52 protein-coding genes and 6 pseudogenes (2 of these 58 running past the window's edge) are annotated in these 56,546 nt (G+C 58.4%); 38 read left to right on the top strand and 20 right to left on the bottom strand.

The window, feature by feature from the left end:
- Together KFK14_RS19425 and KFK14_RS19420 are read left to right on the top strand one after the other, a co-directional pair.
- Positions 1-143, top strand: partial view of a hypothetical protein gene (locus KFK14_RS19425; RefSeq protein WP_212608837.1) — the 3' portion only. 82 nt of this gene lie to the left of the window's left edge; the window shows 143 of its 225 coding nt (coding positions 83-225); its start codon lies beyond the left edge, outside the window; its stop codon occupies positions 141-143.
- Positions 140-574, top strand: coding sequence for a TA system VapC family ribonuclease toxin (locus KFK14_RS19420; RefSeq protein WP_212608836.1), 435 nt, complete (start codon positions 140-142; stop codon positions 572-574). Before KFK14_RS19425 ends, KFK14_RS19420 begins: the two co-directional genes overlap by 4 nt.
- Positions 575-587: 13 nt before the next feature.
- On the opposite strand, the gene KFK14_RS19415 is transcribed toward KFK14_RS19420, so the two are convergent.
- The 4 genes from KFK14_RS19415 to KFK14_RS19400 are packed head-to-tail and all read right to left on the bottom strand — an operon-like array spanning position 588 to position 3,538.
- Positions 588-1,199, bottom strand: a complete 612-nt coding sequence (locus KFK14_RS19415; RefSeq protein ID WP_212608835.1) for a GntR family transcriptional regulator — start codon at positions 1,197-1,199, stop codon at positions 588-590.
- A complete protein-coding gene (locus tag KFK14_RS19410; protein ID WP_212611239.1) occupies positions 1,196-2,071 on the bottom strand; it encodes a phytanoyl-CoA dioxygenase family protein in 876 nt (291 codons plus the stop codon). Before KFK14_RS19410 ends, KFK14_RS19415 begins: the two co-directional genes overlap by 4 nt.
- Positions 2,072-2,084: 13 nt before the next feature.
- A complete protein-coding gene (locus KFK14_RS19405; protein ID WP_212608834.1) occupies positions 2,085-2,705 on the bottom strand; it encodes an acyl-homoserine-lactone synthase in 621 nt (206 codons plus the stop codon).
- 56 nt (positions 2,706-2,761) lie between these two features.
- Positions 2,762-3,538, bottom strand: coding sequence for a LuxR family transcriptional regulator (locus KFK14_RS19400; RefSeq protein WP_212608833.1), 777 nt, complete (start codon positions 3,536-3,538; stop codon positions 2,762-2,764).
- Between the two features lie 258 nt (positions 3,539-3,796).
- On the opposite strand from KFK14_RS19400, the gene KFK14_RS19395 reads away from it, so the two are divergent.
- The 9 genes and pseudogenes from KFK14_RS19395 to KFK14_RS19355 all read left to right on the top strand — a co-directional run bounded on the left by KFK14_RS19395 (position 3,797) and on the right by KFK14_RS19355 (position 11,955).
- On the top strand, positions 3,797-4,006 hold the full coding sequence (locus KFK14_RS19395) for a transcriptional regulator domain-containing protein (RefSeq protein ID WP_212608832.1): 210 nt from the start codon (positions 3,797-3,799) through the stop codon (positions 4,004-4,006).
- A 61-nt stretch (positions 4,007-4,067) separates the two neighbouring features.
- Complete coding sequence (locus KFK14_RS19390; RefSeq protein WP_212608831.1) at positions 4,068-4,583, top strand: DNA -binding domain-containing protein; 516 nt, start codon at positions 4,068-4,070, stop codon at positions 4,581-4,583.
- 497 nt (positions 4,584-5,080) lie between these two features.
- Positions 5,081-5,917: an ArdC family protein gene (locus KFK14_RS19385; RefSeq protein ID WP_212608830.1), complete on the top strand. Its 837-nt coding sequence runs from the start codon at positions 5,081-5,083 to the stop codon at positions 5,915-5,917.
- A gap of 59 nt (positions 5,918-5,976) precedes the next feature.
- Positions 5,977-7,188 carry a tyrosine-type recombinase/integrase gene (locus tag KFK14_RS19380; protein ID WP_212608829.1) on the top strand — a complete coding sequence of 404 codons (1,212 nt, stop codon included), beginning with the start codon at positions 5,977-5,979 and terminating at the stop codon, positions 7,186-7,188.
- Positions 7,185-8,126 carry a tyrosine-type recombinase/integrase gene (locus KFK14_RS19375; protein WP_212608828.1) on the top strand — a complete coding sequence of 314 codons (942 nt, stop codon included), beginning with the start codon at positions 7,185-7,187 and terminating at the stop codon, positions 8,124-8,126. The genes KFK14_RS19380 and KFK14_RS19375 overlap by 4 nt, the downstream gene beginning before the upstream one ends.
- Positions 8,123-9,115: a tyrosine-type recombinase/integrase gene (locus KFK14_RS19370; protein ID WP_212608827.1), complete on the top strand. Its 993-nt coding sequence runs from the start codon at positions 8,123-8,125 to the stop codon at positions 9,113-9,115. Before KFK14_RS19375 ends, KFK14_RS19370 begins: the two co-directional genes overlap by 4 nt.
- 113 nt (positions 9,116-9,228) lie before the next feature.
- Positions 9,229-9,555, top strand: a pseudogene (locus tag KFK14_RS19365) (zincin-like metallopeptidase domain-containing protein); the annotation flags it as partial.
- Complete coding sequence (locus KFK14_RS19360) at positions 9,552-9,968, top strand: DUF2958 domain-containing protein (protein ID WP_212608825.1); 417 nt, start codon at positions 9,552-9,554, stop codon at positions 9,966-9,968. The pseudogene KFK14_RS19365 and the gene KFK14_RS19360, both read left to right, overlap by 4 nt.
- Positions 9,969-10,080: 112 nt before the next feature.
- Positions 10,081-11,955 (top strand): ParB/RepB/Spo0J family partition protein, encoded by a 1,875-nt coding sequence (locus KFK14_RS19355; protein WP_212608824.1) that lies wholly within the window; start codon positions 10,081-10,083, stop codon positions 11,953-11,955.
- A 231-nt stretch (positions 11,956-12,186) separates the two neighbouring features.
- Here the strand turns inward: KFK14_RS19355 and KFK14_RS19350 are convergent, their stop codons facing one another.
- Entirely contained in the window at positions 12,187-12,645 is a 459-nt protein-coding gene (locus tag KFK14_RS19350) for a nuclear transport factor 2 family protein (protein ID WP_212608823.1), read from the bottom strand.
- Between the two features lie 892 nt (positions 12,646-13,537).
- Here KFK14_RS19350 and KFK14_RS19345 point away from each other — a divergent pair.
- The 10 genes from KFK14_RS19345 (at position 13,538) to KFK14_RS19300 (ending at position 22,598) form a co-directional block, all read left to right on the top strand.
- On the top strand, positions 13,538-13,858 hold the full coding sequence (locus tag KFK14_RS19345; RefSeq protein WP_212608822.1) for a DUF736 domain-containing protein: 321 nt from the start codon (positions 13,538-13,540) through the stop codon (positions 13,856-13,858).
- Between the two features lie 177 nt (positions 13,859-14,035).
- A complete protein-coding gene (locus KFK14_RS19340; RefSeq protein ID WP_212608821.1) occupies positions 14,036-14,320 on the top strand; it encodes a helix-turn-helix transcriptional regulator in 285 nt (94 codons plus the stop codon).
- Positions 14,313-14,885, top strand: coding sequence for a S26 family signal peptidase (locus KFK14_RS19335; RefSeq protein WP_212608820.1), 573 nt, complete (start codon positions 14,313-14,315; stop codon positions 14,883-14,885). The genes KFK14_RS19340 and KFK14_RS19335 overlap by 8 nt, the downstream gene beginning before the upstream one ends.
- The gene (locus KFK14_RS19330) at positions 14,873-15,505 is read left to right on the top strand and encodes a lytic transglycosylase domain-containing protein (protein WP_212608819.1); all 633 of its coding nucleotides are present in this window, start codon (positions 14,873-14,875) and stop codon (positions 15,503-15,505) included. Before KFK14_RS19335 ends, KFK14_RS19330 begins: the two co-directional genes overlap by 13 nt.
- 307 nt (positions 15,506-15,812) lie before the next feature.
- Positions 15,813-16,181: a hypothetical protein gene (locus KFK14_RS19325; protein ID WP_212608818.1), complete on the top strand. Its 369-nt coding sequence runs from the start codon at positions 15,813-15,815 to the stop codon at positions 16,179-16,181.
- A 358-nt stretch (positions 16,182-16,539) separates the two neighbouring features.
- Entirely contained in the window at positions 16,540-18,531 is a 1,992-nt protein-coding gene (rlxS, locus tag KFK14_RS19320; protein ID WP_212608817.1) for a relaxase/mobilization nuclease RlxS, read from the top strand.
- A 335-nt stretch (positions 18,532-18,866) separates the two neighbouring features.
- Positions 18,867-20,969: a catalase gene (locus KFK14_RS19315; protein WP_246524709.1), complete on the top strand. Its 2,103-nt coding sequence runs from the start codon at positions 18,867-18,869 to the stop codon at positions 20,967-20,969.
- A 279-nt stretch (positions 20,970-21,248) separates the two neighbouring features.
- Positions 21,249-21,386 (top strand): hypothetical protein, encoded by a 138-nt coding sequence (locus tag KFK14_RS19310; RefSeq protein WP_212608816.1) that lies wholly within the window; start codon positions 21,249-21,251, stop codon positions 21,384-21,386.
- A 76-nt stretch (positions 21,387-21,462) separates the two neighbouring features.
- Entirely contained in the window at positions 21,463-21,666 is a 204-nt protein-coding gene (locus KFK14_RS19305; RefSeq protein WP_212608815.1) for a hypothetical protein, read from the top strand.
- Between the two features lie 401 nt (positions 21,667-22,067).
- On the top strand, positions 22,068-22,598 hold the full coding sequence (locus KFK14_RS19300) for a DUF1993 domain-containing protein (RefSeq protein WP_212608814.1): 531 nt from the start codon (positions 22,068-22,070) through the stop codon (positions 22,596-22,598).
- A 143-nt stretch (positions 22,599-22,741) separates the two neighbouring features.
- Here KFK14_RS19300 and KFK14_RS19295 read toward each other — a convergent pair whose 3' ends face one another.
- Entirely contained in the window at positions 22,742-22,900 is a 159-nt protein-coding gene (locus tag KFK14_RS19295; protein WP_212608813.1) for a Flp family type IVb pilin, read from the bottom strand.
- A gap of 244 nt (positions 22,901-23,144) precedes the next feature.
- Here KFK14_RS19295 and KFK14_RS19290 point away from each other — a divergent pair.
- Positions 23,145-24,379, top strand: a pseudogene (locus KFK14_RS19290) (IS3 family transposase); the annotation flags it as partial.
- A gap of 77 nt (positions 24,380-24,456) precedes the next feature.
- Here the strand turns inward: KFK14_RS19290 and istB (KFK14_RS19285) are convergent.
- The 3 genes and pseudogenes from istB (KFK14_RS19285) to KFK14_RS19275 form a co-directional block, all read right to left on the bottom strand.
- Positions 24,457-25,235, bottom strand: a pseudogene (gene istB / locus KFK14_RS19285) (IS21-like element helper ATPase IstB).
- 78 nt (positions 25,236-25,313) lie between these two features.
- Positions 25,314-26,575 (bottom strand): annotated as a pseudogene (istA, locus tag KFK14_RS19280) (IS21 family transposase).
- A 644-nt stretch (positions 26,576-27,219) separates the two neighbouring features.
- Positions 27,220-27,516, bottom strand: a complete 297-nt coding sequence (locus tag KFK14_RS19275; protein ID WP_212608812.1) for a hypothetical protein — start codon at positions 27,514-27,516, stop codon at positions 27,220-27,222.
- Between the two features lie 855 nt (positions 27,517-28,371).
- Between KFK14_RS19275 and KFK14_RS19270 the strand changes: the two genes are divergently transcribed.
- The gene (locus KFK14_RS19270; RefSeq protein ID WP_212608811.1) at positions 28,372-30,660 is read left to right on the top strand and encodes a glycosyltransferase family 4 protein; all 2,289 of its coding nucleotides are present in this window, start codon (positions 28,372-28,374) and stop codon (positions 30,658-30,660) included.
- A gap of 26 nt (positions 30,661-30,686) precedes the next feature.
- Positions 30,687-31,970, top strand: coding sequence for a glycoside hydrolase family 130 protein (locus KFK14_RS19265; RefSeq protein ID WP_212608810.1), 1,284 nt, complete (start codon positions 30,687-30,689; stop codon positions 31,968-31,970).
- Between the two features lie 12 nt (positions 31,971-31,982).
- On the opposite strand, the gene KFK14_RS19260 is transcribed toward KFK14_RS19265, so the two are convergent.
- A complete protein-coding gene (locus tag KFK14_RS19260) occupies positions 31,983-33,095 on the bottom strand; it encodes a glycoside hydrolase family 130 protein (RefSeq protein WP_212608809.1) in 1,113 nt (370 codons plus the stop codon).
- 196 nt (positions 33,096-33,291) lie between these two features.
- The gene (locus tag KFK14_RS19255; protein WP_485115789.1) at positions 33,292-35,202 is read right to left on the bottom strand and encodes an AsmA family protein; all 1,911 of its coding nucleotides are present in this window, start codon (positions 35,200-35,202) and stop codon (positions 33,292-33,294) included.
- Positions 35,203-35,388: 186 nt separating this feature from the next.
- On the opposite strand from KFK14_RS19255, the gene KFK14_RS19250 reads away from it, so the two are divergent.
- Positions 35,389-35,571: a hypothetical protein gene (locus tag KFK14_RS19250; protein ID WP_212608807.1), complete on the top strand. Its 183-nt coding sequence runs from the start codon at positions 35,389-35,391 to the stop codon at positions 35,569-35,571.
- A 146-nt stretch (positions 35,572-35,717) separates the two neighbouring features.
- On the opposite strand, the gene KFK14_RS19245 is transcribed toward KFK14_RS19250, so the two are convergent.
- Together KFK14_RS19245 and KFK14_RS19240 are read right to left on the bottom strand one after the other, a co-directional pair.
- Positions 35,718-35,969 carry a hypothetical protein gene (locus KFK14_RS19245; protein ID WP_212608806.1) on the bottom strand — a complete coding sequence of 84 codons (252 nt, stop codon included), beginning with the start codon at positions 35,967-35,969 and terminating at the stop codon, positions 35,718-35,720.
- Positions 35,970-36,033: 64 nt separating this feature from the next.
- Positions 36,034-36,285, bottom strand: coding sequence for a hypothetical protein (locus KFK14_RS19240; protein ID WP_212608805.1), 252 nt, complete (start codon positions 36,283-36,285; stop codon positions 36,034-36,036).
- Positions 36,286-36,476: 191 nt separating this feature from the next.
- Here KFK14_RS19240 and KFK14_RS19235 point away from each other — a divergent pair, with 191 nt between their 5' ends.
- The 3 genes from KFK14_RS19235 (at position 36,477) to KFK14_RS19225 (ending at position 40,775) form a co-directional block, all read left to right on the top strand.
- Positions 36,477-37,193 (top strand): Crp/Fnr family transcriptional regulator, encoded by a 717-nt coding sequence (locus KFK14_RS19235; RefSeq protein ID WP_212608804.1) that lies wholly within the window; start codon positions 36,477-36,479, stop codon positions 37,191-37,193.
- Between the two features lie 219 nt (positions 37,194-37,412).
- Positions 37,413-37,580 (top strand): DUF1328 domain-containing protein, encoded by a 168-nt coding sequence (locus KFK14_RS19230; protein WP_070157120.1) that lies wholly within the window; start codon positions 37,413-37,415, stop codon positions 37,578-37,580.
- Between the two features lie 402 nt (positions 37,581-37,982).
- Positions 37,983-40,775: a PAS domain S-box protein gene (locus tag KFK14_RS19225; protein ID WP_212608803.1), complete on the top strand. Its 2,793-nt coding sequence runs from the start codon at positions 37,983-37,985 to the stop codon at positions 40,773-40,775.
- A gap of 86 nt (positions 40,776-40,861) precedes the next feature.
- Here KFK14_RS19225 and KFK14_RS19220 read toward each other — a convergent pair whose 3' ends face one another.
- The 5 genes and pseudogenes from KFK14_RS19220 to KFK14_RS19200 form a co-directional block, all read right to left on the bottom strand.
- Positions 40,862-41,770 (bottom strand): cation efflux transmembrane domain-containing protein, encoded by a 909-nt coding sequence (locus KFK14_RS19220; RefSeq protein ID WP_212608802.1) that lies wholly within the window; start codon positions 41,768-41,770, stop codon positions 40,862-40,864.
- Positions 41,767-42,210 carry a hypothetical protein gene (locus tag KFK14_RS19215; protein WP_212608801.1) on the bottom strand — a complete coding sequence of 148 codons (444 nt, stop codon included), beginning with the start codon at positions 42,208-42,210 and terminating at the stop codon, positions 41,767-41,769. The genes KFK14_RS19220 and KFK14_RS19215 overlap by 4 nt, the downstream gene beginning before the upstream one ends.
- Positions 42,211-42,274: 64 nt before the next feature.
- Positions 42,275-42,481: a hypervirulence associated TUDOR domain-containing protein gene (locus KFK14_RS19210; protein ID WP_212608800.1), complete on the bottom strand. Its 207-nt coding sequence runs from the start codon at positions 42,479-42,481 to the stop codon at positions 42,275-42,277.
- A gap of 9 nt (positions 42,482-42,490) precedes the next feature.
- Positions 42,491-43,342 (bottom strand): SDR family oxidoreductase, encoded by an 852-nt coding sequence (locus KFK14_RS19205; RefSeq protein ID WP_212608799.1) that lies wholly within the window; start codon positions 43,340-43,342, stop codon positions 42,491-42,493.
- Positions 43,343-43,457: 115 nt separating this feature from the next.
- Positions 43,458-43,730, bottom strand: a pseudogene (locus KFK14_RS19200) (integrase core domain-containing protein); the annotation flags it as partial.
- Positions 43,731-43,880: 150 nt separating this feature from the next.
- Here KFK14_RS19200 and istA (KFK14_RS19195) point away from each other — a divergent pair.
- Both istA (KFK14_RS19195) and istB (KFK14_RS19190) read left to right on the top strand, forming a co-directional pair.
- A complete protein-coding gene (istA, locus tag KFK14_RS19195) occupies positions 43,881-45,143 on the top strand; it encodes an IS21 family transposase (protein ID WP_127692189.1) in 1,263 nt (420 codons plus the stop codon).
- Entirely contained in the window at positions 45,140-46,000 is an 861-nt protein-coding gene (istB, locus tag KFK14_RS19190) for an IS21-like element helper ATPase IstB (protein WP_212608798.1), read from the top strand. Before istA (KFK14_RS19195) ends, istB (KFK14_RS19190) begins: the two co-directional genes overlap by 4 nt.
- Before the next feature lie 76 nt (positions 46,001-46,076).
- Here istB (KFK14_RS19190) and KFK14_RS19185 read toward each other — a convergent pair.
- Positions 46,077-47,161: pseudogene (locus KFK14_RS19185) on the bottom strand (IS3 family transposase); the annotation flags it as partial.
- 161 nt (positions 47,162-47,322) lie between these two features.
- Between KFK14_RS19185 and KFK14_RS19180 the strand changes: the two are divergent.
- On the top strand, positions 47,323-47,931 hold the full coding sequence (locus KFK14_RS19180; RefSeq protein WP_212608797.1) for a flavodoxin family protein: 609 nt from the start codon (positions 47,323-47,325) through the stop codon (positions 47,929-47,931).
- Positions 47,932-47,971: 40 nt separating this feature from the next.
- A complete protein-coding gene (locus KFK14_RS19175) occupies positions 47,972-48,448 on the top strand; it encodes a class I SAM-dependent methyltransferase (protein WP_246524708.1) in 477 nt (158 codons plus the stop codon).
- A 35-nt stretch (positions 48,449-48,483) separates the two neighbouring features.
- On the opposite strand, the gene KFK14_RS19170 is transcribed toward KFK14_RS19175, so the two are convergent.
- A protein-coding gene (locus KFK14_RS19170) for an IS3 family transposase (RefSeq protein WP_212609119.1) occupies positions 48,484-49,835 on the bottom strand; the annotation gives its coding sequence in 2 pieces (ribosomal slippage) (positions 48,484-49,497 and positions 49,500-49,835; 1,350 coding nt in all).
- 383 nt (positions 49,836-50,218) lie between these two features.
- On the opposite strand from KFK14_RS19170, the gene KFK14_RS19165 reads away from it, so the two are divergent.
- From KFK14_RS19165 to ku, 6 genes are all read left to right on the top strand, one after another.
- Positions 50,219-50,674, top strand: a complete 456-nt coding sequence (locus KFK14_RS19165; RefSeq protein ID WP_212608794.1) for a pyridoxamine 5'-phosphate oxidase family protein — start codon at positions 50,219-50,221, stop codon at positions 50,672-50,674.
- A 131-nt stretch (positions 50,675-50,805) separates the two neighbouring features.
- Positions 50,806-51,642, top strand: a complete 837-nt coding sequence (locus KFK14_RS19160; protein WP_212608793.1) for a transglutaminase-like domain-containing protein — start codon at positions 50,806-50,808, stop codon at positions 51,640-51,642.
- 85 nt (positions 51,643-51,727) lie between these two features.
- A complete protein-coding gene (locus KFK14_RS19155) occupies positions 51,728-52,234 on the top strand; it encodes a 2Fe-2S iron-sulfur cluster-binding protein (protein ID WP_212608792.1) in 507 nt (168 codons plus the stop codon).
- The gene (locus tag KFK14_RS19150) at positions 52,231-53,211 is read left to right on the top strand and encodes an FAD binding domain-containing protein (protein WP_212608791.1); all 981 of its coding nucleotides are present in this window, start codon (positions 52,231-52,233) and stop codon (positions 53,209-53,211) included. The genes KFK14_RS19155 and KFK14_RS19150 overlap by 4 nt, the downstream gene beginning before the upstream one ends.
- Positions 53,208-55,541, top strand: a complete 2,334-nt coding sequence (locus KFK14_RS19145) for a xanthine dehydrogenase family protein molybdopterin-binding subunit (protein WP_212608790.1) — start codon at positions 53,208-53,210, stop codon at positions 55,539-55,541. The genes KFK14_RS19150 and KFK14_RS19145 overlap by 4 nt, the downstream gene beginning before the upstream one ends.
- Positions 55,542-56,022: 481 nt before the next feature.
- Positions 56,023-56,546 carry the 5' portion of a non-homologous end joining protein Ku gene (gene ku / locus KFK14_RS19140; protein ID WP_212608789.1) on the top strand. Its footprint extends 352 nt past the window's final position, so 524 of the gene's 876 nt are visible here — the first part of the coding sequence; the start codon lies at positions 56,023-56,025; its stop codon lies beyond the right edge, outside the window.

Genomic DNA, 56,546 nt, shown 5'->3' with positions numbered 1-56,546 from the left:
AGGTGGTTTCCGAACTTGCCCGCAAGTCCCTGCGTCGCCCGGCCTCGGCCAAGTCGCGTAATGGCATCCCGCTGCTCCGCGCAGATGCCGGGAAATTGGTGACGTTGGAGATGGTCAATGCATTGCGAGACGAGGCGCTGTGACATTTTTGCTGGATGTTAATGTCCTGATCGCGCTGATCGACCCCTACCATGTTGGGCATGAAGCGGCGCATCATTGGTTCGAGGCTGAAGGTTCGGCGTCCTGGGCAAGCTGCCCGATCACCCAAAATGGCCTGATCCGCATTATAGGGCATCCTAAATATCCCAACTCTCCCGGTTCGCCAGCAAGCATTGCGCCCATATTGCGCAGCCTGTGCGATCTTCCCGGCCATATATTCTGGCCGGATGCCATAGATATCACTGCGAGCGGCACGATCGACATAGCGAAGATCCTGACCCATGCGCAGGTCACAGATACATATCTCCTGGCATTGGCCGCGCATCATGGCGGCCAACTCGCCACCTTTGACCGGAGGCTGGCGACCGCTGCTGTCAGCGGAGGAAGGAAGGCGCTGCGTGTCATCGAAGGGTGAAGCGGCCCAGGGGCTATTCGGCGCGATAAAGCGCGCGCAGGATTGCAGCCGCTGCACGGCGGCGGCGCCTATGATAGGTGCCATTGATCCGGCGCAGAGCGCTGCGTTCGCGATTATGCAGCGCCTCGATCCAGGACTGGAGTTCGCTTTCGCCCTGCGCAATGACCTGGCTTTCCACCGTCCGCACTGCGTGCAGGCGGAGATTGAGCATATGCATGGCGCGGCCATGCTCGCTGTTGCAGGACAAAAGGGCGGTCCGGAGGAAGATGCCAGCGATCCTGTCGGCCATGTTCGAGGGAGACATGGCCTGCACGTCTGGACGCTCCGGATCGAGCCGCGGCGGCCAGGATGCAAGCGCTGCCGCAACAAGATCGGCTGACCAGGCATAAAGATCCTTGAGGCCGGGCTCGTCGAGATGCGGGACATGAAAGCCCGTGCCGGCGCGCGCCTCGACCAGACCCTCGCCGGTCAGAATATGGAGCGCCTCGCGCACCGGGGTCGCGCTCGATGCGAGATTTTTGGCGAGCAGGGCAGGATCGAGCCGCTCGCCCGGCCGGAAAATCCGCTCCATGATCTGCCGCCTGAGCGCTTCATGCACGCGGCCGGTCGTCGCGCCCGCGTTCATCCCGTCACTCGTTGCCCGGCATGGTGCTTATCCACCATGTCCTTCTGGTCCGGGAGCAGCGCATCGATGGCGCCAAGTCGCTCATTGGCGTCGCCGGTCAATAATATGGAGGGACATTGCCCTTCAAAATTGCCGAGATTGGGCCGATGCTGGCGATAGCCGATAAGCGCAGCCAGGTCGGACGGGAAATGGCGCGCCACAACGGGCGGATAGGCGAGCCAGGGATTTTCATAGGGTTTAAGCCAGCCCAGGCTATAGCCAATGACGATCCCGCGTCTGATATCCTTGCTGCGATTGGCGCCGGCGCCGTGCAGAACCGACCCAAGCAGGATGAGCGCTGATCCCGGCGTCATCTCTGCGGCAAGGGGCTGGGCGTCCGGTAGCGGATCGCGCGCTGCCATGCCGTGGCTGCCTGGCCAGACCAATGTCGCGCCATTATCGGCATTGAAAAGCGTCAGCGGCCAGATGACATTCACCAGATATTCGATTTCGCCGACCGGCCCCCGCCACATATCCTGGTCGCGATGCGGCGCTTGTGCTGGCGCGCCTGGATGAATGGCGATCGCCTGGGCGACATTGAGCTGGATAGTGTCGCAATGGGGGCCAAGCATCGCCTCGACAATGTCCAAAATCAGCCGCTGCTGGACAAGGGCGGCCGCGTGCGGCGACCGGCTGAGCAAACGCCCGAAACGCTGCGTCGTCTCCCCGTAAAAGTGGCCCCGGCAAAAGGGCGTGAGGGCAAAATCCTCCTCAAGATCATGCGCCAAAGCTGTGATAGTCTCGGACGGAAGCAAGGCAGGGATGATGCATGCGCCTTTGGCATGGAGCATGTCGATCCATGGCCGCGCCTGGACGGACAGGAGGTGTGCCATCATAATCCTCCTTTCACGTGGCGGCGCGGGATTGCGGTATCGCAATCGACGCTTGGCCGATGATGCCAGCGCCCGCCAGCAGGCGCGGGGTTTGCTCGGATATCTCGATGCAGAGCGCGGCGAGCAGACCGCCGTCGCAATATTGGGGACGCCCAAGCGGGAGGCAGCGCCAGCCGAACGCGATAATCTGCTGGGACCAGCCTTTCTCCGCGACCGCGCTATAATGGGTGATCCCGGCCGCCAGCGCATGATCGACAAGCGCTATGATCAACGCGTCGCGGACCTGACGCCGTTCTGCGGCGCGTAGCCGCCGGTCGAGGCAAAAGCGGGTTATCTCGAAGATTTCGGGACCGCTGGGCGGCGGCCCTGCGCACAGATCGGCATAGAAGCTGTCGAGAATATGGGGCCGGCATGTCGGCAGCAGCCTTGCCGAGCCGAGATGTTCGCCATCGGGGTCGGTCAATATGAGATAATGGCACTGTTCGCCGTCAAACTGATCAAGCTCATAAAGACCGGCAAGGGTCGGCAAATCCCATTTAAGGAGATCGATAAAGACCGATTTTCGCGCGGCAAACATGTTCCGTAAGACCGCGTCCGCTATCGGACCGCCCAGATGCTTTTCTATCTGCAACATGATCGTGTCTCCCTTAACCATGATTGGCCAAGGGTCGCAGCGCAGGCATTACGGCGCTATTCCCAGAAAGGGGTATAGCGCCGTCTGTTGATATCCGTGATCGTCAGTGTCCCGTCTTCAAGCGTCAGGCCCACCAGGGAAATGCGCTTGCTGATACCATAGCGCTCGCAGGCATGTCTGATATGACGCGACACGGTCTCCTCGCTGATCTTGACGATCTGGCTGATTTCCCAGTCGCTTTTGCCGCGCGTCGCCCAGAGCACGCATTCGCGCTGCCGGTCAGTGAGGATCGCCTTGCGTTCGCCAAAACTTTCGCCGCGCCCGGTCCACAGACGCCGGGCCGCTTCAAAGGCAAATCCGCCGACGATCTGCGCGAGCAGCAACCGCTCCTGCGGCACGGCCTTCCCGGCGATAGTGGCGAAGGAACAGGAGCCGAACATCTCGCCTGGGATATTGGACGGCACCGTGAAGCCGTCGCTGATGCCCTGTTCGCGCCCAAGACTGAAGATGCGGCGGTCCTGAACCGTCAGGGGAATGAGATGCGGGATGCGCGCCCATTGGAAACCGATCCCCGTCCTATGGCTCGCCCGGTGCACCGGGTCCGATACCCCCAGCGCGCTCGAAGCATAGAAATCGGCCCATTGCGCGGGATAATTGTGGAGATGGATTGCCGCATCATCCTCATAGGCCAGGATGTCGACATGATGGGTCATGGCGAAATAGTCGAAACCAAGGCGCGGCGTGACGATGGCCATGGCATCGGCCAGGTCTTCCTTGGTGCGCGCCGCGTCGATCAACAGCAGCAATTCCAGCGCAAGCGGATACAGGTCCATAAAAATGCAACCCGGCCACGGGCGGCATCTCAAGCTACCGGCAGTCCCGCTGCCGGCCCTTCCGGCATCTTCGCGCCGGACGGCGGGGCCTCAGGCCGGCGTCCGGAAATTTCCTCATTGTCACAAAACTATCACCCAAAAGCCCCCGGCAAAAGTTTTGCATTGCAAAATAAAATCCATTCTGGCCTGAAAAATCCGAACCCTTCTATAAGCTTAGGGCCGGCTGGCGGACGCCGATTTGAGTGAAGCGGCCAGTTCTTGAGCGTCTTGGGCCCGAAATTCTGGACTGATCCGGACGCCTATGAGGCATTGCGCGAGGTGGATCGGGCCGGGATCATGTGGGAGTGGCTTCGCCGCGATCCCGACTATATCCGCTGGTATGCGGAGGCCAGCCGGACGACGCGGGGCGCAGCCGACCCCGCAGACTGGGGGTTGCATTTTCGCCGAGGCGCCGCACTTAAGCGCTAGAGAGGCCCGGATCTTCTGGATCGCTGATCTCGACCCGGCGGTCCTCCCGGTCGACATAAGCATGGCCCCGGCACCTGGCCCAGACAGCGTCGATCTGTCTGTTCTTGCGCCCTGGCTTTCCCTTGTCCGGAGCGCCGCTGGCAAGGAACATGCGCTTTTGTCCGACGGCGCGCGCCATATCCGGATCGATGTCGAGCAGGGCAGTTTCGCGCAGGCCGGACCTGTCACGATACGCTATCATATTGCTGGTTTTGCCACAGCGCGTGCGCGGCTGGCGCCGCTGCGCCGGTTTCTCGATCTGGTCCGGCGCGGCAGATTTTCCCGTTCCCTCTATCCGCCCGATCCGCGTTTGCAACGGCATGCCGCGCTCCTGCGCGTCCATGACGCGATCAGCATTGGCGCCACCCAGCGGGAGATCGGCGCGGCGCTGTTCGGGGCTGCCCGCATCGAGAAGGAATGGGACGGCGCGTCCGACTCGCTGCGGCTGCGCGTGCGCCGCCTGGCGCGCGACGCCAGGGCCATGGCCCGTGGCGGCTATCGCCTGCTGCTGCGCAGATCCGGCCATTATCGAGACTAGCTGAAGGAAGAACCGGACCCCCCTGTGTTTGGACTGTCGGCGCCTTGCTTCTGGTGGTTTTCCGCCCCCGCGCGGTCTGTTGGTCCGCGCGGCCGCGCTCTCTGACACGGACGGCGCCTTGTTGAGCCGTTCGCGTCACCGAGCCGCCTGTCAGAGTCTTTGTCTGCCAGCGTCTCGGCCTGCCGGTATCGATCGCATGACGGGACGGCGCCGCTGCGCTGCTGCCGTCAGGCGGACGCCGCTGGCGCGGCGGCGCGTTGTCGGGCCTCTCCCGGTGGCGCGGGCGCGGTCGGCGCGTCCTCCTAGGCCCGCCGCTGCCGGCGGCAACCCCGGCGCTTTGCTTGGGGTGCTTCGCTGCGCTGCGCCCGTCCTGTTCGGCTGCTGAAGCAACCGGGACGGTGCCTTCGGCCGCTGTTGCGGGCCTTTCCGGTCGCTCTTGCCGACCACCCCCGCTTCCGGGAGCGGCCTGTTGTTTTGGGAGCATCAGGAGGACAGCCATGTCTGCGAAGGGCACGGGCACGCACGAGGGCAGCGCCAAGCGGCGCGGGGAACAAGGGAGAAAGAGGAAGGAGAGGAACAGAAGCAGAGGCGGAGGTAGGAGCAGGGGCGGGGCGGGCGATGACGCCCGGCCGTCCGGTAGCGCCCATGCCCGCCATGCCCTCTATGACGAGATCACCGCAAAGATAGTTGGCGAGCTTGAACAGGGGCATATCCCATGGGTGCGGCCTTGGGCCAGCCATGGGGGCAGGCAGCGGCGCGCGGTCGCGCCAGCCCTGCCGCGCAACGCGCTTTCGGGACGGCCCTATTCGGGCATCAATATCCTCATCCTCTGGAGCGCCATGATCGAGCATGGCTATGCCTCGCATGGCTGGCTGACCTTCAAACAGGCTCTCGAAGCAGGGGGCTGCGTCCGCAAAGGGGAACGCGGCACCAGCATCGTCTATGCCGACCGCTTCATTCCGAAAGGCGAAGCGGAGCGGGCCGCGCAGGAAGGAGGCGACATCAGGGTCGTACCGTTCCTCAAACGCTTCACCATCTTCAACCTTGCGCAATGCGAGGGATTGGACGTCGATCTTGGCGCGGACCCGGTCCCCTTGCCGCGCGACAAGATCGCGCCGGTCGCCGAGGAACTGATTCTCGCCAGCGGCGCGGATTTTCGCGTCGGCGGCGACAAGGCCCATTTTGTCCACGACCTCGACTATATTGCGGTCCCGCATCAGAGCGCTTTTTACGATCCGATCAACTATTATCGGACCGCGCTCCATGAACTTACCCATAATGCCGCGATCCGGATTATGCCGCATGTCGCTGAATTAGCGCGGCTGGCGGCATGATTACGTGCGGGCCATTCGGCATAATCTTCGTCGCTCCGACAACATGGAGCACGAAGATCATGTCCGAAAATCTGAAAACCTGCGTTGAGCCGTATCTGGCGGCGTTCGAGCAGACCTATGCCGCAGAGAACTACAAAGCTCGGACGATCATCGCTTATCGGTGTCTGGCGAGGAAGTTCGGCGCGGTTCTGGACGAAGCGGGTATCGCACCCCCGTCCGTAACGCTCGACTGCGTCGAGCCGCTGACGCGCGACCTTCCAAGGGAGCGGAAGAATACAATACGCCTCGACACCATCGCGCGCCGGTTCGTCCAGCACTTGGTCGATATCGGCGTGGCGCAGCCGGTGCCGCTGACAGACAATGAGATCGCGCGTGCGACTTTGCTGGCGGACTTCGAGACCTATCTCATCAAACAGCGCGGCCTCAGTCCGCGCAGTATCCCGCACTCGGTGGGTTTTGCGCGCCGCTTTCTCGACTATCGGTTTGGCAAGGCATTGCCCGATCCGGGGCGCCTGTGCCCCGCCGATGTAATCGGCTTCATGGAGCATGTGCTGGCCAGCGCGCGTCGCGACAAGACGGTGGCGACCCACGTCCGTATCTTCCTTCAATACCTGTTCGCGTGCGGCGCGACCGCGACCAATCTGGCGCTGAGCGTTCCAAAAACGGCGAAACGCTGGGCTGCACGACTGCCGCGCCACTTGTCGCCCGATGGTGTCGAGGCCGTGCTTGCGTCCGTTCGCGACAATCACCGGCATGGTGCGCGGGATTATGCGATGCTGTTGGTTATGGCCCGGCTCGGGCTGCGTGCGGCCGAGGTCGTCGCGATCCAACTCGACGATATCGACTGGCGCGCGGGCGAACTGATGGTGCGCGGCAAGGGCAAGCTGCACGACCGTCTGCCGCTCACCGCGGAGGTCGGCGACGCGCTGAGCCGGTATCTTCGTGAGGAGCGAGGACCGGCGACCTGTCGCACGCTGTTCGTCGCGCATCGCGCGCCACATCGGCCGTTCAAGGATGGGACGATCGTCAACGCCATCCTCAAAGATGCCTTGAAAGCGACCGGCCAAAAGCCGGTGACGCCTTATGTGGGATCGCACCTGCTGCGTCATAGCCTTGCCACCCAACTGGTGAACACGGGTGCATCGCTCGACGAGGTGGGCGACATGTTGCGACACCGATCGCGGTCATCGACGATGATATATGCGCGGCTCGACATCGACGGGCTGCGGTCGATCGCGCAGCCCTGGCCGGTTGCGGGAGGCACGCTATGAGCCTCACCGACCAGCTCGACCGCTATCTGAGCGTCCGGCGCGGCCTCGGCTACGATCTTGGCACCAGCGAGCGCATCCTCCGCCGCTTTACCCGGTTCGCTGACGGCGAGGGTGCCGCTTATATCGACACGCCGCTGTTCCTGCGCTGGCATGCCACGCTGGCGGAGGCCCAGACCTCGACTCGAGGGGCGAGGCTCAGCGCTGTCCGTCTGTTCGCGCAGTGGTTGAGCAGCTTCGATCCGGCACATGAAGTACTGCCGCGAGGTCTGCTGCCGAGCGCCATCGCACGGTCTCGACCGCACATCTACAGCGATGCCGAGATCGGAGCGATCATCATGGCGGCCAAGATGCTGCCGTCCATTTATGGTCTGCGCGGACTGACCTGCTCGACGTTGTTCGGACTCATCGCCGTCACGGGCCTGAGAATCAGCGAGGCGCTGGCACTCGATGGTGAAGACCTCGAGATCAATCATGGCGTGCTGCGCGTTCGACAGGGTAAGCTCGGCAAAGAGCGGCTGCTGCCACTCGACCCGAGCGTCGTCACCCGGATGATCGACTATCGTGTCGAGCGTGACCGGCTGATCGGCCATCCGGTTACGCCGATGTTCGTCACCGACAAAGCCACCCGCCTCACCGACTGTGCCGCCCGATACAACTTCGCGCACGCGTGCCAGCAGATCGGGCTCCGGACTCCTCAGCCATACTGCAAGCATGGCAGAGGACCGCGCATCCATGATCTTCGCCACAGCTTCGCGGTGAGGACGATGATCGACTGGTATCGCACCGGCAAAGACCCGGCGCGCGAAATGATCCGGCTCACGACCTATCTGGGCCATAGCGATCCCTCCAACACGTACTGGTATCTGGAAGCGGTTCCGGAACTGCTCGATCTGGCGATGGCGCGGGCCACCGCCGATGGCCGGGAGGCTGTGCAATGAGCGCCGCCGCCTTGCCCGCGCTGATCCAGCGCTTCTTCACCGATCGGTTGTGCGTCCAAATGGAAGCGAGCCCACACACCGTCGCGGGCTATCGCGACACGTTCCGCCTGCTGTTGCGGTACGCAGGCGCTCGATGCGGGAAGCCGCCGGTCAAGCTCACCGTCGAGGATATCGACGCCGATCTGGTCGCCGACTTCCTCGCCCATACCGAGACAGCGAGAGGTAACAGCGCGCGCAGCCGCAACACACGGCTTGCCGCGATCCGATCGTTCTTCCGCTACGTCGCGATGAGCGATCCGACCTGGCTGCTGCAATGCCAGCGCATCCTCGCCATGCCCAACAAGCGCTATGTGAAGCGCACGGTGACGTTCCTCGACGCCGACGAGATGGCGGCGTTGCTCGCAGCGCCGGACCGCACAACATGGGCGGGGCGGCGCGATCATGCGCTGCTCCTGCTCGCGATCCAGACCGGCCTGCGGGCATCCGAACTGGTCGGCCTCACGCTCGGTGATGTTGTGCTCGGGAACGGCGCGCACATCCGCTGCATGGGCAAGGGCCGGAAGGAGCGTGCGACCCCGCTTCGCCGCGAGACGGCCAGGCTGCTGGGGGCGTGGATAGGCAACGACAAGGATGAGAACAGACCGCTGTTCCCGTCGATCCGGGGAGAACGACTGAGCCGCGACGCTCTCGAGCATCTGGTCCGCAAGCACTGCCTCACGGCATCGCGCACGTGCCCGAGCATCGGCACCAAGCGGGTCACACCGCATACGCTTCGCCACAGCACGGCAATGGACCTGCTCCACCACGGCGTCGATCCAGCGGTGATCGCGCTCTGGCTTGGTCACGAGAATGTCGAGACCACCCAGATCTACATCCACGCCGACATGCGGATGAAGGAAAAGGCGCTCGCTCGCGTCGCCCCTCCAGCCACCCCGTCAGGCCGGTTCCGCCCCGACGACAAGCTCCTCGCGTTCTTGGAAGGCCTCTGATTATGCCGAACCGCCGCATGGCCGATGCCCGGAAAACCAGCCTCCAACAGACGCCATGCGGCATAATCCGGATCGCGGCATTATGGGTGTTATGCCGATATCGGCATAACGTCCATTGGAGCGGCCATGTTTCGCGCCTTGGCCGCGACTTTAGCGGCGCTTATGGGTCTGCGCCCTATGCCCGCGAGGAATTATGCGCGGAAATGGGCAGCGCCTTCCTCTGCGCTTCGCTCGGCATTGTCCCGACCGTCCGCCATGCCGACTATATCGCTTCATGGCTTGGCCTGCTCCGCGCGGACAATCGCGCCATTTTCCGGGCGGCCAGCGCCGCCAGCAAGGCCGCTGACTATCTCCTTGCCTTCCGCCCGCCAGAGCCGGGCAGCAGCGCCTGTTCGGCAGGAGGGCTGACCGCAGCGATGCGGCTGCGGCACGCGGCATGACGCTCCTCACCGCCGATCTGCGCTATGGGCTGCGCGCCAATGCGATCTGCGCCGAGATTTCCCGCGAACAGGGCAGGGCCTTTGATCCCTGCCCGCTCGTCAAACTCTATTCGCCCCTCAGCACGGCGACATGGCTTGTCACTGAGCTCGACCGGGACGGCGATAGCTTGTTCGGCCTTGCCGACCTTGGCTTGGGTTATGCGGAGCTTGGCACATTCTCGCTGCGCCAATTATGCGCCATGCGCCTGCCTTATGGTCATGGGATCGAATGCGAGGCCGGTTTTGCGACCATCCATCCCCTGTCGGTCTGGACGCAATGGGCGCGATGTTCCGGCTCGGTCCTCTGGACAGAAATCCTCCTAACCCGCGCCGCCGCCGCGATCATGGCATCGGACCCCGAAATCCCCGGATAAGGCCGATCCGCCTTGCCGGGATATGCGCGGCACGTCCTGCCGCACCCAATGCCGGTCCCGCTTGCCAGTCATCTCAAAGCATCGCGGCGCCGGCCTTATAAGGAGTAGCATCATGCAGTTGGACTATATCGCTCTCGACAGGCTTGCCGTCAGCAAGACCAATATGCGCCAGGGCGCAAAAGCCCCGGACGTCTCCGATATACTGCCGACGATCAGGAAACGCGGCGTCATCCAGCCCCTTCTCGTGCGCCCCGGCAGCGAGAGCGGCCAATATGAGATTATCGCCGGACGCCGCCGCTTCACTGCCGCCTGCCTCGTCGCGCGGGAACTGCGCGAAGCGGGCGGAGAGCGGGGCGACGCGCAGGACAGTCTCCATATCGACCCGCTGCCCTGCGCCATCCTTGACGCAGGCGATGACGCCACCGCCATCGAAGCCTCGATGATCGAGAATATGGCCCGTCTCGACGCCGATGAAGTCACGCAATGGGAGAGTTTTGTCCGGCTCGTCAAACAGGGGCGGGATGTCGCTGATATCGCCGCCACCTTCGGCCTGCCGGAGCTTGCGGTGCGGCGCATCCTTGCCCTTGGCAATCTCCTCCCGCCAATCCGCGCCCTCTACCGCAACGGGATGATCGACCGGGCGAGTATCCGTCATCTGACCATGGCCAGCAAGGCCCAGCAGAAGGCGTGGCTGGCGCTTGCCGAGGATGAGCATGCCTATTGCCCCATCGGCAATCAGCTCAAGGCTTGGCTGTTCGGCGGCCAGTCGATCCCCGTTCGCCACGCCCTGTTCGACGTCACCCGGTTTGATGGGCGGATCATTGCCGACCTGTTCGGCGAGGACGGCTATTTTGCTGACCCCGACGCTTTCTGGACAGCGCAATATGCCGCAATAGACGCGCGGCGCGCCGCCTATCTCGAAGACGGCTGGGCTGATGTCATGATCGTGCCGCCGTCCGATCATTTCCATAGCTGGGAATATGAGAAGACCGCCAAACGCAAGGGCGGGCGCATCTATGCCGATGTCCGGGCAAGCGGCGAAGTGATTTTCCATGAAGGCTATCTCAGCCGCAAGGAAGCGCAGCGCGCGCAGCTGATGGTGGGCGGCAACGCGACTATGGGGTCCAAACCCTCCCGTCCCGAACTCAGCGGACCCTGCCAGACCTATATCGACCTGCACCGCCATGCGGCCGTCAGGGCGGGTCTGGTCGGCCATCAGGGCGTCGCGCTGCGGCTGATGGTCGCCCATGCCATGATCGGATCGGCCCATTGGACCGTCCACCGCGAACCCCAGACAAGCCGCAACGAGGCAACGGCCAAAAGCCTTGAACGCAGCCGCGCCGAAGCCCTGTTCGACGAACGGCGCCGCGCAGTCATGGCCGCGCTCGACCTGCCGTCCGACCAGTCGGCGCTGATCGCGGCAAAGGGCGAGGGCGGCCATGGCGGCGACGATGCGCTTGCCCGGATATTCCTTAAACTGCTCGATCTGCCCGACAGCCTCGTCATGGAGATAGTGACAATCGTCATGGGCGAGACGCTTGAAGCTGGCAGCGCGGTGATCGAGGCGGTTGGCCTGCATATCGGCACCGACATGGCCGATTGGTGGCAGGCTGACGATGCCCTGTTCGCGCTGATCCGGGATCGCGAACTGCTGGTCGCGCTGGTGAGGGATGTGGCGGGAGAGGCCGTCGCAACGGCCAATCTGGGCGCGACGTCCAAGGTCCTTAAATCGATCATCTCTGACCATCTGACCGGCACCAATGGCCGCAGGCACCATGACCGCTGGGTGCCGCGCTGGATGCGCTTTGCGCCGTCAGCCTATACCGAAAGGGGCGGTGTCGGCACCGTCGACGCCTTCGCCCGGATCGCGCCGCCTGCCGCCAAAACCCCAGCCTTCAAAGACCCAGCGTCCAAAACTCCAGCGCCGGACCCTGAGCAGCCGCCCAGAGAGGAAGGCGATACGACAGAGCTGCCGCGCGCTGCCTGACCGATAAGGGGGCGGCCAAGCGCTGCCCCCTTATCCATGGAAACAAGGATAGTCTCGAGCGTGCGACGGGCTACGCGCTTCTTGGCCTGAAAAGGATAAGGGCCTGCAAAAAGCAAGCCCGCCAAGGCCACCTGTCTCCCCTGTCTATTGGGGCAGGCCAAGGCGCAAGGCCCCTCGACATCAGGCGCTTGCGAACATGCGCCCTTGCCCTCGGCTTGAGGGGAGGCGCTCTTAGTCGGAGATGGTCTGGCTGGTCGCTTTAGGAGGCGACAGTCTCTCGTCGCCGACCATCGTCAAGGTGAGCGCGACGATCCTCAATCCTCGCCGCCTCGTGATCCGGGCGGACAAATCCCAGCATCGAATGACATTGCCCTGGGTGCGCCAGTCGCTCACCGTGCAATAGGCAGCGATCAGAAGGTCGCGGCCATTATCGGCAAGATCGATATAGATATTGTGGAGGAAATGCCGCCATGCGCCGCCGCCCTTTTCCTGCACCATATCGGGGATTTTCGCGATTTCCGCCCGCCCGGCAAACCTCCCCAGTTTAGGCGCGTCGATGACCGCATCAGGGGTGAAGATATCATTCCATTGCCGCGGCAGGTTGCGGTCGAGCGCATGGCAGAAGCGGCTCAGCAAATCCCGGATTTCCAGCCGCGTCTCGACATTGATCGCTGAAAATGTCGCGCTCATTCCAAATCTTTTCCTTCGCGCCTGGCGGGCATCTCGGCGACGCCTGTCAACCGGATGCGCCCCTGCGTCCTATGATGAGATTGGCGATTTCTAGTCCAGCCCGACCGGCCGGGCAATGCGGATATGGAGCCAGTTTCACTATGTCGCCGGACGTTGAAAGAGGTTGGATCATGCGGCACGGCCGTCCACGCCGGGCAGGCAGCGGGGCGGAAATTCCGGCCGCGCGGTCCCGCCCTTCATGCGGTCCCGCGCGGATTGGGCACAGGCCCCGTCTCGATGCCGGAAAGACACCCTCCCGCTCACTGAACGTATGAGGCCGTGGCCGAAGGCGCGGGCGGAACCGGCACGCGATTGGCTTCCTGCCTCGCTTGGGCGCGCGCCTTTCCTTGCCATGGCGAGGATGCGGGACATAAGGGTGCGCGCCTGCGCGGATATATTGGTCCTGTGGCCGCAATAGCCCGATGATGACCGGCCAGCTTTGTCCGATACGCGCCAAACCACCCACAGGGTGAGGGTATGCCGCTGCTGACCTAGGTGCATGTTCGGCTTGTTGTCCGGCGAGGCTCTTTCTGTCCTTACAAGGCTTTCCGCGCGGGGCCTGCGCTACTGATCGACGGCCAATCTCTCCATGGGGATCTTTCCCGCACCGATTTCCGGTGCCTTGGACGTGTGACCTGGGCTGGCCGCAGCCCTTCAAAACCATCGCGCCGGACTTATTTCCCCGACCCGCTTTGCGGCTCTCCTCGCGGGCGCTTCGCGCGCAAATAAGCCCGTCGCTCCGGTCCTGCGCGTGCCGCTCCGGCCTCCCGGTTCGAAGCCCTGCTCAAACCATCCCTTCTGGTCCGCCCATCGCCCGGAAATGGTTCGGGGCGAGCATCCAAGGAGAAATATCATGCCCGCAATCGGTTATGTCACCCGCGAGGGAAAAGGCTTCAAAGGCCAGCTCAAGACCCTCTCCATCCGCACCGAGATCGAGATCATCCCCAATGTCCGCAAGTCCGGCGACAGCCATCCCGACTACAGGGTCTCGGCTGCCGGGATCGAGGTCGGCGCGGGCTGGGTTCGCCGGGGCGAGATGAGCGGCAAGGACTATGTCTCGCTCTCCCTCGCAGCCCCGGAATTTGGTCCGCGCCGCCTCTATGCCAATCTTGGCCGCGCCGCCGGACAGGATGACGAGGACACTTTCGCGATCATCTGGAATCCCGCCGATTGATCGCCTTTGGCCCCGCGCCCGGCACGGACGCGGGGCCTTTTTCTCGCCGGCTTCTCTCCGGTCATAAGGGGGACGCAAACGCCTATGGCTGTTTGCGACCCTGCCAAAGCAGGCCGGAGCGATCCATTCCCGCCCTGGCCGGAACATGGGGTTCCGGCGGCTATGGATCGCTCTTACATGGATGACACAGCACGCCGCGCGCAGGCCGCGCGCGAAGGTAGCCCCTTCCTTACCGCCAAACAGACCGCCTATCATCTGGGCATCGCCTATACGACGCTGAAAGACCTGCGGACGCGGGGCGCAGGCCCTAAATGCCGCAAACATGGGCGCACCTGGCGCTATCATATCGACGATATCGAGGCCTGGTCCGCGGGGCGGTCCATCGGTGGCGATCAGGGCGGCAGCAATCAGAGCAGCGGCATCAGCGCTGGTATCAAACGGTCTGGCGGCCGCCATGGTTGACCCGCGCGACAGGCCGCTATTCGCCTGGGGTCAGGCACTTCGCGCCGCGAGGGCGCGGCGCAGAAGGCTCACCCGCCGCGCAGCCTATATTGGCGCTGGCATAAGCGCCTTGGCGCTCACCATCGCCTTCCCGCCACGGCCCTGGCTGGTCTGGAATGTGAGCGCCAGCGCGCCGCTGGGTCTCTACGCCGTGCTGCCCGTCGCGCGGATACAGCGGGGGGATATGATCCTTGCCTGGCCCCCGCCGCAAGCCCGGCGGCTTGCCGCGCAGCGCCACTATCTGCCCGCCACCATCGCGCTGATCAAGCGCGTCGCAGCACGTAACGGCGACATGGTCTGCGCATCGGGAAACGCGGTGACTGTGAATGGGAAGGCGCTGGCCGATCGCTTGAAATTCGACAAAGCAGGCCGCCCTCTACCGCAATGGCAGGGCTGTGTCCGGCTTGATCGGGACATGATCTTTCTGGCGATGCCGGAGGTCTCCGGCTCCTTTGATGGGCGCTATTTCGGGCCGACCGCACGGCGCGAGATGATCGGCCGGGCGGTGCGCCTGTGGCCGCGCTGAAGACCGGCATCGCCGCCGCTGTCCTTTGTCTCTCATTCCCCGCCCAAGCCGATAATGTGGCGCGCTGGCGCGCGGAAATCGCAGAAGCTTCGGCGCGTTTTGCGATACCTCAAGCCTGGATCGAGAAGGTCATAAGCGCTGAAAGCGGCGGGCGCACACTATGGCAGGGGCGTCCGATCACCAGCCGGGCAGGGGCGATGGGCCTGATGCAATTGATGCCGGAGACCTGGGCAAGCCTGCGCAAAATCCATGGGCTTGGGTTCGATCCCCATGATCCGCGCGACAATATTCTGGCGGGCACGGCCTATCTGCGCGCCATGTATGACCGCTTCGGCTATCCCGGCATGTTCGCTGCCTATAATGCCGGACCGGCGCGTTATGCCGCCCATCTCAAGACGGGCGGGGCGCTGCCGCGCGAGACCCAGGCCTATCTCGCGCAACTGACGGACGCTGCCGCCACGGGAGAAGCGAAGCAGGCGACGGCCCGCACTATAGCGGCTGCGCCGCCCGCGCTCTTTGTCCTCGGAGAAACGGCTAATGGCTCTCCGCATCGGGACGACAAAATCCCGGACAAAGCATTCAAGCCTGATCCCCTGTTCGTAATCCGTTATCGGGAATAGCGGCGGGGTTTGGGGCGCCCAGCCTCTGGCGGTGCATGGCCAGGCGATGGGGGAGGCTCGTCTCGGCAAGGCCCAGCATGGCGGCTGGCGGAGCGGCTGTGCAAGGCCGGCGGCGCCTCCAATTTTTCTGGAAATATGGGCGCGCTGCGCACGCATGTTCTTTTGCTGCCGGTCCAGAAAAATCGGCACCTCCACCGCCGCTGACGCGGCGCTCGCGCTGCGCCGCGCGCGGCCCTGACAGCCGCTCCGCCAGCCGCCGGTCGAGGTCTGTCCTCACTTTAGGGGACGGGTTTCTTTGGAGGTTCTCATGGCTTTGGCTCAGACAATCGCGGCGACAAATGGCGTCATGGCGGCTTTGGTCGCAGGGCTTGAGCGGGAGTTTGGACGGGGGGCCGGCGAGGCGCTGGCGCACCGTTTTCTGGCGGCGGAAGAAAGCGATCTACTTTGGGATATGCGGGTCGAGGAACGCTGGCTGGGGCGCTGGGAGGCGCTTGAACAAGCGCATGGCGAGGAGGAAATCGATCTTGACCGGGTGGCGATTACAGGGCGCTGTAACGGCGCCTGGTTCGTGGCGGTGATGCTCGTGGACGGGGAGGGAGAAGCGCATGGTGTGATCGGACGGCGCAGTTTTAGAAAGGGCGCGAAAGCACATCGCGCGCTGGCATTGGCGCATTGAACAAAGGCGCCATCAAGGCCGGGGTCCGCTGTCGCACAGGCATCGGATCCCGGCGCTTTTTTGCCCTCGGCGCGCGCAAGGGCGACAGGACAGGAAGCATATGAACAAGCGGCCTGGGGGCCGAAAGGGAGTGGGTGGCGGAAAGGCGGCGTAAGGCAAGATAAAGCTATGGCACTGGCCGCGCGTTAAGTGATTGTCTGCACATCTTTTTTTAGGCGCTATTTTGGCACTGGCTGCCAGAGGACAGTGCCATATCCATAAGAAATGGCGGATGTCCGCCACAGACGGTGGCACCGCTTTTTGTGGTGTGCAGGCTGAGCCATGCTCGCGCTGATAGAGGCACGGAAGCGCACTGAATATGGGCGATGAGGAGGATTTTACGCCGCACCTTGGGCGGCAGCGCAGCTATGGCGGCGCGCGCGGCCCGCGCTATCTGGGGCGAATATTGGCCGCCGCCAATCTGGCGCGGGGCGGCGCTGCAGGCGGTCAGAACAAGCGGGGTTTTTCAGGCAGCCGGACCGGGCGCGGGGCAGGGGTGGGAAGGCTGCTAGCGACCCGTGGCAGAGTGGCCGCCAAGGGCGCGAGACGGGTCATCGTCAAGGCGCGGATCGTCAGGCTGTCGGGCAAAGGGGCAGCGGCGGCTGTCGCGCACCTACGTTATCTGCAAAGAGACGGCACGACGCGGGAGGGCGAGCGGGGAACGCTCTATGGCCGCGAGAGCGACACGATCGATGGGGCGGCTTTTACCGCGCGCGGCGCGGGCGACCGTCACCAGTTCCGCTTCATCGTCTCGCCTGAGGATGGCGCGCTCTATGAGGATCTTAAACCCCTGACCCGGCGGCTGATGGCGCGGATGGAGGAGGATCTTGGCACCCGCCTTGACTGGGCCGCTGTCGACCATTTCAACACCGGTCATCCTCACAGCCATATCATCGTCCGTGGAAAGGACGATCGTGGCGGCGATCTTATCCTCGCGCGCGATTATCTCACCACCGGAATCCGCGCGCGCGCCGCTGACCTCCTCGCGCTGGACCTGGGCCCCAGATCATCGCGCGAGATCGCTGCAGGACTGCGGCTTGAGGTCGAGCAGGAGAGGCTGACATCGATCGACCGGTCCTTGATCCGCGGCGCGGACGCTGACCGGGTCGTTGCCGCTCATGGGAGCGATGGCTTCGACCAGGCGCTGCGATCGGGTCGTCTCGCCAAGCTTGCCCGCATGGGTCTGGCAGAGCCGCTTGGTGCTGCGCGGTTCAGGCTGGCGCCCGATCTTGCCGATACGTTGCGGCAGGTGGGTGAGCGGGGCGATATTATCAGGACGATGCAGCGCGCCTATACGCGTCTTGGCGCCGAACGGTCGCTTGCCGATCAGGTCATTTACAATCCAAAGGCGCCGGGCGCGGGGCCGCTCATTGGTCGGCTGATGGCGCGAGGCCTGGCTGATGAGCATGCCGACCGCTATCATATCATTGTCGACGGCCTAGACGGCCGCAGCCATTATGTCGCGACCGGGACCGGCGCCGCCCTTGGACAGGATGTCGAAAGCCTGCCGATCGGCGCCATAGTCGAGATATCCCCGGCGCAGGCCGAGGTCAGGCAAGCCGATCACATGATCGCTGTCATCGCGGCGGGCAATGGCGGCCATTATGATATTGAGGCCCATCTGCGCCATGACGCGAGAGCGACCGAGACCTATGCGCAGACCCATATTCGCCGTCTTGAAGCGTTGCGCCGGGCAGGGGTTGCCGAGCGGGAGCCGTCCGGGCGATGGATCATCGCTGAGGATCATATTGCGCGGGTTGAGGCCTATGAGGCGAGGCGGGTCGAGGCGCGGCCGGTAGCGGTCAAAATCCTGTCGGCCTATCCGCTTGAAAAACTGCTCGACATAGAGGCCGCCACCTGGATCGATCGGGACCTGGTAGCGGGCTCGCCGTTACCCGTGCGCGACGCGGGATTTGGCGCGGCGCTGCGCGATGCGCAGGCGCGCCGCAGGCAATGGCTCATCGCGCAAGAATTTGCCGAAAATGGTCGAGACGGGATGACCTTCGCGCCCAACATGCTGTCAGCGCTGCAGCGCCGGGAATTGTTGCGTGTCGCGAAAGAGATTACCAACGAGATCAAATTGCCGTTCCATGACCCTAGAAATGGCGCACAGGTCGATGGTGTCTATCGGCGGTCTCTCGACCTTGTCAGCGGGCGCTTTGCCGTGATCGAACGCGCCTATGATTTTACGCTCGTGCCGTGGCGTCCTGTGCTGGAGCCTCATATCGGCAAGGCGGTATCCGGGATCATGCGGGGCGACGGCATCAACTGGACTATCGGGCGTGGGCGAAGCGGACCCTCGATCAGTTGAGTGGAAGACAAATTTGCGCTGGAACATTCAATAGGCGCGATAGCGTTTTTCATCGCTACGGATTGAAGGCCTGCACAGGCAGTTTCGGCAAAGGCCGTTGATGGCTTATCGCCGCCTTTTGCGAAACAGCAGACTTTGTGTGAGTGGCAATGCCTGACTTTTGAGCATGTGGAGCAAACAATATTTTCCTCGTGCGTCACCTATGCGTTCTTGAAGCGTTAGCAAAATGCGATCCGAATGTTTTGGTCCAAAGCCTGGAATGTTTGGCGACCCGCCTTTCAATGCTCAGTCATATTGGCATAGCGAGAGGTGGCCCCGATCTGATTGATTGATATATGCAGAAAGGAAAGCCCGTAATGGCTAAGGCGCTTAAATCCGGCGGCAAGTCTTCCGGTGGCGAAACCCATCAGACCGCTGAGGATTTGGCTACCGCTGCCCTGACCACAAATCATGGCGTTCCGATCTCCGACAATCAAAACAGTCTCAGGAGCGGATCGCGCGGGCCAACGCTACTTGAAGATTTTGTCTTGCGGGAGAAGATTTTCCATTTCGATCATGAGCGCATTCCCGAACGAATCGTCCATGCCCGCGGAACTGGCGCGCATGGCATCTTCGAGGCAACCGACGATATCTCAGACTTGTCCAAGGCGGCAGTGTTTATAAAGGGCGAGAAAACGGAAGTGTTTGTGCGCTTCTCGACCGTCGCCGGCGGGGCCGGATCGGTCGACACGCCGCGTGACGTGCGCGGTTTTGCCGTCAAATTCTACACGCGCGAGGGCAATTGGGATCTGGTCGGCAACAACATACCTGTGTTCTTCATTCAGGATGCGCTCAAATTCCCGGATCTTGTCCATGCCGTGAAGATGGAAGCCGATCGCGGCTATCCACAGGCTGGCAGCGCGCACGACACTTTCTGGGACTGGGCGAGCCTCATGCCCGAGACCACCCATATGCTCATGTGGGCGATGTCCGACCGCACCTTGCCGCGCTCGTTCCGGACGATGGAAGGGTTCGGCGTTCATACCTTCAAGCTTGTGAACGCCCAGGGCAAGACGAGCTTCGTCAAGTTCCACTGGAAGCCGCGGCTCGGTCTGCAATCGACGATCTGGGACGAGGCGCTGAAGCTCCAGGCGGCTGACAATGATTATCAGCGCCGCGACCTGTTCGAAGCGATCGACAGCGGCGATTTTCCCCAATGGGATCTCGGCATTCAGGTCTTCGACCAGGCATTTGCCGAGGCTCAGCCCTATGATGTGCTCGATGCGACCAAGCTTATTCCCGAAGAGGATGTGCCGGTCCGCCTGATTGGCACGTTGACCTTGAACCGCAACGTCGACAATTTCTTCGCAGAAACCGAGCAGGTTGCGTTCCTGCCGTCAAACATCCCTCCGGGCATCGACTTTTCGAACGATCCACTGCTGCAGGGTCGGCTGTTCTCCTATCTCGACACCCAGAATTCGCGGCTCGGGACGACCAATTTCCACCAGATTCCGGTCAATGCGCCGCGCTGCCCGTTCGGTAACTTCCAACGCGATGGCAAGATGCAAACCATGGTGCCCAAGGGCCGCGCCAATTACGAGCCCAACAGCCTTGCCGCTCATGGAGAGGAAGGTGGCTCCCGCGAAAGCCCAACGACCGGCTTTGCCACGGTGGATGCGGCGACGGGTCCTGAAGAAAGCGGCGAGAAGCTGCGGGTCCGTTCAGAGACCTTTGCCGACCATTACAGCCAGGCGCGGCTGTTCTACCGCTCGCAAACGGAAAGCGAGCAGGCGCATATCGCCTCGTCCTTCGTGTTCGAACTGTCGAAGGTCGGCCTGCTCAACCAAGTGCCGCCGCGCATGGTCGCCAACCTGCGCAACGTCGATGAGGATCTTGCTCGACGCGTCGCCGATGGGTTGGGCATAACACTGCCCAAAAAAGCACCTGCGGCCAGGGCGCCAATTGACATGGACCTGTCCGATGCGCTCTCGATCCACAAGAATATGAAGAATACGCTGGAAGGTCGCGCGGTGGGTATCCTTATCGCGGACGGTACCGATGCTGCCGAACTCGATGGCGTGATCGACGCGGTCACAAAGGCCAGGGGCAAGGCGGTGATCGTCGCACCCAAGGTCGGCGGCGCGAAGCTCAGCGACGGCTCGGTGCGCAAGGCCGATGGCCAGCTTGCCGGCTCGCCGAGCCAGATCTTCGATGCAGTTGCAATTGTCCTGTCGCAGGAAGGTTGTGAAGGGCTCGTAAAAGAAGGTGCTGCAGTCGAATTTGTGATGAACGCCTTCGGCCATCTCAAAGCGATCGGTGCGAGCGAGGCAGCAAAGCCGCTGCTCGACAAAGCAGGCGTAATGCCGGACGAGGGTGTGGCCGGGCTCGACAAGAAATTTGTAACAGCAGCAGCCCAGCGCTTCTATGCCCGGGAGTCCTTGCTTCGTACGCTCACTTGATCATGCGACGCCATTAGAGTTGAGCGGCGACCCGCGCGAAGGGAACTAGGCTGAAGGCTTGGACAGCAGGTTTAGGGCCTGCCCTTGGCCCAGGGGCATCTTATTGTATCTTTATGGGACAAAGTGTTTCTCCTGATCCAAATCAAGACAGCTTGTCGAATTGCTGTCATTCTCCCTTTAGCCGCTCACCAGCCCCTCGGCCGAGCATATGGCTAGGCCCGGCAGGCACCCGCAAGCCTGCTGGGCCGACCTACGCCACTCTATATGAGGTGACGTGCAATGACAGAAGATATTGGATTGCTGGAGACGATTGGCGTCTCCATTCTTGTTACTTTCATTTATCCCACGATCTGGGCTTGGCACCGGGCTGCCGATCTAGCCGAAGCGCTCGATTTCGAAGATCGCAGTTTGAACTGACCGTCGGTCGCGGCCACACTGCTCGGAACGGAACAAGCAGGCGCGAGTTGTCAGGCAAACGGCTTTGGAGAGAGCCATGCCCGCCCAAAAAGCTATCATAGCCTGCCATATGTCAGATCGTGATCTGATGGAGGCGTGGCTCCTCATTCCCACCGATGATGTCCTTTCGGCCTTCGATCATGAGGTCGCTGACGAAATCGGACGTCGCGCGATTAGCTCAGGCAATTATCCCCAGCCTCAAGATCAGGCGAGTCGCCGTCGCCTGTTTCGCTTTGAGTAATGGAAGATATCGGCTTCCTTAAGGCAACGCTGCGCGAGATCGTGAGTGCAGCCTGGTTTCCTTTTGCATGGGCGGGAAGGCTATTTCGTCTCCAGCGTTAGGGTAACCGCCTTGCGGAACCATTCTTCGCGATGAGCGGGGAGGAGGCCTGTGATCCGATATTCCACCCCTTCATGCCAGTGGATATCGCCTTCCCGTGGCGGGATATGCTGCATCCACGTCATCGTCAAAACCAGTAGTTCACGGGATTCGCTTGCCAAAACATATCCTCCGGTGGCGCTGATAGGGTTCTGAATTGGACGGCTCAAGTGCATGGGCGCTTAGAATGCTCGCATGCTGGACAAACCAGCCTATGGGCTGCAAACCGCCTTTTCATCATCGGTCTTCACAGAGAAACGGATATGCCTTTCAGCTTCTATGCCGCGATCGTGCCGCCGTTTCAGAAGATGCTAAACAATCTCAATGGCCTTCTTTGTAAGGCGGAAGCTTATTGTGATACGGAAAATCTTCCTCCCGAAGATTTGATCTATGCGAAGCTGGCTCCGGACATGTTGCCATTCGCTTATCAAATCAAATCGGCGGTAGTTCATTCATCTGGAGCGATCGCGGCTGTTTGCAAGGGCGTGTTTTCCCCAGATATGACCGAGCCGCCAGGCACCTTCGCAGGCCTGAGGCAGCGGATCGAGGACGGCCAAGCCATATTAGCCGCAATCATAGCCGACGATTTTGACATGCTGCCCGGCCAGCCGATGCGGTTTCAGATAAAGACATATCGGGCGGATTTTACTGCAGACACATTTCTACTGAGCTTTTCAGTACCCAACTTTTATTTTCATGCCACGACAGCCTACGACATTCTCCGTGCTAAGGGCCTGACCATCGGGAAGGTCGATTATATCGGCCAGCTGCCGCTTCGAAAAATGACTATATGATCTAAAAATAGGCCGCGTGGCTTTCACGAAATTCTGCGGCGAAAAAGACCCCGCGCCACTCAAGGCCGCGGGGCAAGGGGAGGACGGACAATGATGTGCCCGTCTCCATATAGCGACATCCACACAGAACGGTTCCAATGTTCTCACATATTGTTGGCGACTTTGCTGTAAGTATTTTTAAGCTTGGTACCGAGCTGGCTCATGGCGGTGATAGCTGCAATGGCAATCAAAGCCGCGATCAGTCCATATTCAATGGCTGTCGCACCCTTGTTCGCGCTCGCTAATTTTAAAAGTCGACGCATTTTCCATGCCCCCGGTGCATATTCCGCGAAATTTATGAACATAAAGCATTGAAAAAACTATAATTGATCCAGATTGCTTTTCGGTGCTGCTATCCTTTAGGGGCCGGGTTACTTCCGTTTCTATACATTGGCCGCGAAGCTTGCGGCCGCAAGGGCATCTGTCCCCCGTCAGCACCTATGGCACAGATTTGAGGTTGTGATTTAAGGAGGATTTGGGCTTCGTCGTAGTGACGAAGGAACGAAGATGAAGCCCAAATCCTCAAGCACCAAAAAGCCTGCCGAGCAGGTCGTAAAGGACATCCGCCGCAAGACCCGTCGGCACTTCTCTGCTGAAGACAAGATCAGGATCGTGCTCGATGGCCTGCGCGGCGATGACTCCATTGCCGAGCTGTGCCGCCGTGAAGGGATCGCACAGAGCCTGTATTACACCTGGTCCAAGGAGTTCATGGAGGCCGGCAAGCGTCGTCTGGCTGGTGACACTGCGCGTGCTGCGACCACGGACGAGGTGAAGGACCTGCGCCGTGAGGCCCGTGATCTGAAGGAATGTGTGGCCGATCTCACCCTGGAGAACCGTCTGCTCAAAAAAAGCATGATCGCGGATGGGGGAGACGACGAATGAGATACCCTGCATCCGAGAAGCTGGAGATAATCCGGATCGTCGAGCAGTCGCACCTGCCCGCCAAACGCACGCTGGACCAGCTCGGCGTGGCACGGCGCACCTTCTACCGCTGGTATGATCGTTACCTTGAAGGTGGCCCCGAGGCGCTGGCAGACCGACCATCCGGGCCGAGCCGGGTGTGGAACCGCATCGGCGAGGATGTCCGGCAGCAGATCGTCGAGATGGCGCTGGAACAGACCGAGCTGTCCCCGCGAGAACTGGCGGTGCGCTTCACCGACGAGAAGCGCTACTTCGTGTCCGAAGCTACGGTCTACCGCCTCCTGAAGGCCCACGATCTGATCACCAGCCCGGCCTACACCGTGATCAAGGCGGCAGATGCGTTCCACACGCAAACCTCCCGCCCCAACGAGATGTGGCAGACCGACTTTACCTACTTCAAGATCATAGGATGGGGTTGGGTCTATCTCTCGACCGTGCTCGACGATTACTCGCGCTACATCATTGCATGGAAGCTCTGCACCACCATGCGAGCCGAGGACGTCACTGACACGCTCGATATGGCACTGGCAGCCTCAGGCTGCGACCACGCCAATGTGCTGCACAGGCCCCGCCTGCTCAGCGACAATGGCCCCAGCTACATCGCGAGCGAGTTGGCCGAATACATCGACGCCAACAAGATGAGCCACGTGCGCGGCGCACCCTTCCACCCACAGACCCAAGGCAAGATCGAGCGCTGGCATCAGACGCTCAAAAACCGTGTGCTGTTGGAGAATTACTTCCTGCCGGGCGATCTCGAACAGCAGATCAAGGCCTTCGTCGAGCATTACAACCACCAGCGCTACCACGAGAGCCTCGACAACTGTCAACGGGCACCGAAGATTCCGCAAAAGTGGGCATCTAAAATTCCCTAGTTTGGCGGGAGGGTTGGTGTCGGTGATCAGCCGTGATGGAGATCGGGCTTTTCCTTTGCTGGCGGGCGGCCGCGCCGTTTCGGCAAGGGCGGTGGGTTGATGGACGGTGCCATGCGCGCATGCTCGGGCAGCAGGTCGGCGTGCTGTCGCATGCGATAGCTGGAGCCCTCGATCTGGACGACCACAGCGTGGTGAAGAAGGCGGTCGAGCAGCGCGGTGGCCACCACCGGATCGCCAAAGACATCACCCCATTCGGCGAAGCCGCGGTTGGATGTCAGGATCATGGCACCCTTTTCGTATCGGGCGTTGACGAGCTGGAAGAAGAGATTGCCGCCGCCGGGCGTGACGGGAAGATACCCGATCTCGTCGACGACGAGCAGGGAGGATCGGCATAGGAAGCGATCTTCTCGCGCAACGTGCCCTCGCGTTCAGCCTTGGTCAGTGAAGCGATCAGATCGGCGAGCGGGATGAAGTAGACGCTCTTGCCCGCCTTCACGGCCTCGACGGCAAGGGCCGTGGCGATATGGCTTTTCCCGGTACCGGGCGGGCCCAGCAGATGCACCACCTCGGCCCGGTTGATGAAGTCCAGGCCAGCGAGCGCCAGGATGCGGTTCCGGTCGAGCGATGGCTGGAAGGAGAAGTCATATCCGTCCAGCGTCTTGATGATCGGCAGCCTTGCCATGCGCAGGGCTGCCTTGATCCTGCGGTTCTCCCGGAGCGACAGTTCTTCGTTCAGCAATATGTCGATGGCCTCGATGCCATCGATTTTGCCCTGCTCTATGCCGCGCAGGGTGGCGTCGAGCATCTCCAGGGCGCGTGGGCATTTTGAGATGGACCAGGCTGCGGCGGATATTATCGACGCGGGATGCGGCACCCCCATGGTTCATGGCCGTTCTCCCCGCGCCAGTTGGCTGCCGATCGCTTGATAGATGGCCAGGGAGCGCACGGTGACATGCTCGCCTACACGACCGATGGCGATTACCTCTTTGCCATGGATACGGCGCTTGGCGCCGCTGCTGCCTGTCCGGTGCGCAGGATCGATCCTGTACTGCCGGCGCCCCTCAAGAACCGGGTGCTCGGCAATGACCTGGCCCAGGTCTACGATCCGGATCTTGTCGGGCAACTGCTGGATTTCGACGACGCGCCGGGTGCGATCGGGAACGCTGTAGTAATTGCCGCCGACCGAGACCATCCCATCGTGGCTGACGCGGCGCTCCAGCTTCAGAACAGCGTCAAAGCGGCCCGCCGGGAGCAGCTGCAACTCAGGCTGCTCGGCGGCGAAGGCTTCAGCAATAATCCGCTGCGTCTGCCGTGGACACGGACGTTGGCGACGGTATCGAGCCAGTCGATCAGCTGGACATTGAGATCGTCCAGATTGCGGAAGCTCCGGCCCAGGAAGAAGTCCTTGCGGATATAGCTGAATGGCCGCTCGACCTTTCCCTTGGTCTTGGCCCGATAGGGACGGCAGGCGCGCGGCACGAAGCGATAATGCCCGGCCAGAGCCAGCAATGATCGATTGTAGATGATGTGGCCCTGATCATCTTCCCCGGTCACAGCGGTTTTCATGCGATCGTAGAGGATCTCGATCGGGACGCCGCCGAGCGCTTCAAAGGCCTGCATATGACAGCGCAACAGGCTTTGGAGATCCTGATGCATGACGTAGCGCGCAAACAGGAAGCGCGAATGTCCCAGCACCAGGCTGAACAGCCAGACGATCCGGCTGACGCCGGGCTCATCGGTAAATTCGACGACGAACCGGGCAAAGTCGACCTGTGCCTGCACGCCAGGCGGCGTCTCGAACCGAACCTCAAAGGGCTTAGGCCCGTTTTCCGGCCGGATCGCTGCCAGGAACCGCTTTACCGCGGTATAGGCGCCCATATATCCCAGCTCACGGATTTCCCGCGTCAGGCGCGCCGCAGTCAGATCGGGAAAGGCCGTCACTCGCTCACGCAAAAATTCCAGATAGGGTGCCAGTTTGTTCGGTCGACCCAGCATGCGAGGGCCGTAAACCGGGGCCTCGATGCCCCGTTCGATATATTTTCGGATGGTCTTGGGATCGCGACCAGTGCGTCGGGCAATGGCGGATATCGATACACCCTGCCGATGTAGTTCGAGGATCATCATCAATTCTCCAAGTCGGATCATCGGCCCCGTCTCCGCGTCTGCAAAGGAGATGAGGACAATGTCGGCTCATCTCATTCTGCCGGGGCTAGCCCCGGCAGAATGAGATGAAGGGGCCACCAACTAGGGAATTTTCAAAGCCCACTTTTGCGGAGAATTGCACGACCGATGACAACAACGTCACACCCGCCGATGCCTACTTCGGCAGGGCTGCTGCCATCATCAAACGAAGAGAAAGGATCAAGCGAAAGACACTCGAACATCGGCGCTTGCAACACCGCAAGCTCGCCGCCTAAACATCAATCCAAGACGAGGCCCACACTCCGCTGATCTACGCCGCGAGTTGTGCCAAATGTTCTGACGACAGACAGGGCATCGACGAAAATGCTCCAGAGGCGTCAAAAAGAAATCGGCGCCTGAAATGGTCCATGATCTTTTGGACCGACCTGGACGCTGTCGACATGTCTTTCGCTCCCAGCGATCGGGGCAGGGCAGCCAATATTGCTAAATGGAACCATAAGGAATGCTGCTGGTTAATCTCGCTCCAGTCTGCGACCCGATTGGATTGACCTAGCGCCTCGCCATCCCATAGTGGTGAGGCGCTTTCTTTTTCGATTATCTGTGAGGCTTGGCGTTTGGAATAGCCGCATTGTCCGAGGGTGAGCGCTTCAGTCACAATAGCCTTGTGACCCTATCTTGACATCTTTGGCGGCGGCGCGGCCCATGTCGAACCCGTACCGATAGGCTGACGTGCCTTCAGGCAACTTTATGGCTGGCAATTTTGGAATGCTATCAGGCTTGATTGACTGCCAGCCATCGATATAGCCATCAAAGAAATTATCTTTACTCATCTTGGCCTCCGGTGAGGGGCCAAAATAGCAGATGGCCTGAGGCTTGGCCCAAACCTGCTTTAGTGAGACGCAGATTGAACTTAAAATTTCTACGCCGTTGCTGTAGGCTGACATTCGGCCGCCAGACACCACGGGCAGGGGACCGCTGGCGGTCAAATATTTCGATTTTAAGGTGGTCGAGAGCTTCTAGGCCGCAGCGTACAGGCTTCGGCTATGGGCCAACCCTTCTTGATCCGATCCTTGAAGGCGCCGCGAGAAATGCCATTCTCTAGCGCCACCGAGATGGCTAGGCGGCCATCTGGCAAGCGAAGTTCGTGGCTTCTGGACATCTAACGCCAACAGCCAAGAAGGAGCCATGTTCCCACTGCCGCATAAACAGTTGCGATAAGATATTGATCTCAATCGTTGCGTCTATCCGGATAACCGTCATGATGGTTGGAACAGATGATTCGGGGGGCCTTCGGAAGTCGCGGTTCGAACTCTAAGTTACATATTTCGCTTTGCAGGCGAGGCTGTCAGACAGAGTGCGGCCCGTCCGCCATTTCATCAGGCTTGGGGGCATTTTTACGGCCAGAGTCTACAATGATGGCCAATTATCAGCGACTTCGGGATGAGGCTCCATATCAAACCCCAGCTTGTCGCTTCGAAACTTTGTTGATGGTAACTTTTAGCCGGCAGCTCAGATAATAACGGATTTTAATCTTGTCTCATCACTGATCGGCCTAAACTCTGTAAGCATCCATATGCGCGCGATCAACATTTGGCATGTGGCTAGGCCCTTCGAGATAAGATTCCCTCGCTCGCCAACTCAAACACACTGATCAAAGTTAATGATATAGCAAGTTGCTGTTTTCGCTATCATATTCCATTGTGCAGCGCCGCAACTTTTCGGGCCACGAATGGTTAAATCCCAGATCCGCTTTTTATGACCTCTTCGAGGCTGGCGGCTGCTCCGTTCAAAGGTCCTATATGAAGCACCCACAGTCTGCCGAATTTCAGATAATTCCGCATCATATTGCGATGATTGGCAACAGCACCCCTCGCAAATGCGGCATCGCCACATTCACCACCCATTGCAGTGAGGCTTTAGCGAAGCAATTTCCGGACATGTCCGTGGACCATTATGCTTTGGATGATGGCCTGGGAAATTTAGTCTATGCTGATGATGTCAAATTGATCGCCCAGAATGACCTCATTTCATACGCGGAAGCAGCGAGAGAAATTGAGGAAAGTGGCGCACAAGCCATTTGGCTGCAGCATGAGTTTGGCATTTTTGGCGGTGCGGCGGGTGACATGATCTTGCACCTGCTGGCAAGAACAAAGCTTCCTCTCGTTACGACCCTTCACACCATCTTAGAGAATCCTAACCCAGATGAATTGCGTGTGATGAAAGCGCTGCTCGCCCGATCTGATCAGATCATTGTGATGGCTGAACGTGGCCGAGAGATTCTGCGGAACCATTATCAAGTCGACGACACGCGCATCTCGCTCATAGTTCATGGTGTCCCTGATCGCCCCTATGTCGAGCCAGCAGCAATCAAGCGTTTACTGAATTGCAGCGGGCGAAGCGTAATACTGACCTTCGGTCTGCTTGCACCGGATAAAGGGATAGATGCGATGATCCGCGCCATGCCGGCGATCGTCCGCGCTCATCCCGATGCGTTTTATGTCGTACTTGGCGCAACCCATCCCAACATTGTCCGTGAGCAGGGAGAAAGCCTGCGCCAGTCGTTGGAAGCATTGGCAGGTGAACTTGGCGTTGACGGAAATGTCGCGTTTATCAACCAATATGTCGAACAGGATGAATTGCTCGATTATCTCCAGGCTGCAGATATTTATATCACGCCTTACGTCAATCCGGCGCAGATCACATCTGGTACCTTGAGCTATGCCATAGGGATGGGCAAGCCGGTCATCTCTACTCCCTATGTCCATGCAACTGAAATATTGGCTGATGGCCGTGGCATCCTCGTTCCATTTGGCGACAGTGAGGCGATGGCCCACCAAATCTGTCATCTGCTGACCGATCAAAATATACGCAACGGTTATGCCCGCCGCGCTTATGCATATGGCAGGGGAATGATATGGAGCGAGCTTGCAAAGCGTGTAGGCCGATGTCTGGCTCAAGCCATTTCTATGCAGCCTGCACGTCTGGCGCCTCGACGTAATTACTCCATCATGGAGCCAGACTTATCGGCGATTTTACGCATGAGTGACGGCACTGGCATGCTTCAGCACAGTATCCTCTCTGTGCCTGACCGCAATCATGGCTACTGTATAGACGATAATGCGCGCGCCTTGATTTTGATGACGCAAATCGCATCCCATGATGACGAGGTGCATGATCGCTGGATGACCACATATGCTAGCTTTGTGGAACATGCGTGGAACCCGCAGGCAGGACGTTTCCGGAATTTCATGGCGTTCGATCGAACGTGGTGCGAGGAAGCTGGCTCGGAGGATAGTTCGGGTCGCGCAATATGGGCCTTGGGCGTGACGGCCCGGGATGCGACACTGCCAAAACATCGTGAATGGGCCGCGCATCTTTTTGACCGTTCGATCGGTATGATACGGTCGCTGACTTCACCGCGCGCGCGGGCCTTTATCATGCTGGGAGCGGCCGCGATGCTGGAGGCGCGTCCGGACGACAGTCAATGTCACGACATATTATGTGAATTCGGTTCGCAGCTGATATATCTCCTGGAACAGGCCCGGAGACCGGACTGGGCGTGGTTTGAAGCAGTGCTTGCCTACGATAATGCGAGGCTGCCCCATGCCTTACTCGTGGCCGGTAAGCAGCTCAATAATCACGAATTTATCGCGTGCGGCCTTTCGACATTAGACTGGATCGTAGCGCAGCAGACAAATCCAGATGGTCATTTTCGAGCAATTGGTACCGAAAGCTTCGGTCGATCTTATAGTAAGCCCTTGCCTTTTGATCAGCAGCCGCTCGAAGCTCAAGCGACGATCGAAGCAGCAGTCGCCGCATATGAGGTCGACAAGGCGGCCAAATGGATAGAGATCGCGGAAAATGCCTATAGCTGGTTCTTGGGTAAGAATGAGTTGGATATTCCGCTTGCCACTGCGAATGACGGCGGTTGCTATGATGGCCTGACGCCCACAGGCGTCAATCGAAACCAGGGTGCTGAATCGCTTCTTGCGTTGCAACTAGCATCCTGCGCGATGAACAGGCTTTCCCGCACCCTGTCAGACGTGGCACATGAAGCTGCGCCGGAGGTTGCCCCGGCGTCCGCTTAGCGATCAGGACTGCACGGGGTAAAACATTGCCAGCAATTAAGACTTTGCCGCTTCGCTTGAATGCAGATCCTTCGCGGGTAGTCGTGAGGCCTTTTCATTTGGGCTGGCATGCTAATGGATCGGGACCTAGCCGGACCGAGCGGATCGTGGCCGCCGTTCTGGCGATGTCAGAGCGTGAAACCCAGAAACAGCTCGCACATGTGTTGACGGACTTCGAAGCCCGGCACTGGCAAACGCGACGCGTGTTCATGACTCGCTATGCTGAAATTGCTGCGGTTTTGAAACTTGAGGACAGGCAACTGAGCGACGCGCGATGCCAGCTTATCGGCGCCTATTTTTGCCATGAATATAGCTATGCCGCCGCCGCGTTGATGAACCCCAGCGTGGTACCTCATCCTGATCAAAGTGGAATGCCGCGTGATAGTTGCCGTATCGTCATGTCCTTGCGAGCAGTGGGGGAAGGGCATATCAGTTCCATCGCCTTTCGTGAGGGTATCATAACCCATAGCGGCGATTTTCAATTGGCGACTGAGCCCCCCTTTGCCACCGCGGCCGACGCACAGGAAGCTGAGGACCATATTCCCGAAGGCCAGGTCACTATCTTTCGGCATAAGGATAGTACCCTGTCTGGAACGGTGATATTTCCGATCACTGATGCCCAGGCAAATGGATTGGAAGATTTGCGGCTCGTTGAATTTCATCACGAAGATGGCCGCAAGGAATGGCTGGGCACCTACACTGCCTATAACGGCCGTCAAATTCAGTCTGAAATGATGCGGACTTCCGACTTCCGCACCTTTGACCTGCTACCCATGACAGGCAGCGCCGCGCGCAACAAAGGCATGGCGCTCTTCAGTCGGCAGGTGAACGGCAAATATATGATGATCGGCCGGCAGGACGGCGAGAATCTCTATCTCATTACGTCTGATAGTTTGACGGATTGGGGCGAGGGCGTACAAATTCTGACGCCACAATATCCTTGGGAATTGGTGCAGATCGGCAATTGTGGCGCCCCGATAGAATTGGATGAGGGCTGGCTGCTTCTGACACATGGCGTGGGCGCCATGCGGGAATATTCGATCGGCGCAGCGCTTCTTGACAAGGATGACCCATCCAAGGTCCTCCGCCGATGCAAAGAACCGATCCTAAAGGCGTCCGAGGATAATCGGGAAGGCTATGTTCCCAATGTCGTATATACCTGCGGTGCGATGAAGCACGGCAACAACATCTTCATGCCATATGGCGTGGCAGACAGCTCGGTCGCCTTTGCCTTTGTCCCTATAGAAGAAATGCTCGCGCTGATGGAATGACGGGCATCGGGATCAATTCGTAAAGGATGTTTTTGGTATATGGGTGATCCGGCAGGCAAGGTCTGCCTCGCCGCTTGCGACAATGAAATGGTCACCAGCGTCAGCTATCCCCGTCGTAAAAACGATATCGCGCAGATATATGCGATGGGCCAATGGCTGGATCAGCATGTCATTTGGCTCGAGTATCGGTTTATGATCAGTGCGGAGAATGAGACTGGGGTTCTTGCCGTCTAGCAGTGACCAATAGGTGCGATATGTGCCCACGCCGTCATTAGGTTCGACCCCATGCCACAAGCTAAGCCATCCGTCTTCAAACCGAATTGGCGGTGCGCCGCCGCCGATCCGCATTGTCGTTGCTGCATGCGGGCGAATTCCCGGGTTTATGTGCGGTTTCCAGTGAAATGCGTCATAGGAAGTGGCCAAATTGATCGAGGGTCCCGCACGCCAGGGACTGTCAGGAGGATAGGCGAAATAGAGATCGCCTAACGGGCGCGTTTGCGCCCAATACATGCCATCGATTTGGCCTTCAAATATGAGCATGTCTTTGTTCTGGTGGTCGAGGACGATACTTTCAAATTTCCAATCGAGAGCATTGGCGGAGCTGTAAAGGCTCGTAGCCTGTCGCTCTGGGCTGACCGAGCAGGTGGTCATTAGCCAGCGTCCCTCGACATTGCTAATTCTCGCATCCTCAACGCCATAACATTGCCAATTTCCGGCTGGAGCGATTATGCGATCATAGTGCACTGCCTCGACACGCAAGCCATCAGGGGACAATTCAACAGGGAGCAGCCAGGACATGGATGTCAAAGCCAAAGTCTTCCAGTTGGCTTGGTTCAAGCTGAATACTCTCGGGTCCGATATATCTACGCTATCGAGGGGCCAAGCGTCGCATACATAGCTCCCGTCAGCAAAACGGATGCTATGAATATATCCATTTTCTACGGGGTTTCGTAATGCTTCGGCAATGCGGACCATTATCAGCAAATTGCCATTCCCCAATCTTGTCAAACCAGGGTTGAACGCGCCGAGCACATAGGTCTCGCGATCGAGATAGCCCGCCAAGGGGGAATGCGAGAGATCAACATCCTCTGGCCCAAATATCAACTGATCGACGGGAAAGCGCAAAGTTTATCCTAGGAATCTTGAGGGATGCCGATGATCTTGCGACGTTGGCGGATGAGGACCGCACCGTAAGTCTTTATCCAATTCGGACGGGTGATAGCGCATTTGCGGCCGCCGCATGGAGAATGCCGATGAAGATATAACATGAACCAAGCAACGCTCCACCTTGCGAGGAGATGCAATTCACCAATCATAATAATCAGAGGATATGGTGCGCTAGCGCACCGCAATCCTTCACGGCTGGCGCCTTCTGAACCGAAGCCTGGTCCTTTTTGCCCATACCCAAAGATTGGCCGATGGACTTGCCGAACGCCTTGAGAACTGAACCAGGCGTGATCTTGCTTCCCGGCGGTGTTCCAGCAGCGCTAAGCGAGGGTGCTGAAAAGCTCCCGCCCACGGCGATCGGATCTACAAGGCGTAACGCGCTTGGATCTTTTGATCGGCCCCTAATCGTCAGAGCGATTCTTTCTGATGCGAGAGAGATTGTTCCTCGTCCTTCACCTGTGGAAATGGCAGTATCGACAATGAAAGGTGATGGAGTCATCACGCCGCTTTTTGCATCAAATGCCACAGCAAGGCAGCGAAGCGGCACATCGGCATCGCGCTCTTTTAGTGCTGTCCCGATCGCTTTCCCAAGATCTTGACCCAGCACTGCCGCAAAGATGCGCTTTATTGTGCCATCCTCTACAAACAGACCGGCACGACCATCCGATTGCGACAGCGCGTCACGAATTGTGTCGCCAACTCCGGACAATTTCACGCGTCCGCGCAGCGGACCGGTGACGTCGGTTGAGCCGACGAGCGTTTCAATGCGACCATTTTCAAAGGCCAGATCGATTGAAAGCCGAGGGTGTTTGACATTGTCCTGCTGGTCGATCTGCACATTGCCACGCATTTGTCCGCTCGACATGTCTGCGACAATATTGCTGACCTTCAAAAGCTTGCTCTCTAGGCTGATCACACCTTTGAGCGACCGGAAGGCAGAATTTGGCAGGAGTAATTTGTCAGCGCGAAATTTGATGATCCCGTCAGTTGGTCCCACTTTCGAAATGTTGATCCTTGTATCTGGTATCACGCGTTTGCCAATTTTCGCTTCAATAGCCCGCGCTTCCGCCTGGCCTTTCATGTCTGAAAGATCGTCAAAGTCCAAAGCGGCAAAATGCACAACAGCATCGATCTTTGACCGTCCATCGCGCTTGAGCACTGAAGCGCGCGCGTCTAGCGGAGAGCGACCAATGCGCCCCCTCAAGCGATCGACAGACCAATCCCGGTTCTCATGTCGAACTTTGGCCGTAAAATCGATGGGCCGCGAACCAAAGAGGCCTGCCTCGATGATATCATCGAGATATTGAAGGCTTGGTGCCTTTGCATGGATGTCTAAGACCATCGAACGGGAATTCAACGGACCGTTCATTCGGCCGCGGGCAACAAGGTTGAGTAGCGATGAGGCCATCTCCACTCTGATCGGATAGGTCTCGCTGTCGGCACGGTCCATAAGCCTGCCACCCGCTAATCGGAATGTGGCAGGCGCATTATGAAAATGACCTCGCGCCTCAATACGCAATCCCCTCTCATCTGATACAAGAGACCCTTTCAGCTCGAGAGAACGCTTGTCGTCTCGCAAAGACATCTGCCCTTCAGATATGACAAGTTTTGTAAGTTGATTGGGCTTGGCGCTGGAACTCGCCTCGGTTTCCTGACCTTCCCAATTCGACCGTCCGTTAACATCGCGGATGAGGTCAAGCTTTAGACCGTGCGCGACCAGGCTGTCAGTTTGAACCCCGCCGCTCGCCAATGATGCCAATATGGGGACACGCGCCTCAACCCTTCGCGCCCGAACCATCTCCCCTTTTCCGGCCCATGGCGGCTGAGCAATAGCTAGATCATCGATAAAGATAGTGGGCGCTAGCGACAACCATTCGCGGCGTTCGATCCTACCAATCGAAACTTTGGCGCCCAGGCTGCTCTCAAGCAGCGCCTCTATGGGAGCCTTGAGCACAGCAAGAGGAAAAGCTGCGAGGATTAACAGGATCAGGGCGGTAAGGGCACCCAAAGCCACCACACTCCAGACGATCCAGCGCTGTCTGCTTCCATCCGGTCCCGTTATCATCGCTATTGAACGCGCGCGCCGCACTTGTGTTTCGCAAGGCGCGTATGTCGATCCCAAAGCAATATGTTACTGGGTGCAGATATTCATAATCGTACTGATCCTGATCAATTTGCGGACCTTATGAGGATTTAGAGCACTTTTGTCTCGGTCACGATACGACGTTACCAAGCATAAAAGGAGAGTTCCATGAGCATCAAAGGTGAAGTCAAGGAAGCCGCCGGCTACATAAAAGAAGAAGCCTATGAGCATGGCAAGTCGGCAAAATCGCGTGAGAAAGCGCAGGAGGGGCGCGATCTTCGCAACGAAGGGCGGATGGAAGATGGCAAAGCCCCTAAAACGGCTGAACCAGGTAGCCAGAAGCGCGGCTGATGTTACGAACCCCCGCTACGGCGGGGGTTCTTATGGATTTGTTTGTGTGGATTGAAGACAATTTTTGGTTCGCAGACTTTGCCTGCATCCTTAGTTCGAAGAAACTGTCTGCTATATAATTCTGAAACAAAATAGGGCGTCTCCGGCTATTCTGCTGGCTCACAGGTCAGTTCCGAGACAGGGGCGACCATGCCTGATACATTGGCCATTCTTCCCATTGTCCAGTTACGATGCATACGAACCTTGGGATTGGGAGCGCACCAGATTTCGCCCGTGTCGTTGATGGCGGTAACCCAAATCAAATTATGCTCCTGACCATAGTCGATCACGGCAAAAGCGTAACCAGAACCGCGATCGATAATATCGACCGGAATAGGCGGATTTAGCTGAGTGAACATATATCGCTCCTTTAGCGAGGAGACGATCCAAGGCCGGTCAAGTTTCGCATACTGATTTCGATCATCACGAATCTTGGTCGTGTTTGATGACAGGCGCGCCTCCTGTGCGCTGGTCATCGCTCGCAAAGCCGGATTCTTTCCTGACTTGCTTCGCCAGTTGCTTGCGGGCCTCTCCTGCCGCCTCGATCAGCCGGCCACCCGTTTCTTCTGCAGCATCTGCCGTCAACGACATTGCAATGCCATTTGGGCCGCTCACTTGCACCTCTCCCCGGTCCGCAACTACATCACTGGGCTCGTCGTGCAGTCGGCTGTCCATGTCGTCCTCATCAGCAGCACTAAAGGGGGCTGTTAGAGCGAAAAAGGGATGTGGAGCATTCTGGTTCCCATTCCCACTAATCAAGATTAAACTCCTTTTGGTCCGTTTGATTTGTAATCTCAGCCGCTTGGACTCACGCGAAAAGTCACATTAAGATGTCTCGATGATGGATATCGCAATGAAGCCGATTCATGCTGCTGGATGATTTTTTGCGAGGGAGAAGGCGCGACCGGCTCTCGCATGATGACCTGGAAATCCTTGAAGCGTCAGTGAGCCACGTCAAGGATCTCAACGCGCGATCCACGTTGATATCGAAAGGCGAGCCTGTCCAGTTCAGCACCTATCTCATTGACGGTTTCATGTGCCGCTACATGGATGACCGCGATGGCGAACGGCAACTGGTCGCTGTGCATGTAGCTGGCGACTTCGTCGATCTGCATGGCTACCCCCTCGAGCGTCTGGACCATGACATTGCGACACTTACTGCATGCCGGGTCGCTCTCGTGCCCCGCGACCGCATCAACTGGATTATGGAAGAACGGTCAATCCTTGCCAAACAACTATGGTTCAGCACGCTCCTTGACGCCGCCATGCATCGGGAATGGATTTTCCGCTTGGGCCGTCTCGATGCGGTCAGCCGTGTCGGCCATTTCTTTTGCGAAATGGAGGCAAAACTACGTGCTGTCGGTAGAAGCGACGGGCAGATGTTTACTTTGCCAATGACTCAGCCTGATCTGGGCGAGGCTTGCGGCATGACATCAGTCCATATGAACCGCATGCTCCGCGAACTCAAAGAACGCCGACTTATGAGCTTTGCTGCCGGTAAAGTTATCATGCATGATCGCGCCGCTCTTGCAAAACTCAGTGAATTCGACCCCTCCTATCTTTTCATCGAAAGCGCCGCCTAGTTATTGCGATTTGCGGACAGGGAGAAGTGCCTGCCCAACTCGCGCATATATGCAGCTATTCGAGGTCACCGATGGACGGCCAGAGAGCTGGGAGACATCCTCCTCGAAACGATTATACATTCCTGCGTAAAAGATGTGGAACATTGGTTTTGCCCACAGGTTCTGAAAACGGCGTACCTCGACTGGAACGACGCAACGCTTTCGGAATGGAGACACTTTATGTTTCGATGGGCCATAATATTTGCCGTTGTCGCAGTGGTCGCTGCGCTTCTGGGTTTTGGAGGTGTGGCAGGTCTTTCTGCGGACCTCGCGAAGCTTTTTCTGGTGGTAGCCGCTATTGTCTTGGTGATTGGCTTCCTATTTGGCCGCGGAACGAGAGTCCCCTGATCAGTTCGCGTTTATTAGATTAGGATATATCAAGAAACCGTACGAGCACAACAACTGAGAAAATGTGAAACGGCGCTTATTGCGCCGTCTCACGATTTACGCGATGATACGTGGACTCCCGTGTGTTTTTCAATTGAAAGGATTCCTCCATTTACATTGACTATTAATGTGTAATTGTGATCCGGCATTGCATATAGGGACACGAATACATTGTATCTTTCCGGTGGAAATATTGACGCATCCCATTTAATGGTATTTTTTCTTTGGTGGACGTGGTGCTTAGCTCTTGTTTGGAAACGAGTGAAATTAGGAAACTTCAAGCAATCATGATCGTTTGAACAAGGAACGCGCATCTGCTGAAATTGGCAGCGCCTAGACAGTCACGGAGCGGCGCGGCGCGCAATGAGCAACGGTATTGCTGACATTTTTCCTGGCACAAGCGAGATGGCTCGTGTCATGCGTGAGCATGATTGGAGCGCAACGCCACTCGGGCCGCCCGCCCAATGGCCCGAGGCTCTCAAAATTCCGCTCAGGATGCTACTCACGACGCGTTTTGAGATGTGGCTCGGCTGGGGTCCAGATCTGCATTTTTTCTACAATGATGCTTACATTCCTACCCTGGGCATCAAGCACCCCGCTATGTTGGGCCATCCGTTTCGTGAGGTATGGTCTGAAGTCTATGATGAAGTGGCTGAACAAGTAGAGGTTGTACGCAAGGGGGAATCCACCTGGAATAAGGCGCTCCTCCTTCTGCTCGAACGAAGCGGCTTTCCTGAAGAAACTTATCATAGTTTTTCATATAGCCCGCTGCATCAGGCAGACGGCGCGGTTGGCGGGTTGCTTTGCATCGTCAATGAGGAGACGGCTCGCGTGATTGGCGAGCGCCGCTTGGAAACGCTTCGTCAGCTAGGTCTTTCTCTTGCAGGTGTAATCAATTTAGAGGGTCTCCGCGATGCAATAGCGAAAACTTTCGCCGCCAATCAGCGCGATTTTCCTTTCGTGTCGCTTCGTCTCGCTGATGATGAGTTGGGCGTGGGCGATGGCCTTTTTAAACAAGCACTTTCAAGCCTGCCGGCGCAATTCCCCGAGGCCGGAGAGATAATTTCCCTACCCGTGCAAGGCATGTGGCCAATGGGAGAATGGGACCGTCCGCCCGAACAGGCGGTCGCCATTGCCGTCCCTGGCGTTGTGGGTGGCTCCCATGCTGGTCATCTTCTGCTTGCACTGAACCCCTACCGCGGGAGTGATCAGGAGGTTATTAATATCGCCCGGCTCATTGCCGGCCAAATAGGTGGCTCTTTGGCGAACATCATGGCACTTCAAGCGGAGCGTCGTCGCGGTGATCGCGTGTGGAGCGTTTCACGTGACCTTATGGTGATCGTCGACTCCAACGGTGTGTTTCGCGCGGTAAACCCCGCTTGGACCCGCATCCTAGGTCATTCGGTCGATGATGTTGTTGGCCGCCCCTTTAGCGACTTCATGCACCCTGACGATCTTGCAGCTAGTAGCGATGCTCTTGCCCAAGCGCTGGGCGCACAGGAGCTAAACAATTATGAGAATAGGTTTCTGGCAACCGATGGCACTTACCACAGCATCCAGTGGCATACGACGCTAGAGGGCGGGCTCGTCTACGCTTATGGGCGCGACGTAACGGATCGTCGTTTGGTCGAGGAACGGCTGAGCGTCAGCGAGGAGCAATTCCGTCACCTTGTGCAAGGCGTTACCGACTATGCAATCTATATGCTCGATCTGGAGGGGCATGTGTCGAGCTGGAATGAAGGAGCTCGCCGCATTAAGGGATATGAACCCGAAGAAATCATTGGGCAGCATTTTTCGCGTTTCTACACTGACGAGGACAGAGCGAGTGGCGAACCAGCTCGGGCGCTTGAGACAGCGCGTAGCGAGGGCCGCTTTCTTGCTGAAGGCTGGCGTGTACGTAAAAACGGCGAACGGTTCCGCGCGAGCGTAGTAATCGACGCTATACGAGATGATGACGGTAGGCCGATCGGCTTTGCAAAAATTACCCGAGACATCACCGAGCGGGAAAAGGCCCAGTTCGAGCTGGAGGTTGCACGTGAAGCGCTTTTCCAGTCGCAGAAGATGGAAGCAATCGGTCAGTTGACGGGCGGTGTGGCGCATGATTTCAACAATTTACTGATGGCCGTTATGAGTAGCCTTGATCTGCTTCGTAAACGCCTGCCGGATGATCCGATGGCGCAAAGATTGCTCAATAACGCCGTCGAAGGCGCCAAACGTGGCGCAACATTGACGCAGCGCATGTTGGCCTTTGCTCGACGGCAAGAGTTGCAGGTCGATCGCGTGGACGTTCCACAATTGCTTTCGAATATGAATGATCTTGTTCAGCGGTCGATTGGACCTGAATGGCCGATCTCAACTCATTTTCCACTTAAGCTTCCCGCCGTGCAGGCTGACGCCAATCAGCTCGAAATGGCCTTGCTCAACCTTATTGTGAATGCCCGGGACGCAGCCCCATCTGGTGGCCCTATTCAGATATCGGCCACATGTGAGACGCTCCAATCCAATGCAATTTCTGATTTGCCCGCCGGCAGCTACATCCGGCTGGTGGTCAAGGATCGCGGGGCGGGTATGGATGCAAACACACTTCGAAGAGCGACTGAGCCGTTTTTCACGACAAAGGGTGTAGGGAAGGGAACGGGTCTAGGGCTACCAATGGTGCACGGGATGACGCAACAAATCGGCGGAAAATTTGAACTACTTAGCAAGCTTGGTGACGGGACAAGCGCCGTGCTTTGGTTGCCCGTCGCCAGCGAACCCGCGTGCGAGGCAGTAAACTCGGAACCAGGAAATGAACCGGTACAAATTCGATCGCTTCGGATTATGGCGGTGGATGATGACGCGCTTGTGCTGATGAACACCGCAGCGCTTCTAGAGGATATGGGGCACGAGGTCATCGACGTGAATTCTGGGGCGGCAGCACTCGACATTCTCAAAAGTCGCGATGACATAGATATTCTGATCACTGATCAGGCCATGCCAAATATGACCGGGGTCGATCTCATTGTGGCCATCGAAAAAGTGAGGCCAAGCATGCCAGCAATCATCGCTAGCGGCTATGGCGAAGGCGTCGCAGTGCCAGGCCGCGAGATCGTTAGACTTAGTAAGCCGTTCAACCAGATGCAATTGGCAGAAGCGATTGCAGAGGCTGTAAATTGAAAACAGCCGTGATCATCGGCATTTTTGTTGCAATAATCGATTATAGAGCAGCAATTGCCGATGGCTGAAATACCTAATATTTGTAATCAGGGTCGGAAGGCGATGCTCTCTAACCGCCAACGATCTTTCAGGCCTGGGATTTCGAACCGCTTCGTATCAAATTCTTCTGGTGCCTTCACTCCAATAACTTCGGCACGAATATAGCGCCCAGTTTCTCGCAGCAATACTTTAGATTTGGGAAACTCTTTACGAAGGGCGGTTGAAACTGCCTTCGCTTCCGCAGATAATTTCGGTTCTTCCAGCGCACAGGGCACTCCATCAACAAGTTCGGACGTAGCAATCTTAAGCGCCTTCCAACCATCCCAGATAATGCTCGCGGAAATGAGTATAGCTGCGCCTGAATCGGCCCACCACCATCCAAATCCGAGACCTGCCACTCCCAAAAAGCCGGCGACGCCCGTTTGCCAGTTCGCCTTGTTCATCAAGGCATCAGTATGCAGGAGTTTGTCACGCAAGCGTTTTGCCAGAGGAAGCTCCTTGCGGCCGATGATGAGGGGTGGGATGGTCGCATAGGCTTGGGCACCCATCATGGCCCAGCCGAGCCAGACATCATGTCCCCAAATACGGACTGATCCGATCGTGACATGCTCCGCTGTCGTTAGTGCAGTTACCGCGTCTTTGAATAACAACAGGCCAACCGCGGCCAGAGCGACCGCAGCTATTAGAAATCCAAGGCCATTCACACGGTCGAAACCATAGTGAAAATGTGCGTCAGAAGCCCGTTCTTCATAGCGGGCGGCCACAAGAAAGGCGATCGGTGGTACTAGCCCGAGCGCGTCCTCGACCCATGCCGTACGCATGGCCTGGCTGCTCCCCATCGCTAAACCCATGACGGCGATGATCGTGATCGTCCAACCAATGTTCCACCATTCAAGCCTCTCAGCCGCCCGGATATCCTCGACAATCTCCTTAGGATGTCCGCGCCGTTCGCTCATGATTTGACTTTCATGTCCCGGGCATGACGCTCAAGCACCATTATCCACGCATTCTCACCATTGCGCGCAATCGCACTGAGGCCAAGCGAACAGTGTCCAACGGATCGTTTGGCAATCGGCTCTACTACGGCAACGTCGGGTAACCAAGGACTGTCACTAGCTATCTCTCCGACCGCAACATCGAGAGACCCCTGTTCGATTTCGGCAAACAAAGCTTCTGCCGAACCTTGGCGCACTTCGACCTTCGCGCCTACGTCTTCAGACACTTGCTTCAGATAACTTTGTACTTTTGAAAAATTTGGAGATCGTTGCGTGCCTTCGATCAGCCCTACACGAATAACGTGAGCATGTTTAATTGCGTTCAGCGTGCCTTCCGCGTCAGCTGGATAAGATCCACAGGCTGTGACGCCGAAAAGTCCCATGACGACCATCCAACGCATAGTTCCCTCCTTCAAGAACTTGAGGCGATGTCAGCTCGGTCTGGCGTAATCGCCAGCCAAAGCATCAGTCCTTGCCAAGTGCGCTAGCCTTATGCGCTGCGTGCCTGCCCTCGTCGGTTTCGACTAGATATTCGGGATTATCCCGCGATGCCGAAACCTGATGACCTTTGATCATGGTCCGCCCGGTAAGTTTCCTGATAACTTTGCCATGGGCTTTGCCGCCATGGCTTTCCCATCTGACCCTGGTGCCCTGTTGGAGTGATTTCGCCATGATGCGCCCTCAGCCATTAATGATTGTACCGCCATTGGGGTGGAGCACCTGTCCCGACATATAGCTCGCATCCTCGCAAGCTAAGAATAGGAATGCAGGCGCAACTTCGTTGGGCTGACCTGGCCGACCCATCGGCGTGCTTTCGCCAAAATGTTCAAGCTTATCGGGGCTCGCGCCGCCGCAGGGATTAAGTGGTGTCCAGATCGGGCCTGGCGCCACGGCGTTGACGCGAATGCCCTCACCAATAAGATTTTCAGACAGCGAACGCGTAAATGCTGTGATCGCGCCTTTGGTCGAACTGTAATCCAGCAATTCCTTGCTGCCCTGATACATGGTGACACTGGTGCAGTTTATGATCGCGGCGCCGGATTTGAGATGCGGACGGGCAGACTGGATTAGAAAAAACATGCCAAAAATGTTGGTTTGAAAGGTGCGGCGCAACTGCTCCTCCGTGATGCCGGTGATGTCCTTGTCAGGATGTTGCTCACCGGCATTATTGACGACGATCTCGATGCGACCGAACGCCTGAAGGGTCCTCCTTACTATCTCGTCGCTGAAATCTTTTTCTCCAATATCGCCCCGAATGGTAATCGCCCGACGGCCTTCGGCCTCAACGATTCTCTTAGTCTCGGCGGCGTCGTCATCCTCAAGGAGATATACAATTACGATGTCACAGCCTTCTCGGGCGAACAGTGCGGCTACCGCACGGCCGATACCGCTGTCCGCGCCGGTTATGATTGCGACCTTATCCTTAAGCCGGTTCGAACCCTCATAGCGTGGTTGCCATTCGGGTTGGGGGTCCAGCTTGCTCTCATGGCCCGGCAACCGGTCTTCATGAACCATCTCTGTTGTCTCGGTCATCACGGTATCTCCTTTGAACGAGAGAACCCTTCCAGCGTCAATGTCTGTCGTCAGAACATTTGGCACAACTCGCGGCGTAGATCAGCGGAGTGTGGGCCTCGTCTTGGATTGATGTTTAGGCGGCGAGCTTGCGGTGTTGCAAGCGCCGATGTTCGAGTGTCTTTCGCTTGATCCTTTCTCTTCGTTTGATGATGGCAGCAGCCCTGCCGAAGTAGGCATCGGCGGGTGTGACGTTGTCGAGGCTCTCGTGGTAGCGCTGGTGGTTGTAATGCTCGACGAAGGCCTTGATCTGCTGTTCGAGATCGCCCGGCAGGAAGTAATTCTCCAACAGCACACGGTTTTTGAGCGTCTGATGCCAGCGCTCGATCTTGCCTTGGGTCTGTGGGTGTGTCATCGGTCGTGCAATTCTCCGCAAAAGTGGGCTTTGAAAATTCCCTAGTTGGTGGCCCCTTCATCTCATTCTGCCGGGGCTAGCCCCGGCAGAATGAGATGAGCCGACATTGTCCTCATCTCCTTTGCAGACGCGGAGACGGGGCCGATGATCCGACTTGGAGAATTGATGATGATCCTCGAACTACATCGGCAGGGTGTATCGATATCCGCCATTGCCCGACGCACTGGTCGCGATCCCAAGACCATCCGAAAATATATCGAACGGGGCATCGAGGCCCCGGTTTACGGCCCTCGCATGCTGGGTCGACCGAACAAACTGGCACCCTATCTGGAATTTTTGCGTGAGCGAGTGACGGCCTTTCCCGATCTGACTGCGGCGCGCCTGACGCGGGAAATCCGTGAGCTGGGATATATGGGCGCCTATACCGCGGTAAAGCGGTTCCTGGCAGCGATCCGGCCGGAAAACGGGCCTAAGCCCTTTGAGGTTCGGTTCGAGACGCCGCCTGGCGTGCAGGCACAGGTCGACTTTGCCCGGTTCGTCGTCGAATTTACCGATGAGCCCGGCGTCAGCCGGATCGTCTGGCTGTTCAGCCTGGTGCTGGGACATTCGCGCTTCCTGTTTGCGCGCTACGTCATGCATCAGGATCTCCAAAGCCTGTTGCGCTGTCATATGCAGGCCTTTGAAGCGCTCGGCGGCGTCCCGATCGAGATCCTCTACGATCGCATGAAAACCGCTGTGACCGGGGAAGATGATCAGGGCCACATCATCTACAATCGATCATTGCTGGCTCTGGCCGGGCATTATCGCTTCGTGCCGCGCGCCTGCCGTCCCTATCGGGCCAAGACCAAGGGAAAGGTCGAGCGGCCATTCAGCTATATCCGCAAGGACTTCTTCCTGGGCCGGAGCTTCCGCAATCTGGACGATCTCAATGTCCAGCTGATCGACTGGCTCGATACCGTCGCCAACGTCCGTGTCCACGGCACGACGCAGCGGATTATTGCTGAAGCCTTCGCCGCCGAGCAGCCTGAGTTGCAGCTGCTCCCGGCGGGCCGCTTTGACGCTGTTCTGAAGCTGGAGCGCCGCGTCAGCCACGATGGGATGGTCTCGGTCGGCGGCAATTACTACAGCGTTCCCGATCGCACCCGGCGCGTCGTCGAAATCCAGCAGTTGCCCGACAAGATCCGGATCGTAGACCTGGGCCAGGTCATTGCCGAGCACCCGGTTCTTGAGGGGCGCCGGCAGTACAGGATCGATCCTGCGCACCGGACAGGCAGCAGCGGCGCCAAGCGCCGTATCCATGGCAAAGAGGTAATCGCCATCGGTCGTGTAGGCGAGCATGTCACCGTGCGCTCCCTGGCCATCTATCAAGCGATCGGCAGCCAACTGGCGCGGGGAGAACGGCCATGAACCATGGGGGTGCCGCATCCCGCGTCGATAATATCCGCCGCAGCCTGGTCCATCTCAAAATGCCACGCGCCCTGGAGATGCTCGACGCCACCCTGCGCGGCATAGAGCAGGGCAAAATCGATGGCATCGAGGCCATCGACATATTGCTGAACGAAGAACTGTCGCTCCGGGAGAACCGCAGGATCAAGGCAGCCCTGCGCATGGCAAGGCTGCCGATCATCAAGACGCTGGACGGATATGACTTCTCCTTCCAGCCATCGCTCGACCGGAACCGCATCCTGGCGCTCGCTGGCCTGGACTTCATCAACCGGGCCGAGGTGGTGCATCTGCTGGGCCCGCCCGGTACCGGGAAAAGCCATATCGCCACGGCCCTTGCCGTCGAGGCCGTGAAGGCGGGCAAGAGCGTCTACTTCATCCCGCTCGCCGATCTGATCGCTTCACTGACCAAGGCTGAACGCGAGGGCACGTTGCGCGAGAAGATCCGCTTCCTATGCCGATCCTCCCTGCTCGTCGTCGACGAGATCGGGTATCTTCCCGTCACGCCCGGCGGCGGCAATCTCTTCTTCCAGCTCGTCAACGCCCGATACGAAAAGGGTGCCATGATCCTGACATCCAACCGCGGCTTCGCCGAATGGGGTGATGTCTTTGGCGATCCGGTGGTGGCCACCGCGCTGCTCGACCGCCTTCTTCACCACGCTGTGGTCGTCCAGATCGAGGGCTCCAGCTATCGCATGCGACAGCACGCCGACCTGCTGCCCGAGCATGCGCGCATGGCACCGTCCATCAACCCACCGCCCTTGCCGAAACGGCGCGGCCGCCCGCCAGCAAAGGAAAAGCCCGATCTCCATCACGGCTGATCACCGACACCAACCCTCCCGCCAAACTAGGGAATTTTAGATGCCCACTTTTGCGGAATCTTCGGTGCCCGTTGACAGGGTGGAAGGGTGCGCCGCGCACGTGGCTCATCTTGTTGGCGTCGATGTATTCGGCCAACTCGCTCGCGATGTAGCTGGGGCCATTGTCGCTGAGCAGGCGGGGCCTGTGCAGCACATTGGCGTGGTCGCAGCCTGAGGCTGCCAGTGCCATATCGAGCGTGTCAGTGACGTCCTCGGCTCGCATGGTGGTGCAGAGCTTCCATGCAATGATGTAGCGCGAGTAATCGTCGAGCACGGTCGAGAGATAGACCCAACCCCATCCTATGATCTTGAAGTAGGTAAAGTCGGTCTGCCACATCTCGTTGGGGCGGGAGGTTTGCGTGTGGAACGCATCTGCCGCCTTGATCACGGTGTAGGCCGGGCTGGTGATCAGATCGTGGGCCTTCAGGAGGCGGTAGACCGTAGCTTCGGACACGAAGTAGCGCTTCTCGTCGGTGAAGCGCACCGCCAGTTCTCGCGGGGACAGCTCGGTCTGTTCCAGCGCCATCTCGACGATCTGCTGCCGGACATCCTCGCCGATGCGGTTCCACACCCGGCTCGGCCCGGATGGTCGGTCTGCCAGCGCCTCGGGGCCACCTTCAAGGTAACGATCATACCAGCGGTAGAAGGTGCGCCGTGCCACGCCGAGCTGGTCCAGCGTGCGTTTGGCGGGCAGGTGCGACTGCTCGACGATCCGGATTATCTCCAGCTTCTCGGATGCAGGGTATCTCATTCGTCGTCTCCCCCATCCGCGATCATGCTTTTTTTGAGCAGACGGTTCTCCAGGGTGAGATCGGCCACACATTCCTTCAGATCACGGGCCTCACGGCGCAGGTCCTTCACCTCGTCCGTGGTCGCAGCACGCGCAGTGTCACCAGCCAGACGACGCTTGCCGGCCTCCATGAACTCCTTGGACCAGGTGTAATACAGGCTCTGTGCGATCCCTTCACGGCGGCACAGCTCGGCAATGGAGTCATCGCCGCGCAGGCCATCGAGCACGATCCTGATCTTGTCTTCAGCAGAGAAGTGCCGACGGGTCTTGCGGCGGATGTCCTTTACGACCTGCTCGGCAGGCTTTTTGGTGCTTGAGGATTTGGGCTTCATCTTCGTTCCTTCGTCACTACGACGAAGCCCAAATCCTCCTTAAATCACAACCTCAAATCTGTGCCATAGGTGCTGACGGGGGACACCAGCGTCAAAGAGTTCTCATAGGAGCGAACGGATGATCGCATTTGCGCGGCAGCCGACGCCGAAGGAGACAATCGATGCCGCTCAAGGCCCTTGCGCTCAACTGCACCCTGAAGGCCGACATGGACGAAGCGAGTTCCACCGATGCAATGATCGCAGTCTTGAAGGCGGCCTTTGCCGACAATCATGTGTCACTCACCGAAACGATCCGGGTTGCCGCGCTCGACGTTAAGCCAGGCGTGACTTCGGACGAGGGCGAGGGGGATGCATGGCCAAGGCTACGCGAGACAATTCTCGCACACGACATAGTCATTTTCGGCGGCCCGATCTGGATGGGGCAGATATCGAGCGTCGCCAAGCGCGTTCTTGAACGCATGGACGCGTTCTTGAGTGAAACCGACGAGGCAGGCCGCATGCCGAGCTATGGTAAGGTCGCTGTCGCGGCTGTCGTCGGCAATGAAGACGGTGCTCATTTTTCTTGCGCGCAACTTTTCCAGGCACTTAACGATGTCGGCTGGACCATCCCAGCGGTCGCCGCCTGTTACTGGGTCGGTGAAGCCATGGGGTCTACAGATTTCAAGGATCTGAAGAAGACGCCGGACAAGGTCACACATACCGCAAAGATGGTTGCTGCTAATGCCGCCCACCTTGCCCGTCTGCTCCAGTCAAAGCCCTATCCCGGATGAAGTTCAATTTGGCTATGTTGGTTGGCCGGAGGAGGATTGCGTGAAACATACCGGTTGGGTCGCCGCAACCGAGTTCATCCGGCATCCGTCAATGGTCGGCTCGGCCTTTCCGGCAACTGCAAGAATGGTACGCCACATGCTTGCCCCCATTAACTGGTCAGATATCCGGCTGTTCGTTGAATATGGCCCAGGCAGCGGCCGGTTCACTTTCGCGATCCTGGAACGACTACATAGCGATGCCAAGCTTCTCGCCGTTGAGACCGGCGAAGCGTTCGTTACGAAGCTGCGTCAAAAATGCAAGGATCCTCGCCTTATCCCAGTCGAAGGCTCGGCGAGAGATGTGAGGCGTCACCTTAGCGATAAGGGATTGGGGCAGGCTGACTGCATATTGTCGGGGCTGCCCTTCTCAATGCTCGATAAGGACGAGGCCGAGATGATCATGTTTGAGACAAGGATGGCGCTGAAGCCGAAGGGGCTTTGTCTGTCGTCAGAACATTTGGCACAACTCGCGGCGTAGATCAGCGGAGTGTGGGCCTCGTCTTGGATTGATGTTTAGGCGGCGAGCTTGCGGTGTTGCAAGCGCCGATGTTCGAGTGTCTTTCGCTTGATCCTTTCTCTTCGTTTGATGATGGCAGCAGCCCTGCCGAAGTAGGCATCGGCGGGTGTGACGTTGTCGAGGCTCTCGTGGTAGCGCTGGTGGTTGTAATGCTCGACGAAGGCCTTGATCTGCTGTTCGAGATCGCCCGGCAGGAAGTAATTCTCCAACAGCACACGGTTTTTGAGCGTCTGATGCCAGCGCTCGATCTTGCCTTGGGTCTGTGGGTGGAAGGGTGCGCCGCGCACGTGGCTCATCTTGTTGGCGTCGATGTATTCGGCCAACTCGCTCGCGATGTAGCTGGGGCCATTGTCGCTGAGCAGGCGGGGCCTGTGCAGCACATTGGCGTGGTCGCAGCCTGAGGCTGCCAGTGCCATATCGAGCGTGTCAGTGACGTCCTCGGCTCGCATGGTGGTGCAGAGCTTCCATGCAATGATGTAGCGCGAGTAATCGTCGAGCACGGTCGAGAGATAGACCCAACCCCATCCTATGATCTTGAAGTAGGTAAAGTCGGTCTGCCACATCTCGTTGGGGCGGGAGGTTTGCGTGTGGAACGCATCTGCCGCCTTGATCACGGTGTAGGCCGGGCTGGTGATCAGATCGTGGGCCTTCAGGAGGCGGTAGACCGTAGCTTCGGACACGAAGTAGCGCTTCTCGTCGGTGAAGCGCACCGCCAGTTCTCGCGGGGACAGCTCGGTCTGTTCCAGCGCCATCTCGACGATCTGCTGCCGGACATCCTCGCCGATGCGGTTCCACACCCGGCTCGGCCCGGATGGTCGGTCTGCCAGCGCCTCGGGGCCACCTTCAAGGTAACGATCATACCAGCGGTAGAAGGTGCGCCGTGCCACGCCGAGCTGGTCCAGCGTGCGTTTGGCGGGCAGGTGCGACTGCTCGACGATCCGGATTATCTCCAGCTTCTCGGATGCAGGGTATCTCATTCGTCGTCTCCCCCATCCGCGATCATGCTTTTTTTGAGCAGACGGTTCTCCAGGGTGAGATCGGCCACACATTCCTTCAGATCACGGGCCTCACGGCGCAGGTCCTTCACCTCGTCCGTGGTCGCAGCACGCGCAGTGTCACCAGCCAGACGACGCTTGCCGGCCTCCATGAACTCCTTGGACCAGGTGTAATACAGGCTCTGTGCGATCCCTTCACGGCGGCACAGCTCGGCAATGGAGTCATCGCCGCGCAGGCCATCGAGCACGATCCTGATCTTGTCTTCAGCAGAGAAGTGCCGACGGGTCTTGCGGCGGATGTCCTTTACGACCTGCTCGGCAGGCTTTTTGGTGCTTGAGGATTTGGGCTTCATCTTCGTTCCTTCGTCACTACGACGAAGCCCAAATCCTCCTTAAATCACAACCTCAAATCTGTGCCATAGGTGCTGACGGGGGACAGCGCACAGCGATCCGTCCCCTCATCGATCGTCATTTCACAAATGTGCGCCACGGTTTTGAGTGGTGGAATATTCCGCCGTGCCATCTCTATTGGGCAAGAGGAGTGAGAAACGTCGAAAGCCTAAATGGCGAGAGGTTTCCACGCCAACTTTGAGTTCAACGTCTACGCCGCTGTTTGAATAAAGAGGCACCATATCAACACTGAGCGGCAAGGCATGATCATTTGCCAACTCAATTTGCGCGACACCAAATGATGGATCGCGCGTTAAGGGCGCGGTGATTTAACGGGAGAGAAGCGATGACCAAAACTCTGGAACAGCTTTCAAAGAAGATGAAAGACATTGATTTTGCGATGCTTGCGACCCACACGAGAGGCGGGACGATAGGCGCGCGGCCGATGAGCAACAACCGTGAGGTCGACTATAATGGGGACGCCTGGTTCTTCACCGATAACACGACGTTGATGAATGAAGATATCATGGCTGATCCCTCAGTTACGCTCAGTTATCAGGGATCCTCGGGTCTTTTGGGCCAGCGCCCATTTTTCCTTGCGGTTGAGGGCCGCGCAAGTTTGATCCAGGATAAAGATGAGTTTGAAGTTCATTGGACTAAGGGGATCGAGCGTTGGTGGCCTCAAGGCGTCGACACTCCCGGATTGGTGCTAATCAAGGTGAGTGGCGAGCGTGCGCATTATTGGGACGGGGAAGACGAGGGCGAACTGGTGCTTTCATCTGCGTCTGCGCCGGTTAACTGACGTCATCAGGAAGCTGAGATAATCGGCGATAAATGGCGATATTTGGGAGAGCAGCGGAAATCGCTGCAACCAATCGGCCTGTGATGCTTTCCGACATCTGCATCGTTCATTCAAAGTGGCGGAGTTGCGGAATGCTCATTCGCGCGGGGTATGAAGTCACCCTTTCTGCTTTCACGCCCACTCCCGTAGTCGCTTTGCTTAGCATCCGGCCTGAACGGGCAGCAGCGCTGAAGACGCCGCACACTATTCTCAATGATCGCGGCGCCGCAATGCAGGATTATCGGGACGGATTTGGCAATATCTGTACACGTTTCTTACTGCCGAGCGGCGTTAGCAAACTCTCGTGCGATTTCGTGATTGAGGATTGCGGTGAACCCGATCTCCAGCGGCTCGACGCCTGTCAGCATGACGTTGCTGAGCTTCCAAGCGACGTCTTGGGATATCTTATCGGTAGCCGTTATTGTGAAACGGATCTCCTGTCAGACGCGGCATGGAATTTATTCGGTCATACCCGGACAGGTTGGGAACGCGTGCAGGCAATCGTCGATTTCGTGCACAACCACCTCGCTTATGGCTATCCACATGCGCGAGCGACAAGGACGGCATTTGAAGCCTATCAAGAACGGGTCGGAGTATGCCGCGACTTCGCACATCTGGCGGTAGCTTTGTGCCGCTGCATGAACATTCCCGCCCGCTACTGCAGCGGATATTTAGGTGACATCGGTGTTCCTGCGATGGATGTCCCAATGGATTTCCATGCTTGGTTTGAGGTCTATCTCGGTGGCGCATGGCATGCATTCGACGCTAGGCACCGTATCCCGCGTATAGGACGCATCTTGATGGCTTGCGGCCGGGATGCAGCCGACACCGCTCTTACGACGGCGTTCGGATCAACGCAGCTCCTCGATTTTAAGGTGCATACCGACGAAATCCCTGAAAATATCCCTGCTTCTAGTCTGGCGGCGTAAGTGGGATAAGTAGCCCACGACGGAAATGAAAGAAAATTGCATTGAAGCAGTGCCGCCATAATCTGGGTCGGAAATGGGAGGTCTCATGTCACTTTTTGTCAATGGAGCAGCGACATCTCCGCCGGATGACCCAAGGGTTTCGTTGCTCGATTTCCTTCGTGAAGGATTGCATCTGGCAGGAACAAAAAAGGGCTGCAACCAAGGAGCTTGCGGGGCGTGCACGGTGCTTGTCGATGGTGAGCGCATATTATCGTGCTTAGCTTTCGCCGTGCAATATGATGGGCGCCAGATTGTTACGATCGAAGGTCTCGGTCACGCTGATGATCTACATCCATTACAAGCAGCGTTCATCGAGCATGACGGATTTCAGTGCGGTTATTGCACGCCGGGGCAGATATGTTCAGCGATCGGCATGGTTTCAGAGGCGCAGCGCGGTGTGCCAAGCCATGTCAGCAACGATCTTACCGCCCACGTGACGCTCACTCGCGAAGAATTACAGGAACGGATGAGCGGCAATCTGTGTCGCTGCGGCGCGCATAATGGAATTATCGACGCGATACAGGATAGTATTGCGAAGAAGCTAGCACCATGATGCCCTTTAGCTATGAGCGCGCCAGCAATGTCGCAGATGCGCTGCGGCTCGGAGCAGAGGGATCTGCAGCGTATTTGGGGGGTGGGACTAACCTTATCGACCTAATGCGCGAGACGGTTGCAGCTCCCGATATGCTGATTGATGTAACTGGTCTATCAGATGCGATAGAGCAAACCCGCACTGGCGGTTTGCGGATTGGGGCAGCCGTTCGCAATACTGCGCTCGCCGAGAATATCGCGGTCCGTAACCGTTATCCAGTTTTGTCGCGCGCGATCCTTGCTGGCGCTTCGGCGCAGATCAGAAATATGGCGACGGTCGGTGGCAATTTGCTTCAGCGGACGCGTTGCGCCTATTTTTACGACAAAGACGGATCCCGCTGTAACAAGCGCGATCCAGGGTCTGGCTGCGATGCACGTGATGGCTTCAACCGCGTTCATGCCATTCTTGGCGCCTCGACGGAATGCGTCGCTACGCACCCTTCAGATATGTGCGTTGCTCTCGCCGCGTTGGATGCCACCGTGCATTTACAGGGACATTCGGGTTCGAGGGTGTTGCCCTTCATCGATTTCCATCGGCTGCCTGGCGATCATCCTGAACGCGACAGCGTGCTTGATTCAGGTGAACTGATTACGGCTATTGAATTGCCCGCTTTGCCGATTGGGGCGCGATCAACATATCGTAAGGTCCGTGACCGGGCGAGCTATGCTTTTGCGCTGGTTTCCGTCGCTGCTGCATTGGAGGTGGAAGGTGATCGCATCAAAGACGTGCGCATTGCTTTTGGCGGGGTCGCGCATAAACCATGGCGTGCGCTGAAAGCTGAGGCCGCACTGCGCAACGCACCTGTCACCGAACGAAATTTTCGTGACGCTGCTGCCGCCGAATATGCCGATGCCAAACCTTTGCGCGACAATGGTTTCAAGATCGAACTTGCGAGCCGGACACTTGTTGCCGTGCTCAGTGATCTGGCGGCGTCATGAGCATCACGGACAGCGTCAAGGGCGCCGCACAAGCCCTCGTTCAAGGGGCGATGGCTAAACTGGTTCCCCTTGCACCCGACAGTTGGATCCCAGGCGGCGTTCCCGATCCACTGATCGTCCGCAAACATGGGGCGATTGGAAAGCCGATCTCTCGGCTTGACGGTGTGCTCAAGGTACAGGGGGCTGCGCGCTTTGCTGCCGAAATCATGCTTGATGACATGGTCTATGCTTCCCTTGCCTATGCGACGATCCCCCGAGGGCGTATCGCGACGCTTGAAACCGAAGCCGCCGAGGCCGCACCCGGTGTGGCGCTGGTGATGACCTATCGGAACGCGCCACGCATGAACCCGCCGGGCGTGTTTGGATCTTCGCCCACCGCCGTTGGTCCAAGCGACCTGCCAGTCATGCAGGATGATCGCATCCACTGGAACGGTCAGCCGATAGCTGTCGTGCTGGCAGAAACGCAGGAACAGGCCGATCATGCCAAATCCCTGATTCGAGTCACTTATACGCCAGAGCCTTCGACCACCTTGCTCTCCAAGGCGAAGGCCGCCGGCTCTGCGCCCGGCGTGTTTATGGGGCAGCCACTCCTCGATGAGATAGGCGATGCCGAGGCCGAACTGGTCAAGGCTCCGCACCGTGTCGACCATATCTACCGGACGCCGCGTCATAATCATAATCCGATAGAGCCGCATGGAGCGACAATTTCTTGGGTCGACGGCGCTCTGATCATTCATGATATGAGCCAGATGGTAAGCGCCACAGCGGCGACCCTTGCTGACGTATTTGGATTAAAGCCCGAACAGGTCCGGATTACCTCGCCCTATGTTGGTGGCGGATTTGGCAGCAAGGGGCTATGGGACCATCAAATAGTCGGCGCGGCGGCCGCGCGGCTGTCAGGACGTCCGGTGCGGATAAATCTTTCGCGGGAGGGAGTGTACCGCCTGGTGGGCGGACGTACATTGACTGAACAGCGTGTCGCTATCGGTGCTAACGCCGATGGACACCTCACGGCGATGATCCATACCGGCATTGCGGTGATGACGCCTCACAACAATATGCCTGAACCGTTCATCCTGGCGACGCGAAGCGCCTATGCTGCCGATAGCTTCAAACTGTCGGTCGAGACGGTCGAAATGAACATGCTCGCCAACACATTCATGCGCGCGCCCGGCGAAGCAGTCGGTACGTTCGCACTAGAGTCGGCGATCGACGAACTCACAATCGAACTGGGCATGGACCCTGTCGATCTGCGCATCCGAAACGAACCGGACAAGGACCCGATATCGGGACTGCCATTTTCCTCCCGCAATATCGTTGAGGCGTGGCGAGCAGGCGCAGACCGTTTCGGCTGGGCTAAGCGCAGCGCCATACCCGGTGGGCATCGTGACGGTGAGTGGTTGGTAGGCATGGGATGCGCCACTGGTACTTATCCTTATTATCGGATGCCTGGTGCGGCTGCGCGGATCACTCTGACCATTGAGGGAAAAGCCATAATCGAGGTCGCCGCGCATGAGATGGGAATGGGCACGTCGACCACCACTGCAATGGTGGCAGCCGACCGGCTAGGGCTGTCGATCGATCATGTTGAGGTCCGCTATGGAGACTCGAAAATTCCGGGTGCAATCATGGCTGGCGGCTCACAGCAGACTGCAGCTATCGGGGGAGCGGTAATCGCTGCGCATAACGCGCTGGTTGCCCAACTCCTCAAGCTTGCCGGCAATGCTTCGCCGCTCGCGGGTCTTTCAGTCAACGAAGTCGGCAGTGAAGATGGCGCTCTCGTGAAGCTTGATGACCCTGCAAAACGTGAAACTTACGCCTCGATTCTCGCCCGAGCGCAGCGCGACAGCGTAACCGCCGAAGAACAGGGCTCGCAGCCGCTCGAATTGATGCACTGGTCGATGCATTCGCATAGCGCGATATTCTGCGAGGTGGGCGTCAATGCAGTCACTGGCGAGGTGCGCGTCAACCGCATTCTTGGTTCTTTCGATTGCGGCCGCATCCTCAATCCTAAGACAGCGCGAAGTCAGTTTCGCGGCGGTATTATCATGGGGTTGGGCATGGCGCTGATGGAAGAAACCCAGTTTGACGAGCGCAATGGGCGGATCATGAATCCCAGCCTCGCAGAATATCATATCCCCGTGCATCTCGACGTGCCGGAGATCGACGTGATCTGGACGGATATCGCTGATCCCCACACCCCGATGGGTGCCCACGGGATCGGTGAAATCGGGATTACGGGCGTAGCCGCGGCGGTAGCAAACGCGATTTACAACGCGACTGGCAAGCGCGTTCGGGATTTGCCGATCACCCTAGATAAACTCCTATAAATATCATCAATTCGTGACCTGTTTGAAGACCCATTGCAGGAATATCAGATCAGTATCGGCAACTGATCGAGGTGGCACGGCCGGGAAAACGCTGAGGGGGGGCGATACCCGTGGAGAGCTTCGGCCAACCAAGCCGAAGCGTTGGATCATCGGCTCATAAATTTGAGGTGATACGACTTAAGGTGCGAATGCTGTCAATTGGATAGACCGGTTGCTGATAGCAGACGCAACTTTGTTTCCAGCAAACTCAAATTAAAAGGATCAGTAAAAGCGGAAGGGTGAGCGCTGGTTGGCTTCGCAGCTTAACGCGAGTAGCTGCTTTGTTTGATCTTCGCCATAATCCTTGGCGGCAACGAGAGTGTCGCGACGCCCATCGACATCATTTTATCACCGCCGATTTGCAGTCGCGAAAGCGGAAAGTCAGGTTCCCATTTTCCGGAACCATCTTCGTTTCTGCACGCTCTGGTCCTGGAGGTGGCCGATGCCCGCACGCGCATATTGGCAAGGACAGATCAAGTTGGCGCTGGTTTCGATTCCGGTGGAGATATATCCCGCAACGAAGTCAGGTGCCGCGGTCAGTTTCCGGCAAATTCATGAGCCGACGGGCAAGCCGATCCATTATGAAAAGGTTGTGAGCGGCGTCGGTCCTGTCGATCGCGACGAGATATTCAAGGGCTTTGAACTGTCCAAAGGCAATTATGTCCTGCTGGAGCAGGACGAGATAGAAGCAGTGAAGATCGAGAGCCGCAAAACCCTCGATCTGGTTCAGTTTGTCGAGGCGGACGCGATCGACGTCCTCTACTATGAAAAGCCCTATTTCGTGATCCCCGCTGATGGCCTGGCGGAGGAGGCTTATGCTGTGTTGCGCGATGCTTTGCGCCAGACGAAAAAGGTTGGCCTTGGCCAACTGTCCGTACGCGGTCGTGAGCAGTTGGTCTCGCTTAAACCCTGTGGGCGCGGGTTAGTGCTGGAAGTGCTGCGTTATGCCGATGAGGTGACAAAAGC

It is taken from the genome of Sphingobium phenoxybenzoativorans (assembly GCF_018286635.1).
Classification (GTDB): Bacteria; Pseudomonadota; Alphaproteobacteria; order Sphingomonadales; family Sphingomonadaceae; genus Sphingobium; species Sphingobium phenoxybenzoativorans.
This window is presented reverse-complemented; position numbering and strand designations above follow the sequence as displayed.

Bases quoted from the DNA above. Each gene is read 5' to 3' on its own strand.
- KFK14_RS19340 (WP_212608821.1), top strand. From the start codon at position 14,036: ATGGATGACACAGCACGCCGCGCGCAGGCCGCGCGCGAAGGTAGCCCC.
- KFK14_RS19180 (WP_212608797.1), top strand. From the start codon at position 47,323: ATGCCGCTCAAGGCCCTTGCGCTCAACTGCACCCTGAAGGCCGACATG.
- KFK14_RS19240 (WP_212608805.1), bottom strand. From the start codon at position 36,285: ATGGACAGCCGACTGCACGACGAGCCCAGTGATGTAGTTGCGGACCGG.
- KFK14_RS19160 (WP_212608793.1), top strand. From the start codon at position 50,806: ATGCTCATTCGCGCGGGGTATGAAGTCACCCTTTCTGCTTTCACGCCC.
- KFK14_RS19295 (WP_212608813.1), bottom strand. From the start codon at position 22,900: ATGCGTCGACTTTTAAAATTAGCGAGCGCGAACAAGGGTGCGACAGCC.
- KFK14_RS19230 (WP_070157120.1), top strand. From the start codon at position 37,413: ATGTTTCGATGGGCCATAATATTTGCCGTTGTCGCAGTGGTCGCTGCG.
- KFK14_RS19375 (WP_212608828.1), top strand. From the start codon at position 7,185: ATGAGCCTCACCGACCAGCTCGACCGCTATCTGAGCGTCCGGCGCGGC.
- istA (WP_127692189.1), top strand. From the start codon at position 43,881: ATGATCCGACTTGGAGAATTGATGATGATCCTCGAACTACATCGGCAG.
- KFK14_RS19275 (WP_212608812.1), bottom strand. From the start codon at position 27,516: ATGTCAGCCTACAGCAACGGCGTAGAAATTTTAAGTTCAATCTGCGTC.
- istB (WP_212608798.1), top strand. From the start codon at position 45,140: ATGAACCATGGGGGTGCCGCATCCCGCGTCGATAATATCCGCCGCAGC.
- KFK14_RS19155 (WP_212608792.1), top strand. From the start codon at position 51,728: ATGTCACTTTTTGTCAATGGAGCAGCGACATCTCCGCCGGATGACCCA.
- KFK14_RS19400 (WP_212608833.1), bottom strand. From the start codon at position 3,538: ATGGACCTGTATCCGCTTGCGCTGGAATTGCTGCTGTTGATCGACGCG.
- KFK14_RS19220 (WP_212608802.1), bottom strand. From the start codon at position 41,770: ATGAGCGAACGGCGCGGACATCCTAAGGAGATTGTCGAGGATATCCGG.
- KFK14_RS19215 (WP_212608801.1), bottom strand. From the start codon at position 42,210: ATGCGTTGGATGGTCGTCATGGGACTTTTCGGCGTCACAGCCTGTGGA.
- KFK14_RS19235 (WP_212608804.1), top strand. From the start codon at position 36,477: ATGCTGCTGGATGATTTTTTGCGAGGGAGAAGGCGCGACCGGCTCTCG.
- KFK14_RS19315 (WP_246524709.1), top strand. From the start codon at position 18,867: ATGCAGAAAGGAAAGCCCGTAATGGCTAAGGCGCTTAAATCCGGCGGC.
- KFK14_RS19335 (WP_212608820.1), top strand. From the start codon at position 14,313: ATGGTTGACCCGCGCGACAGGCCGCTATTCGCCTGGGGTCAGGCACTT.
- KFK14_RS19300 (WP_212608814.1), top strand. From the start codon at position 22,068: ATGCCTTTCAGCTTCTATGCCGCGATCGTGCCGCCGTTTCAGAAGATG.
- KFK14_RS19355 (WP_212608824.1), top strand. From the start codon at position 10,081: ATGCAGTTGGACTATATCGCTCTCGACAGGCTTGCCGTCAGCAAGACC.
- KFK14_RS19225 (WP_212608803.1), top strand. From the start codon at position 37,983: ATGAGCAACGGTATTGCTGACATTTTTCCTGGCACAAGCGAGATGGCT.
- KFK14_RS19210 (WP_212608800.1), bottom strand. From the start codon at position 42,481: ATGGCGAAATCACTCCAACAGGGCACCAGGGTCAGATGGGAAAGCCAT.
- KFK14_RS19390 (WP_212608831.1), top strand. From the start codon at position 4,068: ATGGCCCCGGCACCTGGCCCAGACAGCGTCGATCTGTCTGTTCTTGCG.
- KFK14_RS19405 (WP_212608834.1), bottom strand. From the start codon at position 2,705: ATGTTGCAGATAGAAAAGCATCTGGGCGGTCCGATAGCGGACGCGGTC.
- KFK14_RS19305 (WP_212608815.1), top strand. From the start codon at position 21,463: ATGCCCGCCCAAAAAGCTATCATAGCCTGCCATATGTCAGATCGTGAT.
- KFK14_RS19145 (WP_212608790.1), top strand. From the start codon at position 53,208: ATGAGCATCACGGACAGCGTCAAGGGCGCCGCACAAGCCCTCGTTCAA.
- KFK14_RS19150 (WP_212608791.1), top strand. From the start codon at position 52,231: ATGATGCCCTTTAGCTATGAGCGCGCCAGCAATGTCGCAGATGCGCTG.
- KFK14_RS19385 (WP_212608830.1), top strand. From the start codon at position 5,081: ATGTCTGCGAAGGGCACGGGCACGCACGAGGGCAGCGCCAAGCGGCGC.
- KFK14_RS19245 (WP_212608806.1), bottom strand. From the start codon at position 35,969: ATGTTCACTCAGCTAAATCCGCCTATTCCGGTCGATATTATCGATCGC.
- KFK14_RS19360 (WP_212608825.1), top strand. From the start codon at position 9,552: ATGACGCTCCTCACCGCCGATCTGCGCTATGGGCTGCGCGCCAATGCG.
- KFK14_RS19255 (WP_485115789.1), bottom strand. From the start codon at position 35,202: ATGATAACGGGACCGGATGGAAGCAGACAGCGCTGGATCGTCTGGAGT.
- KFK14_RS19410 (WP_212611239.1), bottom strand. From the start codon at position 2,071: ATGGCACACCTCCTGTCCGTCCAGGCGCGGCCATGGATCGACATGCTC.
- rlxS (WP_212608817.1), top strand. From the start codon at position 16,540: ATGGGCGATGAGGAGGATTTTACGCCGCACCTTGGGCGGCAGCGCAGC.
- KFK14_RS19350 (WP_212608823.1), bottom strand. From the start codon at position 12,645: ATGAGCGCGACATTTTCAGCGATCAATGTCGAGACGCGGCTGGAAATC.
- KFK14_RS19270 (WP_212608811.1), top strand. From the start codon at position 28,372: ATGAAGCACCCACAGTCTGCCGAATTTCAGATAATTCCGCATCATATT.
- KFK14_RS19205 (WP_212608799.1), bottom strand. From the start codon at position 43,342: ATGACCGAGACAACAGAGATGGTTCATGAAGACCGGTTGCCGGGCCAT.
- KFK14_RS19250 (WP_212608807.1), top strand. From the start codon at position 35,389: ATGAGCATCAAAGGTGAAGTCAAGGAAGCCGCCGGCTACATAAAAGAA.
- KFK14_RS19325 (WP_212608818.1), top strand. From the start codon at position 15,813: ATGGCTTTGGCTCAGACAATCGCGGCGACAAATGGCGTCATGGCGGCT.
- KFK14_RS19310 (WP_212608816.1), top strand. From the start codon at position 21,249: ATGACAGAAGATATTGGATTGCTGGAGACGATTGGCGTCTCCATTCTT.
- KFK14_RS19370 (WP_212608827.1), top strand. From the start codon at position 8,123: ATGAGCGCCGCCGCCTTGCCCGCGCTGATCCAGCGCTTCTTCACCGAT.
- KFK14_RS19345 (WP_212608822.1), top strand. From the start codon at position 13,538: ATGCCCGCAATCGGTTATGTCACCCGCGAGGGAAAAGGCTTCAAAGGC.
- KFK14_RS19165 (WP_212608794.1), top strand. From the start codon at position 50,219: ATGACCAAAACTCTGGAACAGCTTTCAAAGAAGATGAAAGACATTGAT.
- KFK14_RS19380 (WP_212608829.1), top strand. From the start codon at position 5,977: ATGTCCGAAAATCTGAAAACCTGCGTTGAGCCGTATCTGGCGGCGTTC.
- KFK14_RS19415 (WP_212608835.1), bottom strand. From the start codon at position 1,199: ATGAACGCGGGCGCGACGACCGGCCGCGTGCATGAAGCGCTCAGGCGG.